The sequence below is a fragment of the bacterium genome (genome assembly GCA_030647005.1).
Classification (GTDB): domain Bacteria; phylum Patescibacteriota; class Patescibacteriia; order JACPHY01; family JACPHY01; genus JAUSKG01.
In genome coordinates this window covers 55810-113480 of the sequence record JAUSKG010000021.1, presented here as the reverse complement: position 1 = coordinate 113480, position 57671 = coordinate 55810, and the positions used below count along the sequence as shown (strand labels likewise).

Below are 57671 nucleotides of genomic sequence, written 5' to 3'. Positions count from 1 at the left end.
GAATATCTTCCGCAGCCCACTCTCCCACACTCTCGGCCATCTTCGTTGGCAAACCAACATAATGCTCTGCTGTTTCCTCTGCCACGACTGATGCGGGGGTTTTTGTCCACTCTGCAATCGTTTCCTGAGGCCCAAGATATCCGCTGTCCCGCGTCATCTTGTCGAACTCCTGCTTCGTCTTGCTCAGAGCACCGGTCAATGATGCCTGCATGTCGAGTCCCACCGCGAGGTCGCTCTGGCCGGGCTCAAACGATGCACCGATCCCGGAGAGCTGCTGCTGGATGTTCTGCTCACTCCCAACCCTCGTGAAGCCATCTTTAATCTGCTGCCAGGTGCAGCGTGGCGGCTTGGGGCGGAGACGATCGGCAAGTCCCAGCTTGAGCTGGAGCGCGATCTGCGGGTTTGGCGCGCAGAGAAACTGCTGAAATCCGTTGAAATCACTGATACCCAACCAATCACCGCCGTGGCCGCCGATAGCATCTGAAATGGGAATAGCAGGACTATCAAGTGCACTCAGGAACTCCAGTCCATTATTGAGCGCGAGATCGCCCCAGGACTCCAGTGCGGTCTTCCGATCGAAGAGCGGCATTTGACCCTCTCCTCCCGATGCAATCCATCCCGCCGTATCGGCGAGAATCTGCTGGAGGATGTTCTGCATGACCGTAAAACTTGCGGTCGTGAGCTGGAATCCAACATTCTCCGCGAGCTGTTTCTCGACAATGTCCTTTGCCTGAACGGCATCAATGACCGGCAGTGACGCGTTCGCCGGATACGCTACGCCCACACCCAACAGGACAAACCACACCGTGAAGATGCTCACGGTGATGCGGCGACGGAGCGGCGCATGGGGTGCTGTGTGCGTGCGCATGATGCGCGAGATGATGATGGGGTCTACCGCAAACGTGTCATTTCGATGGAGTCCGCGACTGAGAAATCTCACCCGCCCCAATCTATTGTACCGTGTGAGATTTCTCCACTCGCGGACTCGGTCGAAATGACGAAGGGGGAGGTGGACTCGGTCGAAATGACGGAGGGGGTGAGGACGTACTCGGGGGGGAGGGAGGGCTTAGGGAGGGAGGGGAGGAGCGATATTGCCCAGTCGCATACCGCCCCTCCCCCTCTCGCTCCCCCTCCCCATGAGTACATGGAGAGGGGGAGGATCAGCAGGAATGACGCGAGTGGTGAGAACGCATAAGAATGTTAATTCCTACTGCTGCTCGATGGTTTCCATCGCGCGCTCCCAGAGCTCGAGGATCTGTGTGTCGGTGAGCTGCTCCAGCTGTGCTGCGGGGATGCCGGCCTCCCGGAACGTCTGCCGGATGCTCGCAGGGTCTCGCGGGAGCTGATCCATGGCACGCCGGAGATCAAACGCATCTGCGGGTGTCGCATCCCCGACGGGAGCAGGCGGGGCTACCTCTTCCGCGACGAGCGGTGCGGCGGTGTCGTTCAGTGGTGCCACGCACGTCTTCCCGATCGGACAGTTGGGATTCTCGCCGGCATCAATCTCCTCCTTGTCCGTGCGTCCGTCCGAGTCGGAATCCGCGAGGTAGGGCGAGGTGATGGTGCGCTCAAGCTCGTCGAGGTCTGCGAGGCCGTCTCCATCGGTGTCTGCGGCGGCGAGCGCGGTGCGGCGGGCCGTCTCTTCATCGTCGGCTGCAGTCGCGGAAGGTGTCGTCGGCACATCGGCGACCGCTCGATTGATGGCGGTGCGGAGCTGCGTGACGCCGAGGATCACCGCGACAACGCCGAACAGCACGAGGCCGGCGAGTACGCGCGTTTGCGGTGGTCTTGATTCTCCAGCCATACCTGTGGAAAACTCCGCGCCATAGAAACGATGACGCTCCTCATCGCATGAGGATAGTATGAAACCGTAGAAAAATGGATAATTGATGTCATTGCGAGCCCGAGTCCTCGAGGGCGTGGCAATCCCGTCCACTTGGTTCTGCGAGATTGCAACGTCGCGGACTCCTCACAATGACAGCGCGTTGATATTTTTCTACGATCTCAGTATATCACGGAGCGGCAATCGCGTTGGCGAGTGCTATCCACTGGTGGAGCGTGAGCATAGCGGGCCTGCTCGACGGAGCGACACCGGCGCGTGTCCACACCGCATCACTGGTCCCGTGGAGCGTGTTTACGAGTTGCCTACGCGGGTGCGCAAACCCCTGCTTCATCACCGCGATGAGGTGCTCCCGACCGCTCTCGACGAGCGCGGCGATCTCCTCCGGCGACCGCCACGCGCTGAACACCGCCACCGCGCTCTGCACCTTGGGCGCGGGCCAGAAGTGCGTGCCCGGCACCCGCGCGACACGACGGATGCTCCCGCAGGCGAGCTCAGTGAGCATCGTGGGGAGCCCCCGCTGTCGTTCGGTCCTCCCGATGAGCCGCTCTACTACTTCGTACTGGAGGAGGAGCACGACGCGCTCGGGCGGCGAAAGCGTTCCATCCGCCACGCGATCAAACAAGACGCGGAGGAAGTCCGACGTGATGCTGTACGGGAGGTTCGCGACAATCTTCCGCGTGCCGATGTTGTGTTGGGATAGTAGAAAGCGCAACGTTGTGTGGGGCGTGTGAGATTTCTCGCTCGCGGCATCGCTCGAAATGACAGGAGGAGGGATGGCATCGCTCGAAATGACAACATGCGGGGGCGTGTGTGGACTCGAGAGGATATCAAGGATGTCCGCTTCCACGACGATGACGTTCGCGTACTGCGCGATGCGCTCGCGGAGCAGGGGGACGATGCGATGGTCACGCTCGACGGCGACAACGCGCCCCGCTGCCGGTGCGAGCGCCTCCGTGAGCACGCCGAAGCCCGCGCCGATCTCCAGGATGGTGTCCTCGGGCTGCGGGTGGACCGCGTCAACGATGCACTGGAGCGTCCCCGTGTTGATGAGAAAGTTCTGCCCTGCAGCGCGGTGCGGACGCATGCCCGCCTGCTCACAGAGTGCTTTGAGTGTTGGAACGTGGAGGAGAGACAGATGGCTAGATGTGAGGGGCTATTACGATGCTTCCCTGGCGGAGGATGCACGGGACGGGACTCGTAAGCGCGACGATGGTGGAAGGTGGACATGGCGGGAGATCACCAGCGGTGAGGACGAGCGGTGGTGACTTGAGGTGTCGAACAAAACGCTCGACCTCCGCCACGGTGAATGCCGGCGGCGCACCGGCGATGTTCGCCGACGTCGCAACAATCGGGCGACCGAGGCGACGGCAGAGCGCGCGGGCGACCGGGTGCGACGAGACGCGCAGGGCGATGGTGCGATCCTCTGCCACCACGCCGCGAGCGAGCCGTGCTCCGCTCGCATACGGGAGGACGAGCGTGAGGGGCCCGGGCCAGTGCACGCGAGCGAGCACCTCGGCCTGCGCATTCCATCGCGCGTAACGCTTCGCCATCGCGCGAGATGCCACGATGAGCGGCAGGGATTTCTCCGCGACGCGACCCTTCGCCGCGAACACGCGCGCGACGGCACGCGCGTTGGTCGCATCGCACCCGATTGCGTAGGAGGTCTCCGTGGGGTAAATGAGCACCCCGCCGCTCCGGAGGTGGGCAACCGCACGCTCATTCCTTTCATTGCGAGGAATTCCCATAGTCCTGAGTCCTGTCATTGCGAGGAGTCCGCGAGTGACGGGCAATCCCGGTCATCACCAAGCGGGTGCGCGTGCTGCGGGGTTGGATGGGCCTGTTCATGGCCGGGATTGCTTCGGTCGTGGACTTCCTCGCAATGACAGGGGGTTGGTGGGGGGGGTGGCGCTAGGACTCAGCCGCCACCTTCCGATCCGGCTTCCCCTCGGCCTTCCAGCGGAGGTACTCCTCGACGAAACGATCGAGTTTCCCGTTGAGCACGTCGTCGGGGTTGGATTCCTCGTAGCGCGAACGGAGGTCCTTCACCATCTTGTACGGGTGGAGGACGTACGACCGAATTTGGTTGCCCCACGCCGCCTCCTTGTACTCGCCGCGGAGCACCTGTTTTTCCTCGGCGAGCTTGGCCTCTTCGATGGCCTGGAGTCGCGCCTGGAGCACGCGCATCGCGGTCTGCCGATTCTGCTGCTGCGAGCGTTCGTTCTGGCACGACACGATGATGCCCGTGGGGAGATGGACGATGCGCACCGCCGAGTAGGTGGTCTGCACGCTCTGTCCGCCGTGTCCGGACGAAAGGAATGTATCAATGCGAATGTCCTTCGGATCAATGTTCACCTCCGTTGCTTCCCCGAGGTCCGGGAGGACTTCCACGAGGCAGAACGACGTGTGCCGCCGGTGGTCGGAATCGTAGGGAGAGAGCCGAACGAGCCGGTGGACTCCCACCTCGGATTGGAGGAGGCCATACGCGAAACGACCGCGCACGTCCACCACCGCGGACTTGATGCCCGCTTCTTCGCCACGGTGCTCGTCCACGACGCGCGCAGTCCACCCCTGCGCCTCCGCGTACCGGAGGAGCATGCGGAGGATCATCGCGGCCCAATCCTGCGCCTCAGTACCGCCTGCACCGGCGTGGATCGCGATGATCGCATCGTCCGCATCGTGCTTTCCGCTGAGGAGCGCGCGCACCTCGAGCATCTGGAGCTGGTGTTCGAGCACCAGCACCTGCGGCTCGAGCTCTTCACGGATGCTCTCGGACTGGTCATCGGCGTCGAGGCCCGCGAGCTCCAGGAGATCCGTGGCCTCGCGGTGGAGGTGCTCCCACGTATCCACATCGCTCCGGAGATCTGCCATCCGACGCGTCACCTCCGTCGCGCGATCCCGATCATCCCAGAACCCGGAACGCATCGTCTCCTCCTCGAGGTGTGCGATCTCCTTCTTGCGTCCGGCGAGGTCAAAGGAAGTCCCGCGCAGCGTTGAGGCGCTGCACGAGGGTGTCAAGCTGCCGGAGGAGTTCGGACATGGTCATAGGACAAGCTGCAAGCTGACGGCTGCAAGCGAGAGTCGTAAAACATTCTCTCCTATTTTTCCGGAAACTCACCGAGCGTGACCGGAATCGTGCGCTCGCTTCCATCACGTATGAAGGTAATCTGGACCGTCGCACCTGCACTCGCGCGCGCGATGTGCGAAACGAGCGGGTGCACCTCGTCCACGCGGCGGCCATCCACGGCAATGATGAGGTCGTTGACATGCAGACCGGCGCGATCTGCGGGACTTTCCGGCACGACGGCGACATCGGCGGGAGTCGGCCCACGGACGATGAGTGCGCCGTAGGCGACGGGCAATGATTCGTCCGTGGCGAGTGCCACATCCACCATGACGTAGCGCACACCGAGCCACGGCCGGACGATCCGCCCCTCGCGCACGACGCTCTCGACGGCCTGCGTGACGAGGTTCACGGGGATCGCGAAGCCCACGAGCTGCCCCTCCTGACTCACCGCAGTGTTCATGCCAATGACCTCACCACGGAGGTTGAGGAGCGGACCGCCGGAGTTTCCCGGATTAATCGCGGCATCGGTCTGAATCGCCTCGTGGATCTCCTCGCTGTCGCCGAGTCCATTGCCGGCGATGACGCGACGATTGACCCCGGAGATGACACCCTTCGTGACGGTATTGCGGTACTCCGAAAGCGCGTAGCCAATCGCGATGACGGTCTCGCCGATCTCAATCTCATCGGAGTTGCCGAGCGGAAGCACCGGCAGCGGCTCATCCGCGGAGACCTTGAGGATGGCGATGTCGTGGATGGGGTCCCGATCGAGCACGGTCGCCGTGAGCTCGCGATCGTCGGCGAGTACTACGGCGTACTCCGCGTCATCGTCGAGCACGACGTGCCGATTGGTGACAATGTACCCATCGGAGGTGACGACGAAACCGGAGCCACCGCCCACTTTTCGCAGTGAAGGCCCCGCATCCGCACCGTCGCGCGCAGGTGGCGTGAGAGGGATGCCGAGCTTGAAGAGGTCGCCGAAGTCAAAGAAGTTTCCACGCGGTGTCCGGGAGACATCCTTCCGGACGACAATCGAAACCACCGCCGGCGACGCGGCGCGGACGACGCTGATCGTGGAGGACTCTTCCGACAGACGTACCGCTGCGACGTCGCGGTCCCCGCGCTCCTCGGTGAAGGCGGAGGGGAAGTACGACGTGAGCGGTCCGAGCTTGCCGGTGGCAACGAGCATACCGCCGACAACACCAGAGAGACCACCAACGATGAGGCCGATGACCCCCGCAATGATGAGGAGGTGTTGATCACGTTGCGTATGCATAGCACTGGTACCAGTATAGCATGCGTCTCGCGTACCCGGCGTTCATTTCGTGCTGGTATGACCAGAACGCTTCGCAGTGGCAGAAGGAACACTGCGCGTGCGTCCTCGCTTCTTCTTGCGCGTGTTCGTGAGCGTCTCCAAGACCTTCCGGAAACTTGCGAGACCGTCGAACGATTCGTACACGGAGGCGAACCGCACGTAGGCAACCTCATCCACCTTTCGGAGATGCTTGAGGATCAAGTCACCGATGACCGTCGAGCGCACCTCCGCCTTCCGGAGCAACTGGAGATCGCGCTCGATTGCCGCGACGAGCTTGCGGAGCTCCTCTGCGGTGATCGGACGGCGCTCGAACGCCTTGCGCAGTCCGCCGAGGAGCTTCTCCCGACTGTACGACTCCCGACGACCGTCTCGCTTGAGGATCCCAAGGTCGAGGATAGCAATTTCCTCCAGCGTGGAGAATCGGAAGCTGCACGGCTTCCGAACACACTCACGCCGCCGACGAATCGCGACGCCATCGGGCGAAACGCGCGAATCGAGGACGCGAGTTTCTTTGCTGCGGCATTTTGGACAGTACATAGGAGAGGAAGCCGACAGCCGCAAATTACAAAAACGGGAGTAGGGTCGGAAGCGATTTCTCTAAAAATGTCATTGCGAGCCACGTCCGCGAGGCGTGGCAATCCCGGTCATCTAGAGTACCGTGCTCGCACCTTGTGCCGATATGGCCGGGATTGCCACGTCACTCGCGGACTCGTTTCTCGCAATGACAGGAATGCATGAAGTCCATGATCGAACCCCACCCCCCTCTTCGCATTGTACGCCAACGACAACGAGCCCGAAAGGGCTCGTTGTGTACTCGCTCGCTATCGCTCACCCGAGCTTCCGACGGATGAACGTGGGGATTGCTAATTCCTCGTCCTGATCGCTCACGCCACTGGCGTGGATGGGCTCCTTCTCCGCAGCGATCTCCGCTTCACGCACCTCGCGCTCGTGGATGCGCTTCCGGTCTGTGGACTCCGAGACCCTTCCAAAATACTTGGGCGGTCGGAACGCTGCGCGCTCTGCATTCGCACCCTCGCCCACCGCGCTCGCGGTTGGCTGGTAGGTGGTGTCAAACCCCGTCGCAACCACCGTCACACGCACGGCATCCTTCTTGAGCGTCTCATCAATGGAGACACCGAAAATGATCTTCGCGCTCGGGTCGGCAGACGCGGTGACCACCTCCGAAATCTGCTGGACCTCGTGCATCGTGAGCGATGGTCCACACGCAATCCCGTAGAGGATACCGCGCGCACCGTCAATGCTCGATTCGAGAAGCGGGCTGGAAACCGCCGCCTTCGCTGCGTCCACGGCGCGGTTCTCACCGCTCGCCTCGCCAATGCCCATGAGCGCGGAGCCGGACTGACGCATGACGGTCTTCACGTCCGCGAAATCCACATTGGGCTCTCCGGGAACCGTGATGAGCTCAGCGATGCCACGCACGCCCTTCTTGAGTACCTCGTCGCAAATCTCAAACGCCTCGAGGAGTGAGGTCTTCTTGTCAATAATAGAGAGGATGCGGTCGTTCGGAATCGTCACCAGCGCATCCACGTGCTCGCGCATCTGCTGGTACGCCGCCTCTGCGATCTGCGTGCGGTGGGCACCCTCCCAAGCGAACGGCTTGGTGACGACACCAATGGTGAGGCATCCGAGATCGCGCGCGATCTGCGCAATGAGCGGGCCGCCGCCTGATCCCGTCCCGCCACCGAGTCCGCACGTCACAAACACCATGTCCGATCCGGAGAGTACGTCACGGATTTCGTTCTGACTCTCCTCAGCTGCCTTGCGCCCAACCTCTGGGTCCATGCCTGCGCCGAGGCCGCGTGTGATACTCTTCCCCAGATGAATCTTCTTCTGTGCGAGGTTCTGGTGCAACGCCTGGAGGTCCGTGTTCGCTGCAACGAAGTTCACATCCTTGAGCTTCGAGCGAATGATGCGGTTCACCGCCGAACCGCCACCGCCACCAACACCGATGACCGTGATCTTCGCCGCGGCATCAATCTTTGGCTTCACTTCTCCCATAGATCAGTTTGTGAGGGACCACTGCAAGGCATCACGTTTGCGGCAGTGCCACGATGTTCGAGCGAAATGCGTTTCGCAGAATCGAGGGAGTAGCAGAGCTACTTTGAGATTCGAGAAACGCATTGCAGCCGAACAGCGTGGTGCTGACGCGAAATGGGATGTCTTGCAGGGGTCCCATCATGCAAAACGTCGTAGTACTTCCATACTACGACAAAAACCCGCAACCGGCAATGCGCAGCGTCAAGAGAAGATGCCGCGAACCGCGTGCTTCGTGCGATCAACTATTGTGTTCAGCGGACGGAACATTGCTTGAACCACCGAATTCTTCCGTCCACCACGATCGCCACCTGCTGCCCCCCAGATGACGAGTCCGGTCGCCGTGGCAAAGCCGGGATCGAACACGCGCTCGATCACGCTATCCACAGCACACGGTCTCCCCACCGCGACCGAGAGCCGAAGCTTTCGCCTGGCAACCTCCACGATTCCCGGGAGCTTCGCGCCGGCTCCCACGAGGATAATCCCCGCGGGGAGCGAACCACTGCATCCCGCTACCGTGAGCTCGCGATCAATCTTCTCGAACACTTCCTCCATGCGGGCCTCGATGATCTCCGCGACGTACCGCCGCGAAACACGCTCGGGCTCTCCTCCAGCGACCTCCTCCAGGTCAATCTCCTCCTGCTTCTTAATCCCGCTCGCCATGGCGGTGCCCACCGCGAGCTTCAGACGCTCGGCCTGATCCAGTGCGATCCGAAGTCCAATAGCGATATCGGATGTGACGTGCTCCGCACCAATGGGAATCGTCGCAATGTGGATGACATCACCCTCTTCCTCCACGACGACGGACGTGGTCGTGGCGCCAATGTTCGCCACTGCAACACCGAGATCGCGCTGGCGGGGTGTGGTGACGGCCTCTGCGGTGGCGAGCGAGCCGAGCACGAGGTCGTCAATCACGAGTCCGGCCTTAAAGATGGAGGTCGTGAGATTCCGAATGTGCGTCGAGACGGCCTGGATGATAGATGCCTCCACCTCCAATCGCGCTCCCGTCATGCCTATGGGGTCACGGATGCCCTCCTGGTGATCAAGCGCGTAGACGCGTGGGATGATGTGGAGTACCTCGAAGTTTGGCGGCGTGGCACCGGCCCGTGCCGCCTCGAGCGCGCGCTCGATATCGCCCTCCTGGACCTCCCCGTCCGTTCGTGCGACCGCGACGACACCGCGCGAGGAACGCACCGCGACGTACGGCCCGGACACGCCAACGAACACGCTACGGATCGGCGCGCCGCTCATCCGCTCAAGTTGTTCCGTGGCTGCGGCAATGCTCGCGATCGCGTCCTCCATGCTGGTGACGGTGCCCCGTCGGATGCCTGCGGAGGGTAGCTCCACCGCACCAATGAGACGCACACCGCGTCCGTCCTCCAGGGACTCCCCCGCAACCATGCGAATGGTGCGGGACCCAACGTCAATGCCGCAAATGAGATCGCGCATACCGTTGTTTCAGATTCAGGAGAGGTACGGGAGGAAGATAATACAACCGACGACCACCGCGACGAACGCTGCAAGAAATACCGCGCCGGCGAGAACATCCTTCACATCGCGCGCGTAGTCATGGAGACGGGGCTTCAGGAGATCGAGGAGGTACTCCACGGCACTGTTCACTAACTCTACCACGAGCACGAAACTGCTCACAAGGAGGATTGCTATCCACTCCCAGGGCTGGAGACGTACGAGGAAACCGAGGAAGAGTACCACGGTGAACGCGACGAGCTCGATGCGCACATGACGCTCATGGCGAACCGCCACCGCGATGCCGCGGAGTGCGTGACCGGAGCTCTGGAGAAAACGAGGAGGGAGTGACATGGAGAGGATGCGATCCTTCCGTCATTTCGACCGAGTCCGCGAGCGGAGAAATCTCGTCCTGGGTATCGTGGCCCGCTGTACTGTTGGACGAGATTTCTCCACTCCCTCGAGGACTCGGTCGGTCGAAATGACGGGGGGAGGTCTTGGACTCGGTCGGTCGAAATGACGGAGGGAGGTCTTGGACTCGGTCGGTCGAAATGACGGGGGGAGGTCTTGGACAACGAGGAGGGAGTGACATGGAGAGGATGCGGTCCTTCCGTCATTTCGACCGAGTCCGCGAGCGGAGAAATCTCGTCCTGGGTATCGTGGCCCGCTGTACTATTGGACGAGATTTCTCCACTCCCTCGAGGACTCGGTCGGTCGAAATGACGGGGAGCGTCTCAGGGAGCAACGCTGCGCACGAGCCGCTCTTGGAGCTGGAACATCCGTGCGGCATCGGTTGGCTCGGCGTGGTCGTAGCCGCAGAGGTGGAGCGTCCCGTGGACAAGGAGGCGGATGATCTCCCGTGGCCAGGGCTCCCCCGCGCGCTGCGCGCTGCGCTTGGCAATCTGCGGACAGATGACAAGCTCGCCGAGCGATACGGCATCACCTCCATCGGGGAATGCGAGAACATCGGTCGCGGTATCTTCCCCATGCGTGATGCGATTCGTTTTCCGCATCCGCTGCGTCCCGACGAATGAGACGTCCACGCTCCCCCGCCGACCGCCTGCGCGCTGCGCAGCACGCACCGCGCGAACAACCTGCGCATCGGAGAGTGGTGCGCGCGCGTAGCGGACGATATCCACATCAACGACGTGATGGCGCAGTCGCATGGGTGAATGATTGCAGCATCATCTCGAACGTGCCGGAAAACGGCAGGAGTACCTCGTCGGATTCGTATACAATCTCCAGAACACGAGAAGGTCCAAGGGGGAACCATACGCGCGTCTTCTCATCGGCGTAGCGGAGTCCGACGAGCCCACTCTTCACCGCGACGCGCTCGATGGGCGCGAGCGTCTTGCCGTCCGGACGCTGGCTGATGAAGGTGCCGAGCGCCATGCGCTCGTCATTCTCGTGCACCGTTGCAACGACGCGCTCCGTGGGGAGCTCAGTGGCAATCGTCACCGAACGCTGCGCGAGCTCGGCCGCAACGACGATCCACGGACGCGGGATGAAGATGGACCACCCCTCGTCCTCATGCGTGTAGCGGTAGACGAGCCCGGCATCGAGGAGCGCGGCCGGCGTACGCGCGGCGGGATTGTAGAGGTTGATGAGCTCGAGCGCGTCCACGTATCCGTCGCCATCGCTATCCTGCTCATCCGCACGGAGACCGAACAGTTCTTCTTCGATATCCGAGAGGTCATCGCCATCCGTATCCGGTGCGGTGATCGGTGCAGGAGGCGCAGGGATGACGGGCTCCTCGGGCTGCACGTCGTTCTGCGGAGCGGGTGGCGCAGGCGGCTCCGGGATTTCCGCTGTGGGTGGTGGTTCGACCGGCGCGAGTGGCGGTGGTTCGGTTGGTGGGAGTGACCGCACGACGAGCCACGCGGCGATACCACCACCGATGAGCACGATCGCGAACACGCCACCCCAGATGAACGCGAAACGCCGTCGCGCCGCATCGGGTGCCGGACGCTCTATGCGTGCGGAAGGGATGCGACTCGCCGGTGCCGGTTGCGCCTGCGGGACCTGCGGCGGTACGTAGGGCGCTGGCCGTGGCTGTTCGACCGTGACACCGTCCCGCGAACGCGTGAGTGCGAGGAACTGCTCGGGCATGACGATGTACCGAGGCGTTTGTTTTGACTCGTTCGGCGGGAGCGGCTCCTGTCCGTCACGTTGCGTGTCCATAGGATCTTTGGCGCTCACGCGCCAGCTTCGGAGGGAGGATGAGATACCTCCACCTACGGAGCTAGCGGCACCTCAAAGAGGAGGCCGGGGCCGTTCGGGTTGTACCCGTTGCGCAGCTCGTCGCCATCGCGGTAGGAATCGCCGTCGGTATCTGCGTTGAGGGGATCGGTGTCGTAGGTGACGACCTCATCGTAATCGCTCAACCCATCGGTATCGGAATCCGTACGCATGGGATCGGTGCCGGAGAGTTCCTCATCTGCGTCGGAGAGACCATCGCCATCGGTATCCACCGGCAGCGGAGGTGCCGGCGAAACGGGGGCGGGATCCTCCGGTGCCTCGGGTGCAGGGATCACCTCTACCGAATCGAGCACCGATTCCGGAGGTCCCTCACCACTCACCGCATGATAGAAGAACACGAGCCACACGACGACCGCGATGATGACGATGAGCACGACGCCGCCAATGATGAGGGCGATCCTCTTACCAAGACCGCCGCTCCCCGCGCGTGCGCCCATGGGCGGAATCGCTTGCGCCTGGGAGGATTCCATAGTCGGTGCCGTCACTGGCTCTGGCACATCCGAGAACATATCTTCCGTACCTGCGCCGCCGATCTGAGGTGCAAGCGGCGGCGCGGACGGTGGCGATACCGGAGGCGCTCCCGCGCTCGGGAGATTTGACGGAGGCATACCGGGGGTCTGTTGGGGATCGGGCATATGAATGAAGGATGATGAACGTGGATGCGTAGTAAGTGCTGTCTGTCATTGCGAGGAACGAGTCCTCGAGTGACGTGGCAATCCGGGTCATCCAGTGTACCAGGCCTTCACCCTATGCTTTGATGACCGGGATTGCTTCGCCCCAACCAAAGCGTCGGGGCTCGCAATGACAGAACTACGGGGACTCCTCGCAATGACGGGAGGATGGGAGGAAAAAAACCTTCGCACGCACAGACATTTGGAGTATAGCACATCACGGCACTACGGCGCGATGGTGCATGTACTTGTGCACGTCTGCGTGCCGGTGACACCTGCGCTGCCGTCGCACTGCTCCGGCCCGTTCACCACGCCATCGCCGCAGAATCCGCCCTGTTTCGTTGCCACGGTGCACTGCGTGGTGCAGTAGTTGCATCGGCCGTCGTAGCGGAGACACGCGGCACTCTGGAGCAACGCATCGGAGAAGTTCGCACCGCCTTCATCGCACGCTTCACTGCGACAGGTGCTGTCCGCCCCGCACTGGACGTTGGATGTGCAGGCCTGTCCGCTGCGCGCACCACCGACACAGACGGAACCGGTGAGGAGCGCACCGTCACCGCAGACGCTCAAGCGACACTGCGATGTACACGTGTCGAGATCGTAGCCGCACTTCGCGCTCAGGTCATCGGCGGGGCCGCAGTCCGCATCGGCAGCGCAGCTCTGCGACAGATCGTTCATGCAGCGCCCCGCGCCGCCGTCATCGCACTGCTCACCAACCGCATTATCCACGATGCCGTTTCCGCACAGCACCTGCGCTGTGCACGCAGTCGCGGTGTCAAAGAGACATGCATTGGATGTCCCGGGTGCACCGCAGGGGCGCGTGCGCATGGATTGAAGCTCGACGCGGTGGAGGGTAAAGTTGGAACTTTGCGGCTGCGTACAAGTTCCTGAAGCACTCGCTCCGCACTCTTCGAAATCGTTATTCCACACGAGAATGAGATACTCCGTATTCGCCGGCATATCCTCAAGGAGGATCTCCGTCCACTGCGGATTATTCGGAGCGGTCGCGTGCACCCAGAAGGGGCCGAAGAAATCGGTCGTGAGGGCTCCCATTGATGAGGTCGCAGAATTATAGTCAGGATCCGGTACATTCACAGCACCTCCTCCACCAGCGAGATAGAGGCGGTGGTATACGCCGATGCCACGGCTCCCATCGGGATTAAATTTCCCCGCATTGGGGTGTAGTCGCATCGAGACGGATGCGACGCTTGCGTCGTTATTCGATGTCTGGAGGACAACCCGAACGTCACTCTCAGCGCGCAGGTCCATTGGGATATACCACACTGTGTCCGACGTGGCGAATCGAGCGTTGGGATAGCCGTTGATCGTAGAGGGCGACCCGCCATCCCAACGAGTATCGTATGCATCCTGAACAATTTCGGTTACATGATGAAGCCCGTCTATCCCACTATCCGCCCCTCCCCCTGCATCGAACCTACTCCCGAGTATCGTGACCACGCCGGTCGCGTCGCTCCCGCCAACGATGCACGACTCCTGCGCGTTCTTCTCGCACTGCTCGCTGATAGCATTCGTCGAGGACTCCTGCACGGTACCATCGCCGCAGTACCCCTGGGCGAACTGGCAGGGCACCGTCTCGATGCATGACCGCTGCGCTGAGGGGAGTGCCGCGCAGTCGGTATCTGCGGTGCATACGATGCCATCGCCGCCGCAGCGTTTTTCGGTGGAGATAGAACTCGCGGGCACCGCCTGGACACATAACTGCTCTGGAGTGGGGGAGTTGCAGGTAGTACCTGCGGGACAGCAGCCGCTATTTATGGTACAGATGCTTCCATTACCGCCGCATTGCTCTACGATGGTTTTCGCCGTACACGCGTAGTGGCGGTTTGGCGATGACTGCTGTCTTGTTGTAGCGATGCCGACATCCCCATCGCAGTCCTCACTGAACCCGGCTTGCACCACGTCGTCGCCACAGTATCCGCCAGTCCATTTGCAGGCGTTCGCTCCGGCGTTTGCCGCGCCGCATGCGTATGCTGTGCCTGCGGTAATCCCCGGAATGGTACCCGCCGTCGCGGGCACGCGACCGCCGGCCGCGCCGACGTCACATTGCTCCGTAGTGCCAGTATCAACGACGCTGTTTCCGCATGCGGTTGTGCACGCCGTCACGTTCCAGGTGCAATCGGACTTGCAGGTGGAAGCGATATTTCCTGACGCGCCGGCGGCCGTCGTGCAGGCCTCCGATGTTGGTGGCGACGTGCTTGGTTCACAGGCCTCGCTACCCTGGATCACTCCATCGCCGCAGAGACCGGTTGCCCCGTAGGGCGTCGGGGAGAAAGCATTCTCCGCAATGGTCGCGTGGAGGTTCTCAATCGGACCCTCGGTTGGTGGAGTAGTAGTTGCGTCCGTCACACCCCACTTTACCCACCGTTTTGGGCTCACGACGAACTCGAACCATGCGCGGATGGTCGCGGAGAGTCCGGTGCCGCGCTGGTACTCGTAGAGGTACGATCCCTCGGGTCGCGTGTATTGGCTGCCGCGTTCGTTCCAGCAGGTGGCTTGCTCGTAGCGTTCATTCGTTGCATCGGTGACGCATGGCCCGCCAAACACATTGAGCGGGTCAATCGGAAGCACAGTCCCGAGTACGCGACCAAGCTCCTGCTGCCATGACGGCCACTTGCTTGTGGTAATTCCTGGAATGAATGTTCCGGTTGCGAGATCGGGCGTGCGGAGGGTGCCTGTCTCGTATGTCGCGAGATTCTTTGCGAACACCGTGAGGTCTTCCACGCGCTGCGTGTCGCGGCGGAGCTTGTCTTTGGGTGAGGCACAAATGCCGTCAAGCGTCCCAACGCGGCAGTCGAGATCGGACGAGCACGCGGTGACGGGCAATACTGGTGCGACAGGACAGTCCACGGACGCATCTATACACGCCCGCGTGCCGTCGTTCGAACACGTCCCTCGCCACAGGTAATCTTGATGACAAACGGTTGTTTCGCAATCATTAGCAGTTGCACAGATCTGGCCATGATCGATGCCGCCACGACAGTGACGGGTGGTGCCATTGAACGGATTTGGACTTTCGCATATCGTATGCGGGACACATATTCCAATATCCTCGTCATCCAAATCTGTATTGAAACGCAGGTGCTCGAGGAGCTGCCGTGCGATGGTGCGCGTTTCGTCCACCGCGCCCGCGTTCACGGAGAGGGTGGCGATGTTCGTGTAGAGATTATTGCTATTCGTGTTATCTATGTTCGCGATGTTGATGTAGGTGGTGTCCCCGCTCTGCACGCCGCGGTAGCCATCAATCGCCACCGGTGTTGTCACATCGGTGAAATCCTGATCAATGTACCACTGCCGCGCAGGGACATGATCGGAGTTGGCAAAGATGCGCAAGCCAATGGCATCGTCGCCCGTGCGGCAGAACTGACCGGTGGGGCAGTTGGCGTTGCTGTCGCAGCGCGCACCGGACTCCGAGCAGTACTGTGCTGATACGAGCGGTGTGGAAATAACCGTGCGCGGGAGGAAGAATCGCTCGAGGAGTGACCCCGTGCCTGATCCTGCGACTTCATCAAGCGCAGGGAGGTCATCGCGCAATGCCGGCAGACATTTTTCGTCTGTGTTGTCGCAATCATCGCGCGTGCATGATGCCGCGCTTGCGGATTCCGGTGCGCCGGGGACGCGACACACCGTGCGCGTGCCTGCGTCGCGACAGTAGGAGGTGGAGAAGTGATGATCGGTGATTGTCGCCGACGCATTTGTTGGCGGCCATGGCGCCCACGCGCCACCGGATACTGCCGGCCATAGCTGCTCGCAGAGGAATACTGTGACGGGCGTGCTCGCCTCGAGCGCGATGCCGGTTCCCGTGGCCTTGACGATCGCAAGCGTCTGTTCTTCTCGTGCGGCGGTCGGGATGCTCACGGTGGCGTTGGACTCCGGAGCTTGGCACTGCTTCGCGGTGTCATCATCTGTCAGATCGGGATCCACGCACGCGCGTGAGGAACACCGATCGTTGCCTGTTTCGGCGCCCGTGCACGCTGCGCCGGTCAATTTGCCAGCGACCGCAACCGTTGCGACGGTTGCATCCTTCGCACTCCACGCATACTCCCACGGGAGCGCGGTGGTGGAGGACACCTCGGTGTTCCGTACGTCGTATGCGCGCACGTTGAGCGACGCGGTGTCTCCCACCCTCTGGAGGAGGACGGACGCAGGCGTGATGGTGAGTGATGTTGGCGTACAGAACGTCCCGCCAACATGGAACCGTTGACGCTCGGACGCGCCGAAGCGAACGCCCGTAGCGGAGCGGAGCACACTCTCAACCGTCTCGTTGCCGAGAATGCGCACACGGTAGTAGGTGTTTGCCGCGAGGCCTTCCGGCATGATGAAGTCGAGCTCGGACACTTTCGCATTCTCGGGACACTCCTCTGCACCTTCGATACTGCATACGGTGGTGAACCGCGGAACGCCCACCGGCTTCCAGAGTGTGGTATCGGTACTCGACACATCGCACGCGCTATCTACCGTTACGCCTGCGCCGAGGGGGTCGGGGGGTATACACACCTCGAGCACCGCGCCAACCGGAACCGGCGGGTTTTCGCGATCGAGAATCAACCCCACGGAGCCCGGATCCATTTGCTGATTGAATGTCGCACCGATGTGCTGGTTGCGACAGAGATTTGTCGTTGTCGTCGGAATCCATGCGGTTCGCGTCGGACGCAATGCACAGCATCCGTTCTGCGCAACGCCAGAGCCGCTCAGGCATGAACTGTCCTCAAAGAAACCGCACTGGAGGCGCACGGTTGCGGTACCCGCAACTGTCGCGGTTGCGGTCACGATCGTTTCCTGGGTGCCTCCAGGACTCACCGTTTGCTCCCCCACGGCTCGAAGGAACTGGAGCGGATCAATCGTCATCGTGAGGCCTGACTCACAGGCCGCGGATTCACCTGTTCCCGTGATGCCATCGCCGCAGATGGAGGGCTGCGCGTAGCGCAACGACGCGCCTTCCAGGAGACAGACGGACGAACACCCATCGCCGGCGGTGATGTTCCCGTCATCGCACTGCTCACCGCCAAAGGGCGCGTGGTTTGTATCACAGGGTTTATCCGAGTCATTGCAATCGTAGGTGATGGTTGTGCCGTTCGTGCGCTTTCCATCTGCAATCGTGCCATCGCCGCAGGTATTTGCTTTCCCGAGTGCCACGCAGCGATTGTAGTCACAACCCGCACTCGCCCACGCCGCCGGCGCTGCAGTACCAAGGTCACAATCCTCGCCAGGACCAACCGTGCTATCGCCGCACCGCACCGGAACCGCCACGATGGTGGATGTCCCCTCGTTGAGGCAGCGCGCGGAGCAGCCATCGCCGCCGCGCGGCATGCAGGAGCTGCCATCACTGCACGCGGTGCCTGTGGTGGTGCACGCAGTCCCGTTGGTGCACATACCGCCGTTATCGCAATCCTCGCCCGGGTCTGGCGTGCCGCCGCCGTCGCCGCACTCGGGCGCGGTCGTGCCGAGGTTGAGGCACTGCGTCGCGTGGCACTTCTCAAACTGGCCGCTCGGATCAAGCTCCCCATCATCGTTCATGCGATCGCACTCCTCGCCTGTGTTGATCACGCCGTTCCCGCACTCATTCGCGCTCGCGCTCCCGAGCCACACGCAGCGGTTGTAGTCGCAACCCGCACTCGCCCATTCCGCCGCCGTTTCCGTGCCGCGGTCGCAGTCCTCGCCCGTTTCCACACTCCCGTTGCGGCACACCCCGTACACGCGGCGCGAGCCCATGGGGAGGCACTGGAGCGTACAGCGATTGTCTGGTGTTTGCGCGGTTGCGAGCGTTCCGGTAACCCCGGGTGACGTACTCCATCCATCTGCGGTAGGCGCGACGAATCCTGCGACCGCCGCACTATCAATCCCCCACCCCCAATCCTGCGCCGCACTGTTGATGGGCTGACCATCCGCGCCGCAGCTATCCGGACGGCTGTAGCCCTTCGCGCTGATCGTGCGGATCTCACCCACCGCGCGGAACACGAGCGGATCCGGCGCAACGGCCACGCGCGTGATCCCGCACGTCCCCTCGCCGGTCTGGAACGTCCAGGAGTACGCATCGGTAGTCGGGCTGTTGGGCGTGGTGTAGTTGAGGAGGGAGAGCGGACGACCGTAGACGTTGATCAGTGTATTGCGCAGGACGACGCGGTAGAACGAGCGCGGATCAAGCGGAACAGGCGGCGTGATGAGGATCTGCGGCTTGCCGCCAGGGATGCAGTTTGTGCACGTATCGTTGTACGCCTCTGCGGTGGTACCGACAACCGGCGTGAGTCCGCCGCTGAAGCACGCGGAGTTCGCGCATTTGAAGAGGCCGATGTCGTTGTCCCATGTCGCATCGGTCGCGGGGCTACTCATGTCCGCCGCGCCAATCATCGAGAGTGTCCCCGCGGTATCAAACTCCGCACTCATGACCGCGGCGAGCGTCGCGTTCGTGCACGCCTCCGCACACCCCGCTGCGGGGAAATGTTCCACAACACGGAACTCGTCGAAATTCACGGCGAGGTTCGCGGAACCGGTGATGGTCGCAACCGCGCTGGGCGGTGCGTTCGTGCGGATGGTGCAACGACGGGTACCATCGAGATCGACGACCTCCACATCTCCGGCATCGCATGTGAGCGTAGATGCCGCACACGCTCTCCACGCGCCTTGCCAAGTGCATGCGTTCGCGCTCGCGGGATCTTCACACGAACGCCGCTGCGATGCGGTGAACTGCACCGAGATGATGCGCAGGTTGAGGTCTGTGCCACCGGACGTTGTACCATCGTTGCTCCAGGTGTATCGAAACGTATCGAATGGTTGCGAGGTATCGAAAGATGTCGTATGTACGTCAACACGCGGATTGTTCTGATCATCTACAGTCACGAAAAAATCACCGAAGCTATTGCCGGATTCGATCTGTGTCTGATTGAGGATGGGTACTTCGCTCACAGCGAACATGTCGCTCGCCTGCCCCGACTCGATCGGCGGGTCATTCGCGTACGTAATGGACACGCGCGCCTGGCCACCGCCCCCCGGCCATGCGACCGGGTACTCCCACGATCCGTTCTGGTAGAGCACGAGCGAACCATCGCCCCGCAGCTCGGCCATGCCGTTTGCGAGAAGATCGCTCCCATCAGCACCACGCACGCCGTACGCGCTGTTGATCGCATTGCCGGCAAACGTGGAGACGCCCTGGTCGTTCGAGCCAACAACGCACGGACGAATGGCATCACCGTCGCACGCCTCGATACCGCTCACGGCACCGTCTCCACACCACGCCGTCGCGGGCCTCGTGGTCGTTGTCGTTGTGGTGGCGGAAATCACTACGGGATCACTCGGTGTCTCTACGAACGCGCGCGCGGTCGTGGTGTACGGGTCACCGGTGCAGCGGTTAGCCGCAAAACTATTTGGATCGCACTGATCGGCACTCGTTGCCCACCGACCGCCGGTGGCACTCGCTTGGGCGTATATCGCCTCATCATCCGGCTGTGTCACGCTCCACGCCCAAGTATTGCCGCGCGGGTCCAGCACCTGGCACGCACCATCGCGCGAGGTTGGGAACGCAGTGTAGTGCGTGAGGCCCGGGTGGTCAACGGTGAGCGGGGCGACCCCGAGATCCGCAGCACCTTTACCAACCGGCCACGGCTGCGTCGCGGTGTGCTCCTTGGGCTTGACGGCGACTCCGTCAATCACACATCCGCCGGCACCGGTGTGGAAACGGAAACGGTAGTCCTCGCCGCCCGTTCCATCCTCGTTCGCGCCGAGCGCGACAGGAACGGCATTATCGCTCTGTATTGGTGAGCAGCCACCCAAGCTCTCCGCGCCCGTATGCGTTGTTCCGCAGACGAGCACCTCGTATGTGGTGTTTTGGGTCCATGGAATGTTGGGATATCCGGTGATGACCTTCCGATCCGTATCAACGCGCCACTGCACAGTGTCCTCTGGGGTACACACATCATTATTGCAGCGCGAAAAGATGACATGGGTTCCAGCGGTCTCGTCCGTGATACTCATGCCCATATTGAACTGGATGTTCACGAGTGCGTTCGTGCACGCATCGCCGTCCGGATGCATGTCCCACGGCGATGGACTGTGCGCCTCGCACGACTCCACAACGCGCGGAACCACTGGTGGCGGAGGTGTGACACCGGTTTTGAATGTCCACTGGTACGCACCAACATTCGGCACGACTTCGCACTGTGATGGCGATGTGACGCACGTGCCGGTTGCGAGACAGCAGAACTGCGAACCGCACGCGGCATCGGGATCCGCTTCTGCGGCGCAGCTTCCGACCGTGAAGCCCACGGCGTTCGAACCGCGATTCTCGCGCGCCGGCGTCGCCGGGTCCTCCACGGCATCGGGATCATCCACGCTCGCCCACACGCGAACGGGACCGGACACCGCACCGGTCGGCACCGTCCCGCTGATCGTCGTATCGCTCCATGTCGTCACGGTTGCCTCGACGCTGCTGAAGAAGTGCATGATGCCCTCCGCAGCACCAAATCGCTCGCCGCGCAGCGTGACGATTGTTCCTACCGGACCGATGGTCGGAGCGATGCTGCAGATGCCCGGGAGCGGTGCCTCTGTCGTCACAGTGAACTGCTTATGCGGGGGCTGACTCGCTACGCCGCCATCAGGCACAACCTGCAGCGACCATGCGCGCGGGAACTGCGATGCGTTGAGGGCTGGCGCGCCATTCTCCGGCACCCAGTCGGCCGGGTTTTCGGGTATCCGAATCGTAATCTGCGTGTCGGTCCACATGTCGGACGCTGCGCACTGTTCTGGCGGCGGAGATCGCAGCGTGTAGGTACGCGTATTGGAACCAATCCTTGCGATCGCCCGCACGGATCCGGTCGCACCGAAGCGCGACCCCGTCATCGTCACGTACGATCCGAGCGGTCCGCTCGGCGGATCAACGTCGAGAACCGTCGCGCCGGTTGTGGGCGAGAGCACGTCGAACGGAACCACGTTCGAACGCTCACCGTCGCTCGTCACCGCGACGAGCGAGAGATCATCTTGTGGTGCGGCGAGCGAGAGTGGAACGAGCGGTCTGAGGGTTTTCCCTAATCCCGCAACCAAGATATCGGTTGATGGGAACGCCGCATCACCGAAGTGGAATACCAAGTTGGTGACGTCAATGAACTGCCCGGACTCATACCCCGTGAGCACGCTCGTTCGATCACCCGGAGCCGCCGGTGTCGCGGAACAGAGTGCCGGGCGCGCAACGGTGTTCACGATGAAATCCGGGATGGCCGGTCCGCGCGCGTCATCGGTGGCATCGCGCTTGCCACTATCCGCTTCCACGATGATCGGCCCCACCGCTGCAGACGTAAGCGTGTTCGGTACCGCCACGATAATCGCCGTATCCGTCCATGCGGCGGTAGCAACGCAGGCCGCGGGGAGTGCTGCTGTCTCACCGGCGATCGTCACCGTCCCGGGCGTTTCGCCAAATCCGTTTCCAAAAATCGTGATGAAGTTCCCGACCGCACCATTCGGCGTGCACGCGGTCTGGTCATCCGTCGGATCGCACGCATCCGCGGGCACCGCACCGCTCACGTCGCGATGCGCGGGGCTCACGGCAAGGATGGTGGGTTCTTCCTCCGCAACGACGCTCGTGCACGTGCAGGTATCGGCGCGACACTGGAATCCGGTCGCGCAATCCGTATCGTCCGCGGTGCAGATTCCTGCAGCAATCGTGCCGCAGGGCGCACCTTCGCCTCCACCGCAGCGCGAGGCCTCGTAGCACGCTTTCGCGATGCAGCAATTGGAAACGCCGCACTGTGCATCGGCCGTGCACGTCACACGGAACGGATAGGGGTTGGACGCGCTTGTGTCAACCGTCACATCCGCGTCGCCCACGAGCGCGCCGACGGGAACCGACGCGGTGATCTCGGTATCGCTCCACGCGGTCGTCTGCGCCGGCACGCGATCCGGGTCGCCGGTGAAGCGCACGATGCCGCAGTTGTTGCTCCCGTCTGGCTCGCACTGCACGGCTGGTGGCGTGCCGCCGTTCACGAGTACGGGAGTGGGATTCCTGAATCGCTTTCCCTCAATGCGCACCTCCTGCCCTTCCGGACCCTCGTTCGGGACCACGCAGGCGATCTGCGGCGCGGTGAGTGCGCCTGCCGTCACAGTGTAGCCGCTCGCGAGTCCGGCACCGCCGAACACCGTACTCGCGCCGTCCCCGCGCTCGAGTGTCACCGTGTAGGATGCGGGATCGAGCTCTGGCACCTCGACGACGACGAGCGTTTCGCTCCAGTTCGGCGCGCCTGCGCACGCGACGATCGCCGCCGGTGTGTCGTCAAAACGCACCATGGAAGTATCGGCATTGTACGCACCAAACCGATACCCCCGGAGCGTGACGTACGTCCCGCTCGGACCTTCCGTTGGTGCAATGCTACAGATGTGCGGATCCGTTCCTCCCGGATCTGCGCAGCCGGATGGTGGCGGGATGACCGCGCACCCCTCATCAATGAGACCATCCCCATCATCGTCAATGTCATTCCCGCATACTTCCGCAACCGATGTTGTCCCGCCACCACCCTCTCCCGTTGCCTCAACGAGTTTTGTGAGGACGAACTGCGCGATGGAGAACGATGTAAGCACGAGCACGAGACCGATGCCGCCGTTGATGAGTACCTGCTTTGCCTTGGTGATTTTTGTCTCGTCGCCGTTCGCGGTCATCCAGAGGACGCCGCCATACAGCACGATTCCCACGCCGAGCATGCCGAGGAGACCGAGGAACGTCCGGATGACGCGCGCGACGATGATGCGTGGGTCTGTTGCCGAGAGTCCGATGGTCTCGCCAACGACATCAAGGCCGGTATCCACCTGCGCCGCGAGTGCCGGCAGCGCGGTCGCCGCGAGCAGTGCTGCGGGCACCACGAACCACACGAACGCGCGTTTGAGCGTTCGTCGAGATCGGTGCGATGGTGCGGTGTACGGAAACATGGTGTGACGCTAGGGAATGACGTTGCAGGTCTCGATATTGCCGACCGTGAAGCACGCCTCTCCGCCTTTCGGGCCCTGTGGTCCCTTCTGCGGTGCACCGACATTGAAGAAGCAGTTCTGGTAGATGTCCTGCGCATCCGACCGCACGCGCACGAGGTACTCCGCCGGTGGTAGTTGTGGTAGTGGTGGTTCAACCTCCGGCACCTCGAGCAGTCGCGCGTGGTGGATGGTCACGCGACTCTGGATCGGGGCTCCCGCCGGAACGTGCTCGAGACGGCCATATTGCCAGAAACACCCGTCGCCGCTGCCTTCCGCATCGCACCCGGAGAGTGCTTCTTCCAAGAAGAATGCCGTCGTCGCATTGCTCCGCATGAGCTTGGAGAACTGGAAGGCGATGGGCGCGGTTGGCGAGACATTCTGAACATCCGCGAGCGTGTCGTTCGTCTCGTAGGTCAGTGCTGTGTCATCACGACTGGTGTGCTCAACGCTCACGATCGCCGGTGGCGTGAGATCAATAGCATTGTTCGTGAAGAACGTCCACTGCGCACTGTCGAATGCATTGGTATTGGTTGCGTCGGGATGGCGATCGAAGCGCGGTGTGCCCGGACCCTCTGCGACACCATCACCATCACCGGAGAGCGAATTCCCAGCCGCATCCATCACGCCGGAGAATGGCACGGCGGTAGGATCATCGGGGTTTTCAAGTACAGCGGCTTCCGCCCAAGCGGTCAACGCAGCGGAGGCCGGCAGGCAGTACACGGTCCCGCCGCACGAATTCACACCACAAGAAACAAACGTCGTAAACTCAGCGGTACGATACCCATTGCCGATGGTGAAGGTTCCGTCGAGTCGCACGGTGGTATTCTGCACGGTGACATACTCCACGCCGAGATGCGTAAAACGCTGCGTCGTTTCGCTCTGCCGATAGGTACCGCTCGTCACTGTGGGGTCCATGGCCTCGCTGAAGTTCACCTGCACGATGACGTTCCGTGCGACATCGGGACGATCCGTCACCTGCGCGCCATCCTGCGCGCTATCCGGAAACGGAACGACGCTCGTAATCGTTGGCGGCGTGAGATCGGCATCCGCCGAAACGGTGAAGGACCATGAGTACCCGTCTGCGAACGCACCGGTAAAGAGTTCTTTACCATCGCTCGATCGGAACGCGTTGGTGAGTCGCACGATGTAGGCCTGCGGGTTGCGCGCGTCGCCCTGGAGCCACTGCCGCACCGCATTGCCAGATGCGGTCGCGCGCACCGTCCCGTTGTCATTGAGCTCCACCGGTGTGAGAATGAACGTGCGGAGATCCTCGGTGATCGTCACGCCAACGGATGTCGAGGTATCTGTTCCGACGCGGGTGACGGTGATCGCCTCCGCGAGCGCGAGGTCGAGCGATCGGTCACCATCGGCTGCGAACGTGCCGTTCCCGTTCGTATCCGCAACGAAGGACGTCACCTCGAGCGTGTCGCGGAATGTCACAAAGATGCGCACGTTCGGGGGGATGCCCGTCGCATCGCGCGAAGGATAGTGATCCGCAACCGGACCGGAGCCGAGCGCGCCGGTGAGCGAGACATCTTCAAGCGGCGACGGTCCAACGATGCCGGACCCACCACCGGAATCGCCGACGGCCGCAACGAGCCGCGAGAGCACGAACTGCGCGATCGCGAACGCGGAGAGGATAATGACGAGACCGATTGCACCGTTGATGAGGATGCGCTTCGCCTGCGTGATCTTCGTTTCATCTCCCTGCGAGGTCATCCACATGAACCCGCCGAAGAGGATCGTGCCCACCGCGACGATACCGAGCAACCCGATGAACCCGCGGATGATGCGCGCGACGATGATGCGGATGTCCTCCCCGCCGAGCACCGTCTCCTGCCCGAACGCATCGAGTCCGGTCTCCACTGCGTGCACCGGTGCGATTGCCACCCACACGCCGACAACAACGACGAGGGCGATGCTCACCATCGTCCAACGACTCCATCGCGCTTGTGGCTTGGAACGGTCCGCGTGCAGATGCACCATGTGGATAGCGTTTTATTCATTGTACCACTCACAACAAAAAACGCCTCGATTGCGTGAGGCGACAGCCATACGACACTATCCTGTCATTGCGAGCCCCGACGCTTTGGTTGGGGCGAAGCAATCCCGGTCATGCAGTGCACCAGGCCTTCACCTCGTGCAGGTATGGCCGGGATTGCCGCGTCGCGGACTCCTCGCAATGACAGAAAGAGTGAAAAGATGCGAAAATCCCAAAACAAAAAAACGCCCCGCTTGCGGGACGCACACCACGACCGACGCGCGCGCTACGACGCGAGCACCTCGGAAACAATCCTGCGAACGGTTCCGCCGTCGGCCTTCCCCTTGAGCTCGGCCATCACCACACTCATGAGCGGCCCGAGATCCGTCTCGCCCATCTCCGTGCGCTTGGCCATCACCACTGCACGGATCGCATCCTCTGCCATCTGTACAGGGAGGTACTGCCCGATGATCGCAATCTCCGCGACCGCCGTATCGGCGAGATCATCGCGCCCGCCAGCGCGGAACTCCGCCATGGCATCGCGGAGCCGCTTCGCTTCCGTCTGCATGCGCGCGACCGCCGCATCGTCCGAGAACTCCTTGCCCGCGGTCATCGCCTCGCGTGCAGCGTCATCGAGCGCGGCCTTGAGCATGCGGAGCACGGAGACGCGCTGCGCCTCCTTCGCCTTCATCGCACGCACGAGATCGCCCTGAATCCGCTCGAGCATTGCCATAGGCCTCTTACCGCCTCCGCCCACGACGACGACCACGCATCTTCTCAATCTCCTCATCGAGCTTACCAATCTTCTCGAGGTACGCGAAGTACCCCTTCTTCTGCTCCCGACGCAATGCCACCACGCGCTTTGCGCCCTTGGATGGCGGCGACTCGTAGAACCGAATCTTGCGGGCCTGAATGAGGCGCCCGCTCATCTGCACTTTCCGACTGAACCGACGCAGGAACGCATCGAACGATTCCCCGCGCCGACGATGGGCATCAACTGCCATAGGTATCGAGAGAATGAAGAACGATCGGCCCTGCCGACCGCGGTCCCCTATCGCTCTCACCGTACCGTAGCCATTTTTTCCTGTCAAACCGATGGCAGCGGACGGCGTACAAACGATAGGACACCCGCCTCCGAGGAGGCGGGTGTCATGACAGGCGACCGTCAGAAGACGTGATTCCCTCCGTCATGGATGGGGTCTTCCGGAATCGCAGGAGGTGCTTTGGACGCGACGCGCCTCTCGATCTGCTCCGACGCCGCTTGAGGCCAAAGACCTGCTTCCTCCAGGCGGTCCATGGACCGATGGATGTTTTCCATGCCTCTCATGAACGCCAACATTTCACGCTCCGAGATATCCTTCATTACTATCCTCCTTTGCAACGACTGTGCATGAGAAAAACCGATAGTCACAAGATACCACAACGCGGCACTCGTGTCAAGTGCCACGTCACGCCATCGCACCGAGCTTCTTGCCGCCGATGAGGTGGAGGTGGAGGTGCTCCACCTCCTGACCGCCATCACTGCCATTGTTCACGACAAGTCGGTACCCGGTCTCCGCAATATCTGCGGAGATGGCGATGCGGCGCGCTGCAATGAACAACGCTCCGGCAATCGCACCATCATCGAAGTCCTGCACGCGTGCCAGGTGACGCCTCGGAACAATGAGCACGTGCGTGGGCGCTTTCGGGTGGATATCATCAAACGCGACGACGTCGTCATCCTCGTAGCGGATCGTTGCAGGAATCTCCTTCGCGGCGATCTTGCAGAAGAGACACGCCATAGTGATGCGCGCGAGCTACGACGAGAATCCCTCACCGCCTGCTCCTGGTTCCTCCTCGTCTTCTGCTGTTTCCTCTTTTGGCTCCGGTGTGCGCACGCGTGCGCGCTCCTCCTCTTCCGTCAGCGATCGTTCCTCCGCCACCTTGAGGGTCTCATCAACGGTCTCATGAACCTCATCGTGCTCGAGGCGCTTCTTCACCTCCTCCGCGATGCGGCTGAACGGCACGATCTCCTGGATACCGGAGCTCATCTCACGGATGATGATCGTCTCGTCAATGACCTCCTTCTGGCCGAGGATGAGCGTGAGCTTCGCCTGGAGGCGGTTCGCGTGCTCGAGCTGCGCCTTGAGCGCATCCTTCGAGAAGTGTGCAGCAACGGTGAACTCCTCTTTCCGAAGCACATCGAAGAGGCGCATGGCCTTACGCTTGGCCTGGTCGCCGAGCTGTGCGAGGTACACATCGGGCGTGCGCGGCGCGGGTGGCGCTGCGGTGCCTGCGGCGATGGCCTCCTTGTACTTCGCCACGATGCGCTCGAGCCCGAACGCGATGCCCGTCGCCGGAGTCGCACGGCCACCAAGCCGCTCCACGAGCGTATCGTACCGACCACCCGCGGCGAGCGCGTTCTGCATCGGGAGGGGGCTACCTTCCGTGAAGGCCTCCGCGGGCAGAAGCTCAAAAATCGTCCGCGTGTACGAGTCCACGCCGCGCACCAGGAACGGCGCGAGCGCGTATGACACATCGTACTCATCGAGGTACTCGAGGACACGGATAAAATGCTGCTTGCACGGCTCACAGAGCCAGTCCACCATCTGGGGAGCCGATTCAATGACCTCGCGGTCCTCGGCAGCGCGACTCTCGAGGACGGTGAACGGCGACTGCCCGATGATGGCGCGTGCGGCTTCTGAGAGCTGCGTGCGGTGCACCTTGAGGTAGTTCGTGAGCTCCTCGAGATATTTTTCACGACACTGACTACACCCGATGGAGTTCACCTGCGCGACGATGGCGATCCCGAGGTCGCGGAAGAAGCTCGCGGCAATCGCGATGAGCTCTGCATCCGCTGCGGGGTGGAGCTCGCCGAGTGCTTCGAGGCCAAACTGGTGGAACTGCCGCAGCCGTCCCGCCTGTGGGCGATCCGATCGAAACATCGGCCCGAGGTACCAGAGCTTCACCGGCTGTGGATGATTGACCATGCCGTGCTCGATGTACGCACGCACGACACCCGTCCGACCTTCTGGCCGGAGCGTCACCTGCTCACCACCGTACTCCGTGAACGAAAAGAAGGGCTGCTCGTCTCCCGCGGCACTCGTGGATGCCGCACGCGTGAAGAGCGCCGTCTCCTCGAGGATCGGCGTATCCATGCGTTCGTAGCCGTACGATGTCGCCAACGCATCCGCGAGTGCGCGGACGCGATCCCAGTACGGCTGATCGGTCGGGAAGATGTCCTTGAAGCCACGAAGGAGGTGGAGCTTACTCTCCGGCACCGCCACGACTTCTTTCTCGTGCTCCTTCTTCTCCGGCTTCTTGTTGGTCTCTCGGGTTGCCACAGTGCGAAACTATTTTATACCTCGCGTGATTCCTCGCTTCAGGGCGTAACGTACACTGGCTGCTCGAACGTGCCGAGCTTCGTCACCGGCCAGCCACGGAGCCAGGCGCGACCGATGATCGCATGGCGCTTGATGGGACCGAAGTCCTTCGAGTCGAAGCTCTGCGTTCGATTATCGCCGAGGACGAAGTACTCGTCCACGCCGAGCACAACGATGCGCTGTCCGGGTGTCTGGCGATCCGACGGGAGGTAGGACTCCACAAGTTGGAACCCGTTCGGGTGCTCGGTATTCGCAATGCGCACCGACCCCCCACCGATTTCCACGCGCTCACCGGGAAGCCCGATCACTCGCTTGATGAAGAACTGCCCGGGGTCAAATGGGTAACGGAAGACAATGATATCGCCCCGGACGGGCTCGCGGAAGCGGTAGCTCAACTCGTCAATGACGAGGTACTCATCATCCTCGAAGTTTGGCTCCATGGATGCTCCCTTCACGTAGAAGGGCTGCACGAGGAAGTACCGAATCGGGATGATGATCGCGAGTGCGATGACCACCACGCGGATCACCTCGAGGAGGTACGCACCGAACGACCGGAGCCGATGACGCATCGCCGGCTCATCGTGATCGAAACTGCCACGATACTCGTCAAATCCCATACGCGAGAACTCCAGAACACCAAAAACCCTATGGTATAAAGAAGCATCGGCCACCGCCGATGACCACCTCTAAGATACCACAGCTGCACTGAAGATACCATCGTGCTACAGTAGTGTCAAGCGTTCACCTATGCAGACGGCCGCGTCCCCCAACTTCCTCGACGAGGCGATTCCACCACACCGCCAGCCCCCCGGCGGTGTGCGACGTCGGCTGCGCCGGACCTTCCGCGCGGTTGCTATTACGCTCATCGTGGGCTTCCTCGTCCTTTCCTGGACCACCCGCTCGTCCGATCCTAATCCGTACGTCGCACTGCGCGACTCGGCGACCGTGCGGACGCTCCGCTCGCTCATCACGAATCCCACGCAGGCACTCGCGGGTGCTGGCGACGATCGCATCAACGTGCTCCTCATCGGCATGGGCGGCGTTGGCCATGAGGGCCCGCTCCTCGCGGACACCATCCTCATTGCGAGCGTCGAGCGCGACGGCTCGCACCCCGTCCTCATCTCGGTCCCGCGCGATCTCCTCCTCCCGCTCCCTGATGGAACGTTCGAGAAAGCGAACGCGGTGCACGCGTATGCGGAAGACCGCGATCGGCGTGGCGCCGAAGCACTCCGCGATGCGCTGCACGTCGCGCTCGGCATTGACGTGCCGCACTTCATTCGCGTGGACTTCCGCGGGTTCGTCGGGCTCGTGGATGAGCTCGGCGGCGTGGACGTTGATGTCCTCCACACGCTCGATGATCCCTCGTACCCCATCGCGGGGAACGAGGACGCGCCGTGGGAGGAACGCTACGAGCACCTCGTCATCCCCGCCGGCCTCCAGCACCTCGACGGCGCACTCGCGCTCAAGTACGTGCGGTCGCGGAGCGCGCGCGGGAGCGAGGGATCGGACTTCGCGCGCGGGCGACGACAGCAGCAACTCCTCCGCGCGGTGCGCGCGGCCGCGCAGGACGACAGCATCCTCGCGCGTGCACGCACCGTGAAGGCGCTCCTCAACACGTGGAAGTACCACCTCGCCACGAACCTCGACCCGCCGGAACTCGTCCGGATGGCGGAGCTCCTCGACGCAATCCCGCTCGAAACGATCACGCAGATCGTTTTCACCGACGATCCCGCGAGCGGTGAGCTCCTCGCGAGTCGCTGGAACGGTGCGTACGTCCTCCGTCCGCGTGGCGGATCGTACGACATCCTCCGCGAGACCGTCGCGCACGCGCTCGATGCCTCCGCTCCCGCACCTGCAACGCGATTGCGCGTCGTGATCCTCAACGGGACGAGCGTCGCCGGACTCGCACTCGAGACCGCGAAACTCCTCGATGAGCGACAGTTCGCGATCGTCCACATCGGCAACGCCCCGCGTCTCACGATTGACGAGACCATCATCTACTACCGGAACGAGAGCGACGATGCCCTGCGCGCAACCGCCATCGCCGAACTCGTGAAGCAGTTCCACGCCGTCACCTCTCCCACGTTCCCCCTGCTCGACGCGCTCTCCATTGATTCGGACATCCTCATCGTCCTCGGCGGCACGTCTGTCCGCGCGGCGAACGGCCCGGAAGGTACGCCAGCATCGTAATAATGGACGAAATATGATTTGCGATGTACGATATGCAAATCAAAAATCGTAAATCGTAAATTATGTTCACCGTCGCAATCATCGGCCGCACGAACGTGGGAAAGTCCACGCTCTTCAACCGCATCCTCGGCGAGGGGAAGGCCATCGCCTCTCCCCTGCCGCACACGACGCGCGATCGCAACATCGGCGAATCTGGCTGGCGTGGCGTGTCGTTCCGCCTCATTGATACCGGCGGCGTCGAGACGCTCACCGGTCATGTGCATGGCGAAGATGTCATCGAGGGAGAGATTCGCAAGCAAGCCGAGCGATCGGTACGCGAAGCAGACCTCCTCCTCTTCGTCGTGGATGTCCGCGACGGCATCCTCCCGGGTGAACGCGCGATTGCGCAGCACCTCCGCGCACTCGGGACGCCGGTCCTCATCGTGTGCAACAAAGCGGAGACCGCGCAGCACCGCGCCGCGTGCCATGAGTTCCTCACGCTCGGCTTTGGCGATCCGATCCCCGTCTCTGCGAAGAGCGGCGCGGGCGTCGGCGACCTCCTCGATGTCGTCGTGCACGATGTGCCGAGCGGCGAGGTGCTCCTGCTCCCGCCCGACGATGCTCCTGCGGCGATACGCATCGCCATTGTCGGCGAACCGAACGTCGGGAAGTCGTCGCTCATGAACGCGATCCTCGGCCGCGACGAGGCCGTCGTCTCACCGGAACCGTACACGACGCGCGACGTGCACGACGTGACGTTCGTGTACACACCGCGACGGCAACGCGCGGCACGCACGCGACGCATCGTCCTCCTGGATACCGCAGGCATCCGACGCGCTGCGACGCGCACGAAGAAGGTCGTCCAGAAACGCATTGACCGCATCGAGCGAGAATCCGTGGGAAAGAGCATGGCCGCGGTGCGGCGGGCGGACGTCGCGGTGCTCGTTCTCGATGCGACACGGAGCGCATCGCGCCATGTTCGACAACTCGCGCAGACCATCGTGGAGACCCGCCGCGCCTGCATCATCGTCGTGAACAAGATGGACCTCCTCGAGGGCGAGGAGCACCCCGACCTCACGGATGCGATTCACGCACTCTTCCCGCACCTCACCTTTGCACCCGTCCTCATGACCTCGGTCACCGCGGGGTCTTCGGTGGCCCGCATCATGCCGGCCGCGCTCCACGCGCTTGAGAACTGGCGCCGGACGCTCACGGACCAGGAGCTGCGTGCGGTCTACGCTGCGGCGCGAAGCCGCATCCCGGCACCGCGCGATCGCGAGGGGCAGCGACAGATCCGCATGATAGACCTCGATCAGGTTGGCATCGCGCCACCGCAATTCCTCCTCCGCACACGACGCCACGTCAAGCTCCCCCGCGCGATCCCCAACATCATCGAGCGCGCGCTCCGCGAGCACGCGGACTTCACCGGAACCCCGCTCATCGTCACCGTGAAAGCCGTGAAGGCCTAAAGAGAACAATGGTGTAGCGGAGGCCTTCAGGCCTCCATCCCTCTGAAGCTGGCGCGGGAGCGCCGAAGATTATGCGTATCCTCTACGGAGTTGCCGGTCAGGGGAGCGGCCACGCGACGCGGTCGCGTGCAGTGCTCGAACACCTCCGTGCCGTGGGCCACGATGTGCACGTCGTGGCCCATGATGCGTCGTTCGCGCACCTCCACGACGACTTCCCGACGACGCGGATTACCGGCCTCGAGATCGCGTACGCAGAAAACCGCGTGCAGATCATCCGCACGGCGTTCGCGAACGCGCTCCGCGCACCGGGGAACACGCGGAGCATTGACCGCGTTCGCAGGGTTATTGATACGTTTGACCCGCAGGTCGTCTGCTCGGACTACGAACCGATCGTCGGCATGATCGCGCGCCTCAAGCACCGCCCACTCCTCTCCATTGACAACATCCACGCGCTCACGCGCACCGACATCGCGGTGCCCCCGCGACACACCCTCGCCGCGCGCACCGCGCGCACCGTCACGGAGCTCGTGAACGCCGGTAGCGATGCGTACGTCGTCACAGCGTTCGCCCCGCTCATGCCAACGCGGCCAAACACGCACGTCGTCCCCCCGCTCCTCCGCGATGCCGTCCTCCGACAGCACCCGCGACGCGGGCGATCGGTACTCGTGTACAGCACGTCTGCGGATCGCGAGCTCCTCGATGTCCTCCAACGCGTGCGCGCGCACTTCATCGTGTACGGCATCCCGCGTGGCCGCCGTGCGGCGAACATCACCTCCAAGCGACCGAACCCCACCACCTTCCTCCGCGACCTCGCGACGTGCCGCGCCGTTATCGCAACCGCCGGCTTCACACTCATGACCGAGGCGCTCCACTTTGGGAAACCCCTCCTCGCCCACCCGATCGCTGGCCAGTTCGAGCAAATCGCAAACGGGCTCCTCCTCGAGGAGCTCGGATATGGGAAGATGTGGGAAACACTCGACCGCGAACGCGTCGAGGCATTCCTGTACAATGGGGATGGGTACGCAGACGCCCTCGCGCGGTACCCCCGTCACGACAACACCAAAGCGTTCACCGTCATCGACCGCCTCATCGAGCGTCTCGCGCGCCGCCCGTAACTGCGCCACCACGCTATGATCCTCATCGTTGGCCTCGGCAATCCGGGAACGGAGTACGAACACACCCGACACAACGTCGGGTGGGAAGTGCTCGATGCGATAGCGGCGCGATGGGGATCGGGAGCGACGTGGCGCACGAAGCGGCTCCTCCACGCGCGCATCCTCGAGTGCGAGGTGAACGGGCAGCGCGTCGTCCTCGCACAACCGACAACGTACATGAACGAGAGTGGTCGGGCCGTCTCCGCGCTCGTCCGACACCTGCGCCTCGAAGTGAGCAGCGCGCACCTCATCGTAGTCCACGACGACCTCGACCTCCCGGTTGGCGACATCCGCGTCGGAGTCGGCAGCAGGAGCGGTGGACAGAAGGGCGTCCAGTCCACCATTAACCACCTCGGGACCAAGGACTTCACCCGCGTGCGCATCGGCATCGGACCGAACACCACGAGCGACGGACATCGAATTCCCGCGGAACGATTCGTCTTGCAAAAAATCGCACGCAGTGAACGGCCGGCGATTGACGAGGCCATCGCCGCTGCAGTGACCGCGATTGCAGCTCATGCGCAATGAGAACCCCCGCCACGTTTTCGCGTGGCAGGGGTCGGCGCGGCTTCCCTCTGGAGGCGCGAACCTCAGAGGGAGGTGCACGAAGAGGAGGCCTCGCACACCATAAGGCAAATATTACCGAAAGGAGACCTGCGCGTCAAGGGCTTTCCGTTCGCCCGTCATCCACGCCCGCATCGGACTGCCCGCGCGCATCGTCTATACCCTCGATCTCATCGAGGGATGTGGACCAGTCGGATGTGTCCCGTTTGGCGGCTGTGTCACGCGCTTCCGCTTGCGCGCGCTCGAACGTATCCACGAGTGGTGCGGTGCCGGGAACCGACGAGCGCCCCTGTCCCTCGAGCAGCCCGCGAATCTCACGGATTTGCGCGAGGATCGCCGCACGACTCACGCCCCGCTCGACCATGCGCCGAGCAACCTCGCGTGGCGACTCCGGTGGAGGGACATCCTCGTCCTCCAGTGGCGCATCGGCATCCGTGTGCAGCGGCGGTTGTTCCGCAGCGTCCTCGCCCTGTCCCATAAACGGGAACTCATGTTGACGTTTCATACCTCGCTATCTTACCACGCCCCTCGCACGCTGCACACCCTATGGACGCGACGCTCACTTCCTGGATCGGCCTCGCCGCGCTCACCGACATCATCGGGAGCGTCCGCCTCTGGCGACTCGTCGAGCGCTGCGGCTCACCCACCGCAGCGTGGGGAGCGCGCCGCGCAGACCTTGAAGCGGTCGGCATGATGCCGCAAACCGTTGCGAACGTCCTCGGTGCACGCCCGACGATCGATGTCCCCGCACTCGCCGCAACGATGCTCGCAGGCGGCATCGTGCTCATCCCGCGCACGGACGCGCGCTACCCCGCGCTCCTCAAGACCATCCCCGATCCCCCGCTCGTCCTCTTCGTCCGCGGCGCAGCCGACGCGCTCGTCACGCAGCAGATCGCATTCGTCGGAACGCGGCGCGCGACGGACTACGGCCTCGCGGCAACCCGTCTCCTCGTTGGACCGCTCGCGCGATCTGGCCTCACGATCACGTCGGGCCTCGCGCTCGGGATTGATGGCGCTGCGCACCGCGCGGCGCTCGAGGTTGGTGGCCGCACGCTCGCGGTGCTCGGTACCGGCATTGATGACGCCGCGATCTACCCGCGCCACCACCGGGGGCTCGCGCGGGACATCCTCGACGCCGGTGGAGTGCTCGTCTCCGAGTACGTCCCGGGCACCGCGGGCCTCAAGATGCACTTCCCCGCGCGCAACCGCATCGTCGCCGGCCTCTCGATGGGGACGGTCGTCGTCGAGTGTCCGCGTGATTCCGGCGCGCTCATCACCGCGCGATTCGCGCTCGATTTTGGCCGCGAGGTCTTCGCGGTCCCCGGCCCGATCACCGCGGAGGAGTCACGGGGCCCGCTCGCCATGCTCAAGTCCGGTGCCACGCCCATCACGCGCGCGGAGGACATCGTGGAAGCCCTCCACCTCGACCAACTCTTCCACCCCGCAGCGAGACCCGCGCCACACCTCACCGGCCTCTCGGCCCGCATCGTAGACGCGCTCTCGCACGAGCCCATCCACGTGGATGACCTCCACGCAGTGGTCAACGCCCCCGCGCACGAACTCGCGAGTTGCTTGACAACCCTGGAGCTCGATGGTGTGGTGAGGGATGTAGGCGGCTCCCGCTACGTTCGATCATGAGCGGTATCCGCACATCTCTTCATCCGCGATCACACCCCATGGCAAAAACCCTCGTCATCGTCGAGTCCCCCACGAAGGCGCGCACGATCAAGAAATTCCTCGGCAGTGACTTCACCGTGGAGTCATCGTTCGGGCACATCCGCGATCTCCCGAAGAGCAAGATGGGCGTGGACGTCGCGCACGATTTCGCACCAGCGTACGAAGTCCCACCGGACTCCAAGCAGCACGTCGCCACGCTCAAGAAGGCGGCAAAAGCAGCCGATGAGGTCATCCTCGCGTCCGACGAAGACCGCGAGGGAGAGGCCATCGCGTGGCACGTCGCCGAGGCGCTCGGACTCCCGCCGGAGCGCACGAAGCGCATCGTGTTCCACGAGATCACGAAGTCGGCCATCGAGCGTGCGCTCGCGCACCCCCGCTCGATTGACATGAAGCTCGTGTCCGCCCAGCAGGCGCGGCGCATCCTCGACCGGCTCGTCGGCTACACACTCTCCCCGCTCCTCTGGCGCAAGGTGGGCCCCGGACTCTCCGCTGGCCGCGTCCAATCCGTCGCGGTGAAGATCATCGTGGACCGCGAGCGCGAGATCAAGGCGTTCACGCCGGAGGAATACTGGAGCGTGGACGCGATGCTCCACGCGAGCGCGCAGCAATCGTTCTCCGCATCGCTCAAGCAGCGCGACGACGAAAAGTTCGTGCCGAAGGACGCGGCGGAGGCGGACGCAGTCGTGCGCGCGTGTCGCGATGCGACGTGGACGGTCGCGAACGTCGAGGAGAAGGAGGCATCACGGAAACCGGCCGCACCGTTCACGACCTCGACGCTCCAGCAGGAGGCGTCACGAAAACTCGGCTTCGGCGTGCGCCAGACCATGATACTCGCGCAGAAGCTCTACGAGACCGGTCACATCACCTACATGCGAACGGACTCGGTCAACATCGCTGCAGAAGCCATCACGACCATCACAAAGCAGGTTGGCGAACAGTTCGGACCCGCGTATGTCCTCCCCGCGCCGCGGACGTTCACGACGAAAGCGAAGGGCGCGCAGGAGGCGCACGAGGCCATCCGACCCACCGACGCCACGCACACGCCATCGTCGCTCACGGTTGCCGATGACAAGCAGCGCGCGCTCTACGAACTCATCTGGATGCGCACGATGGCCTGCCAGATGCCCGATGCCAAACTCAAGCGCGTGGGCGTCAACATCGAGGCGAAATCGGCAATCATGTACACATTCCGCGCCACCGGACAGACCATCATCTTCGATGGGTTCCTCCGCGCGTACCAGGAGGGACGCGATGAAGACGAGCCCGCACGCGAGCAGGACGACGTCGAGGGTGAGAAGTTCCTGCCACCGCTCCGCGAGGGAGAGCAGTGCGAGCTTGACGGACTCACCCCGGAACAGCACTTCACGAAACCGCCACCGCGCTACACCGAGGCATCGCTCGTGAAGAAGCTCGAGGAGGAGGGTATCGGTCGCCCGTCCACGTACGCGCCCACGATCTCCACGATCCAGGCGCGCGGGTACATCGAACGCGACGGCAAGCAGCTCATCCCGGGGGATGTCGCGTTCATGGTGAACGACCTCCTCGCCGAGCACTTCGGGAACATCGTTGACCTCCAATTCACCGCGAAGATGGAGGAGGACTTGGACGATATCGCCGAAGGAAAAACGGAAGAGGTCGCGTTCCTCAAGGGCTTCTGGGAGCCATTCGCGCGAGAAGTCCAAGAGAAGCAGGAAGCACTCACGAAAGCCGATGTCTCGCAGGAGCGCGTACTCGGCGAAGATGGAGAAACCGGTCTCCCCATCCTCGTGCGCCTCGGTCGCTTCGGGCCGTACGTGCAGCTCGGCCGCCTCGAGGACATGCCGATGATCCCGCCGAAGCCGCTGAAGTCCGGCAAGCCGTCCAAGGCCAAGCCGAAGCGACAGAAGCCGAAGTCGTCATCGCTCCTCAAGGGACAGGATCGCGACACACTCACGCTCGACCAGGCGCTCGCACTCCTCAACTTCCCGCGCGACCTCGGCGAGCACGACGGCGAACGTGTGACCGCGAACCTCGGACGCTTTGGCCCGTACGTCTCCTGCGGCACACGCAACGCGACTATTCCCGAAGGCGAGGACCCCACGACGATCGCGCTCGAGCGCGCTATCACGCTCTGCGCAGAGGCCACGGAGCGCAAGCGCAAAGCAGCAGAACCCTTGCGCACCCTCGGCGAGGACCCCGCCACGAATACTCCAATCCAGGTGAAGGACGGCCGCTTTGGCCCGTACGTGACGGACGGCACCACGCACGCGAGCATCCCCAAGAAGTCCTCCGTCGAGGACATCACACTCGAAGCGGCGATGGAGCTCCTCACGAAAAAACGCGCACGCGGGCCCGGGAGGAAGTGGGGAGGGAAGCGAAAAAAGTGAGTGGACCTCTCCTCCTCCGTCATTTCGACCGAGTCCGCGAGCGGAGAAATCTTGTCGCGCTACGCGAAATGCGCCCCGAACTGTGCTGACGAGATCTCTCCACGCGCTCGAGGACTCGCTTGGTCGAGATGACGAGGAATGAAACACAAAGCAATCCCACTCTCGTCATCTCGAGCGATCCCTTCCTGCCCCCCCGTCATCTCGAGCGGAGCGGAGCGAAGTCGAGAGATCTCACGCTATGGACGAGCGCCACTACTACGTCTACATTCTCACGAACGTCAAACGCACCGTCCTCTACATCGGTATCACCAACAACCTCATCCGCCGCGTTTGGGAGCATCAGGAAAAATTTGTCAGAGGGTTTACCGAGCGATACCACTGCACTGTCCTCATCTACTACGAGCAGTACGCGACCGCCATGGATGCTATCGAGCGCGAGAAGCAGCTCAAACGCTGGAGCAGGATTAAGAAGCTGGAACTCATCAGAGCCACGAACCCCGCATTGCGCGACTTGTACCCCGAACTGTGCTGACGAGATCTCTCCACGCGCTCGAGGACTCGCTTGGTCGAGATGACGGTAAATGAGGTGGAACAAACTTCCTTCGTCATTTCGAGCGGGTTCCACCTTCCTTCGTCATTTCGAGCGAGTCCTATCCTCCCTCGTCATTTCGAGCGAGTCCGCGAGTCGAGAAATCTCATCCCCCTCAACACCCCCCCTCAAAAGGAAGAACCTCGGTCCGAAGACCGAGGTTCTTTCGTGCGTTACGCGTCGCCTTTGCCAACAAGAACGATCGCGATGACCGCGAGCGCGTAGCCGGCGAGCTGGTAGCCGTTCGGCAGCTCATGCGTCCACGCGAACTTCGCGATGGATGCGAACACCGGCAACAGGATCGCGATGACCGTGATGGACATGAGCGATCCGCCTGCGGCGTAGGCCCATGGAGCAGTAGTCCGCGAGGAACAACACGACACCCATCCCAAGCGCGAGCGCGAGGAGCGTGCCAGTTGGCAACGTTGCGGCACCGGCAACACCCCTGAGATGCCAGAAGCGCAGGAGCGCGAGCGGCAGCATCACCGCGTAGCAGATGACGAGCAGCACTACCACCGGCACCCGCACGAACTTCTGCTCGATGACCACGTTCTGCACCGCGTAGAGCAGCATCGCCGCCGAGACGAGGAGGGCTGATTGCATGGCAATTCACCTCACCACGAGCAGCAGGTGGGAAGGGACCGCCTCGCAGGGAACGGTCGCGAGAGACCACTCTCTGAAGACGTGGGCGAAGCACAAACCGGTACGCGCGTCCTGTATATAGTGCATGTTGGCCACCACCAAGTTCCCTTGCTCCTTCTCCCACTCACGAAGCCTATCTTTCTGCGAACGCGTGTCACATCCGACAGCGAAGAGCGCAAGCATCACCACATACAACACCACAAACATCCGCTTCATGGACTTCTCCCTTGCTTTTGGTTTTGGAAATGTGCGACCGAAAACCGCGTCAATGCTGCACGGGCACAATGTAGCACACGCGAGGTGCAATGTCCAGTGGGGTTGACGTTCGCTGCTCCGCGAGCGATACTTGCCATAGACCACAGCCCTTTGTGGCGAGGAGGAAACTTGCACGGAACGAGTACGAGACCTGGCAGTGTGACGCTGGAGAACGCGGAACGCGTTGCGCAAGTGGTGAAGGCGGGAATCGCGCGTGGCCGCACGATCGCTGCGCACGCAGCCGAACATGGCGGGCTCAACGTTGCGTCTCTGTTCGAGTTCACCCCGGACATCGAGGCCCACTGCCTCGATGCGATGCACGGGCAGCTCGTCGCCTGCGGACAACATTTCACGATCACGGAGCGTGCGCGCGCATCATTGCTCCGCAACCTCGATGAGCCCCTGCGCACCTACGCGCAGACACTCCGCACGCTGCTTGTGCCGAACGAATCCACCGATGTGCCGAACTGTATTGAGCGCATCGCACAACGCGCCCCGAACGATCGTGCACTCGCGCACATACTCAACGCCGCACTGCTGGACATCGTGCAGTGCATCGTCGCAATGCGCATCCGCGCCGGGACGTTCGGCCTGCTCTGCATGGTACGCACGCTCGAACACGCGACCTGCGACGGAGTGCTCGCACGCAGCCCCTCCGATGCCCGCGCGCTCACGCGCCCGACATAAACCACACAACGCGTACATCCCCGATCCACGGATCGGGGATGACTTTGATTGACATTGCATACCAGGACTTGTACCCGACCATCACCCACCTCGCCACCCTCTCCTTCGCCCTGCTCCCTCCTCCGCGTCGTCCTGAGGCGAAGCCGAAGGACCTCACCCATAGCAACGCAGACCGCAGGAAAGAAAACACCTCGGCCCATATGAACCGAGGTGCTTCTCTGTACCACACCATCACATACTGCTCACTCGCCAAATTCGAGATCAACGAGTGTCATGAGGTGTATCAAATCAACCATGGACGAGGCCGCCGGTCGATGTGAGAGATCTTCTCGAGCCCGCTCCCACGCCGCACGCGAAGGATGAGGTCGCTCGTGCCCCTCCGGTGCAATCTGCTGGAGCAATGCCATCTGCCATATTCCCTCAGGAGCATGGCTCTGATATATGCGCTGCGCATTGTTCATCCACTCGCCCCAACGAGCGCGAATGGTCTCCTCGTGTGGTGCGAGCACCTCCGGCCCAAAGATGCGCTTCGCCGTAGCGAGACAGGAAAGGATGTATGAGGGACGCTCATTTGCAAGCACTGCACCGATCGCATCACGCGCGTCATCAAACTCTTTGCCATCGGCGTTGACCTCTCGCATAAACCGATCGGAATCGAGCTGCCATAGCCGTTGGAGCGTCGCGATCCGCACTCCGGGCGACATACCCACACGATCATCGAGGTCATGCCGAGCCGCGTCCCACAATCGCTCGCGATCATTCGGAGACACTTCGCGATCAAATCGTTCCGGATCAATGGTACGCAACGCTGCAGCAGCAATATCGTCGAGCGGGCCGTAAAAACCCTGCTGGAAATGCGATGCGTAATACTGCCAATCCTCGTCACCCACGAGTGCGCGAATATCCTCGCGTACGGTGCGCGTCTCCGCGGGCTCAACACCCTGCTCCGGAATGGTCCCCGACTCCTCTGCGTGCATCATCGGCACGCGCTCCGCGAGGATCGCCGCAGTATCCGCAATGTATCGGTAATCCGGCTCATCATGAGCAATCTCGGAAGCAATCGCTTCCTTACCCTCCTTGCGCACGCGCTCGGATCGTGCCCACTCAAAGAGCGGCAACCCCGCGGTCTGCGTGCGCTTCGCCTCGCTATCCAGATGCTGCGGTAAGAATCGTTCTCCCATAGATCCCTCCATGTTGATGAATACGCCCCATGACACTTCCACAGTACCCCCCCGATACTGCGTCAAGCAACAACGTGAAAACCACTCCCGTTCCCATAAAAAGTTTCGTGTAGCCGCTAGGACGCTTGCGCGAGGTGGTGCGCGCCTCGACGAACGGATAATGGGGGTTAAGTCCCACGGGGTCAGACCCCTTCCATGCAGGGGGGGGTCTTGACCCCGTCAAGCACTCTTGCATATCCCTGAGCATTCACACGGTTATTTCAGGCGATTACCTCCCCACTATGGAGCGATACGACAGGAGTCACGACATTTTTTGCGCATACTTGACAGGCGTCTGGATTGAGCTATACTTCAAACAAACAAATGACGTAAGTCATCCCACTGGAGGGAGAACGTGCGGAAGAAAAACATGGTGCGCACCGTACCTTCACAACCCGACCAACGAACAGGGCAAAGGATCCGCGCACACTCATCGACACGAAGGAACGTGCCACGATCGAGAGGAGAAAACGATGACACAACAGGGTTCGAGTCCGCGGGATGCGGCCGGGCCACTGGACGTGGCATCGGAGCACCCGCTCGAGCACGCAGCGATCACGCCGCACCGCATACCACCCGCGAGAATGGGAACGATCGGCGTGGTCGCGCAGGAAATGTGTGCACCGCGCAACGATCAGCTTCACACAACGCCGCAGGTCTTCCAGCGACTCCTCGGCATCCCAATGGGACTGCCGGAGACCATCGCTGACCAAGCGCTGAAGGAAGCACACACGGAGATCATGCAGGTCTGCGCGGACTACCTCCCGCGCGAACTTCAGCGGCAACTCATACCACGAGGACTCGCCGAAATGCCAACGCAAATTGGGAGCTTCATCCCGTGGATCCTCGAGCGCGCAAGCCGCGCGCGTGATGTCGCCTTCGCGAGACAGGTGTTCTCCCTCGCGCAGATCATCCAGGGACTCAACGAACTTGGGTGGTCGTATGAGGAGCGCGAGTTCATACGCATCGCGGCACTCAAAGCACTACACCCGTGCTTCGAGACCGATGAGCAACACCTACCACTGCACTACGCACGCAACCGAAACGGGCACGAACGGTGCATCGCCGCGGGATTCGATCCCGCCATCGTCGCAGCGCACCCGCACGCAATCAGCGAGTCGTTCCCGGATGTGCCGATGCGGGCGGTGCAGCTCGCGGACCGCGTGGTGCCCGTCGGTGTCTTCATCCGCGTGAAGCGACCATTCTCGATCTACCTCCGTATGCTCCGCGAGCGGACGCTCAACGCCATGCGGATTCCTGATCCCTTCGGATTCCGCTTCGTGTGCTGCTCGTCGCATGACCGGCGCGCGTTCGAGCAGCATCTCTACGACCGACTTCCGGTCATCGAACGCACGCGCACGCAGTACCTCGATCGCTACGGTCACACGAACGAGCGACGACCGAACCAGTACTCGGCGCGAAACTTTCGTGTGACCATGTGGTGCGCGGACATCGCCGGCGCACGGTGGGAGTTCCAACTCATGGACGCGCCGGACTTCGTAAACCTCTGGTGCTCGAAGGGCTCGGAGAACTGGTACCTCTATCGCCTCCGCCAGCTCATCGCGCTCTTCTTCCGCCACTGCTTCCCAAAGGAGCATACCGGCGTGGACTGGAAACACGCCGCACGACTCTGTCAACAGCACCTCCTCAAGGTACGCCGCGGACACATCAATGGGTGAGATGCACGCAACGCGGGACGATACTCCTATCGTCCCGCGTTTTCATGCACGCGCGACACTTTGACAGGTCGCACGTCGAGCGGTATCCTTGCGGTACATGGTTGATTCCAACGTGCCGACACCCACGCCTGCACGCCCGGTCGAGCGCGGCGACCTCGCGAAGCTCCGCGCGACCGTCGCCGCGTACTGCACGCCGGAAGCTACCGCGCTCATCGAGCGCGCGTACGCCTTTGCCGCAGCGGCACACGCGGGGAAGCAACGCTGCTCTGGCGATCCCTACATCATCCATCCGATCGGTGCTGCCCAGCAACTTGCGGAAATGCGACTCGACGCGACGATCATCGCTGCCGGCCTCCTCCACGATGTCGTAGAGGACGCGGGCATACCGATCGCGCGCGTACGCGAACGATTTGGAGAAGACATCGCCTTCCTCGTGGACGGTGTCACGAAAATCGGCACGGTGCGTCTCCATGGCGAGCAGCGCTACATCGAGAACCTCCGGAAGATGTTCGTCGCAATGGCGCAGGACATCCGCGTCATCATCATTAAGTTCTGCGACCGCATCCACAACCTCGAAACTCTCACATACGTCCCCGAGCACAAACGGCTCCGCATTGCGCAGGAGAGCTTGGAGATTCATGCGCCGATTGCGAACCGGCTCGGCATGATGGAAATCAAGACACAGCTCGAGGACCTCGCGTTTCCGTTCATCGCACCAGACGATGCCGCGTGGGTCAACACGCTCATCGCAGAAACATACGATGAGCGACGCGCGCAGTGCACCGCGCTCCGCACGACGCTCACCGAGCTCCTCACGCAGGGCGGCATTCGCATCATTGGGACCTCCGCACGCATGAAAGGGAAGTATAGCTTATACAAAAAACTCCAACTCCACGAGCGAGACATCACGCGTATCTATGACATAGTCGCACTCCGCGTGATCATTGAGGATATCACGACATGCTACGCCGTCCTCAGCGCGATTCACCAGCATTGGAAGCCGGTGAGGGGGCGCATAAAGGACTACATCGCGAACCCAAAAATGAACGGCTACCACTCCATCCACACGACGGTCGTCACCGATGACGGCGCGTATGTCGAGTTCCAAATCCGAACGCCGCAGATGCACGAGGAGGCGGAGTGGGGCGCGGCGGCGGCCTGGAGGTACCACGAGCGCGGCACGTACCACGCGCCGAACAAGCAGGTCGCGTGGGTGGACTCCCTCATCCACTGGCAGCGATCCGTGGACGATCCCCACGACTTCCTCGCCGGTCTCAAGACAGAGGTCTTCCGCGATCGCATCCTCCTCTTCACACCCCGCGGCGATGTCATTGACCTCCCCGAGGGAGCGACGCCACTCGACTTCGCGTACCAAATCCATACCGACGTCGGCAACCGCACAATCGGCGCGCGCGTCAACGGACACGCCGCGCTCCACCCCCTCGACCGACCACTCAACAGCGGCGACATCGTCGAGATCATCACCGACCCCAAGCGCAAGGGGCCGAGCCAGGACTGGCTCCACATCGTGCGCACGACGCACGCGCGCTCGAAGATCAAAGAGGCACTCCGCGTGCAACTCCGCCACCACGCCGCGCGGTGAGATGCCACTCCACCGCAGTACTGACATGCGAATACGTCGCGCCGTTCGGCGCGACGTATTCGCTGCGTGCTCATGCGGTGATGGTCTGGACGATACCGTCGAGCTCCTCACGGTCGGTGTACGTGATGGCAATCGTCCCGCCGCCGCTCGCGTTCGCCTCGATGCGCACCTTCGCGCCAAGGCGTTGCTGGAGCGCGAGCGCTTTCGCGCGGAGGTTGGGATCGGATGCCGTACCGGTCGCCGCGCGAGGAGATCGCGGGGCTAGCCGCTTGCGCGGCGTCTCCCGTGCCGCCTGTGCAACCGAGAGTCCACCCTCGAGGATGCGGAGGAACCACGCGCGCTGCTCCGCGGGGTCCGCGATGCCGAGGAGCACCTTCGCGTGCCCCTCGGAGACCCGCCCGTCGCGCACCGCCTGCCGCATATCTTCGGGGAGCGCGAGGAGCCGGAGGACGTGCGTGATGCTCGGACGTGCAACGCCGACGCGCTCGGCGATCTGCTCGTGCGTGAGCCCGAACTCCTCCGCGAGCTGCTCGTACGCGAGCGCGCGATCAATCGCGTTGAGGTGCTCGCGCTGGACGTTCTCCACAATGGCGAGCTCGAGCTTCGTCCGGTCATCTACGACACCGTCACGGATAACGATGGGGACGGTGACGAGTCCCGCGCGCCGCGATGCGCGCAAGCGACGTTCCCCCGCGATGAGCTCATACCGGCCATCGGTGCGTCGAGAGACCACGAGCGGCTGGAGGATGCCGTGCGCGCGGATGGACGCTGCGAGTGCGTCAAGCTCCGCGGGTGGGAAATCCCGCCGCGGCTGCATGGGGTTGGGGAGGATCTGCTCCGGCGGCACCACGAGCATGCCCGAGGTGCTGCGCTGCTGCGGTTCTAAGGCCGCTGGCGGAACGCTGGGGATGAGCGCAGAGAGTCCTCTGCCGAGCCCACGTTGACGGATGGTCATACCTCGTACAACAGGCGAGCGACGCTCGCAATCTCAATTCTCAAGTGCTATCATCAGCGCATCATCTATGCGATCTGCGCAGCGATCTCCTCACAGGCACTGCAACAGTTCCTCCGTCAGCTTCTCGTACGCCCGCGCCCCGCGCGAACGAGGATCGTACCGCGTGATCGGCAGCCCGTGGGACGGTGCCTCGGCGAGGCGGACGTTCCGCGGGATGACCGACCGGAAGACGCGGTTCGGGAAGTGTCGGTAGAGCTCCTCGAGGACGTCGTTCGAGAGGCGGAGGCGTCCCTCGTACATCGTAATGACGGCACCGAGCACGCGGAGTTCCGGCCGGAGCTGCTTGCGCACAAGCTCGATCGTCTCCATGAGTTGCCCCAACCCCTCGAGCGCGTAGTACTCGGCCTGCACCGGAATGAGAACTTGATCTGCCGCGCAGAGGGCGTTGAGCGTGAGGAGGCCAAGCGACGGCGGGCAGTCAATGAGGATGATGTCGTAGCTATTGCGGAGCTCCACGAGCGCGTCGGCGAGCTGAAACTCGCGCCGCTCGACGGAGACGAGCTCGATGTTCGCCCCCGCGAGCGCGGGCGATGACGGCATGCAGTGGAGCCCCTCCTGCGCTGTCACAACAACGGCCTCCCGCGGCCGACAGTCCCCCGAGAGGACTTCGTAGACGCCGCGCGACACGCTCCGGTAGTCAATGCCCAAGCCCGAGGCGGCATTGGCCTGCGGGTCCATATCAATGAGGAGAACGAACTTCCCGTGCTCCGCGAGGAAGCTCGCGAGGGAGAGCGCGGTTGTCGTCTTCCCCACCCCACCCTTCTGATTGACGATCGCGACGACCTGTGCCATAGTGAGCTGCAAGCGTATGCGAGATATCCATCGTACCATGGATCGTGGCACTCTGGTACAATAACGCTACGCCGCGGTGGCGGAACCGGCAGACGCGCAGGACTCAAACTCCTGTGGCCGCAAGGTCATGAGGGTTCGATCCCCTCCCGCGGCATGCAAAACACTCCCGCTGATGGGAGTGTTTTGCGTTACCGAAAATACCCACGCTACGACGATGGCCAGTACTTCCAGATGAGGACGAGGAGCACCACTTGGAATGCGATGCCCACCTTGAGTGGCATGCCGTTGAAATGCTTGATGAGCTGATCGTGGACGTAGACGTGGAACTTGTAGAACCAGTGGAGGCGCACGCGGTACTCCTTCTTCACGTAGAGCGCGTACTCAGGGATGGCCACGATGAGGTCGGGGAGGAGCCCCGCGAGCATGCCGATGTACGCGTAGAGCGGGTGCTCAAACTTCCCCAGCGCGAACGCAGGGAAGAAGATGGCGATGCTCGCGCCGATGTCCACCGCGAGGAGGAGGTAGAATCGTCGCGCTTTCCCCGTTGCCTTCGTCGCATGCGCAATCCCACGATCGCCATGCGGGAACATGTCCAGGAGGAAGTGCGACAGGAATCCAAGCGCGAACGCAGTGAGCGCATTGGGGGAGAGTTCACCGGCGAGCGCACCAGTTGCCGCGTGCATGGTGAGGAGCATAGAAAAATCGGGGACCTCTGCGGATTTTTTTGCTGTCATTGCGAGGAGTCCTCGACGTGGCAATCCCGCAGAACCAAGTGGCCGGGATTGCCGCGCCTCGAGGACTCGGCTCGCAATGACACACTTTTATAGAGGCACCATCGATATAACCTGTCGGATGCTACAAACTAGCGGGGGCGGGGGTTGAACCCGCGACCAACGGCTTATGAGTCCGCTGCTCTACCACTGAGCTACCCCGCCGTAGTCATTTACGATGCCATAGGATACATGGTGCGTCAACAACGAAAAACACCCCACGCGAAGTGGGGCACTTTTCATGGCGGGGGTCGGATTTGAACCGACGACCTCCAGGTTATGGGCCTGGCGAGCTGCCAAACTGCTCCACCCCGCTCTACAGCGATCCTCCATGCTTGTAGTGTGGATGATTGCACCAATCTTGTCAACTATCGCACCACTGGAGAAGGGAATGGGAGGGCGCGTTGCGCCCTCCCTGCTGGGAACGTCACTCCTGGCCGATGATCTGCGTCACGCGCAGATAGGTCTCATCGTTCACCTCGATGAGCTCACCCCAGGCGACGGTCTTCCCGCCACTCGTGATACGAATCGCCGTGGGGGCTGCGAGGATGTCTCCGGGATCGAGCGCACGAATGCCCTCCTCACCAAGACCGAAGTCATCAAAGAGATCGAACTCCTTCCGATTCCAATCAAATGCCATGCCGTCCTCCTCCGTTGTTCGCATGCACGCAGCACGCCCGTAGAGCGTACCACCACTGTCTCCCATCGTCAAGCCCGTCGCCGCATACGCGCGCGAATGGCACGGAGACCCGCCGCCGCCTTCGCGCGCTCGGCGGGATCACGGAGGAGGTGCCACGCAGCGGGTGCAATGGACGCGAGGACGATCGCGATGACGATGGGGGCGAGATAGTGATCAATGTTGGGAATACGCTGCCCGAGGGCGTATCCGGCAAACGGCACACCGGTCGCCCAGATGATGCCACCGATGACATTGTAGAGGAGGAACGTCGGGTAGCGCATGCGACCCACACCAGCGAGCATCGGCGTGAACGTGCGTACGACGGGCATGAAGCGCGCGAGGACGATGGCCTTCGACCCGTGCTTCTCAAAGAAACGCTTGGAACGCTCGATGTGTTCCGGGTGAAAAAAAATTGAGTGCCGACGCGTGAAGAGTCGCGCGCCAACGTGGCGGCCGAACGCGTACCCTACGCTGTCACCGACGATCGCCGCGACCGTCGCGAGCGCGAGCAACCACCATATGCTGAACACGCCGGTTGATGCCAGGACGCCCGCGGTGAACAGGAGCGAGTCCCCCGGGAAGAAGAACCCAATGAGGAGTCCGGACTCCGCGAAGATCACGAGGGTAATGCCGATGAGGCCGGCACCGGTGATGAGGTTAAGGATGTCCATACGCTCGCGCTACCCGGGCTGTGCTTCCGACCAGTCGAAATGTTGAAAAATCCAGTCCGCGAGCACGCCGACGTCGCGAAACCGATCGAGGTGCGTCGCGGCACCGAGCACCGCGACGACGATCGTCGCGCCATCGCGCTCCACCTCGATGACAAAATTGTACCCCGCCTCGTCGAGGTAGCCGGTCTTTCCGCCGATGAGCGTATAGGAGTGCTCGCGGCCGTCCGTGAGGAGCGCGTTCGTCGTGACGATTGGCAACGCGCGACGACCATCGCGATGCGCGTCAACGGTGGTCCGTGCGGTCGCGAGCAGCGATCGGAGGGGGTCCTCCGCGAGCGCAGCAGCGAGTAGGCGCGCGGCATCCACTGCGGTACCGCGGTTGTCGGAGCGAAGGCCTGCGGGATCGGTGACGCGCACCGACCGGAGGCCAAGCCGTCGCGCGGTGCGTTCCTGCGCATCGCCGGACACCAACGCGCCGTCGCTCCGCGCGAGCGCACGCGCCGCGCCGTTGTCGGAACGGATGAGCATCGCAGCCAGGAGGTCGTGCACCGCAAAGATGTCGTCCGACTCCACGATGGTGTTCCCTTCCTCTGGAATGTCGTCAGCGACGATCTGTACCTGCGACACGCCGTCGCGATCGTCGCGTACCTCGACGTACGCGATCGCCGTGAGGAGCTTCGTGATACTCGCGAGCGGGCGCACCGCGTACGGCTGCTTGCCCCAGAGGAGCACGCCGGAGTCCGCATCGAGCACCGCCGCACTCTGCGCGGTGAGCACCGGGCCCAGTTCCTCCGGCTCGCCGTTCGCCGCCGCGATCCGCGTCGGGATGCGTGGGCTCGTCGCAACGATCGCAGGAGCAGGTCCTACGGACAGGGGCTCTGCGAGCGCCGGATGCGCACTCCAGGAGCTGAATGCGACAAAGAGAATGGCGAAGAAGAGACCCATAGGTGAGCATCACGAGCATCGTTTACGCGTTCCTATTTTATCGTCCACTATATTTCGTCATCTCGACCCCGTTCGACTCGCGGACTCGCTCAGGGCAGGCTCCGCAACAGAGAGCGGAGAGATCTCCATATGAGATTTCTCGACTTCGTTCGCCCGTGCGCTCACTTCGCTCGAAATGACGAGAGGGAGATGGAGCTCAGACCGGCGGTGCCGCGACCACTTCACCGCCCTCCTCGCCGTGCGCCATGGCGAGGTACTCGCGGATGATCGCGTCGTTGTGGAGCCGCTCGTAGTCCGTGAGCTCGCGGAGATCCGCGATGCCGAGGTGACGGAGGAAATCCATCGACACCGTGAAGATATCCTCGCCACGTGCGCGATCGCGCGCGCTCACGATGAGTCCGCGCATGAGGAGGTTTCGGATGATGAGTCCGCAGTGGACACCGCGGATGTGCTCGAGCTCCGCCTTCGTGATCGGGCCGCGGTACGCGACGACCGTGAGCGCTTCGAGCTGCGGACGGGTGAGCTCACCGCGCACCTCGTCGCTCGCTATCGTCTCCGCGATGGCCTGGCAATCCGGGTGGGAGACGAGCTGCACTTGCTCCTCCGTCGCCGCGACCATCGTTCCACCGCCGCGCGCATTCCATGTCGTCTGGAACGCAGCGACGGCATCCCGTGCGGTCTGGAGATCGCTCCCGAGGAGCACCGCGATCTTCTTCATCGTGAGCGGCTTGCCGGACAGGAAGAGGATGGTCTCGAGCGCGCGGTGGAGGTCAATGGTGGGTGCGGTATCTTTCGACATAGCTATGGCCATGTTCAACGCGAGCGTCCATCCGAGGAACGCTCGATGGCAATCGGGGAGAACTGCGAGGACTGGATTGCGACAACCTCCTGCTGCCGGACGAGCTCAAGAACCGCGAGGAACGAGACGATCTGTTCCCGACGTCCCGTTCGCCCGCGGAGCACGTCGTGGAGTGTCACGCGGGAACGCGCCGCGACGAGCGCCCGCAACTCTGCAATGCGATCCTCAATGGAGATGGTGCGACCGATCGTCGCCTTCGGGATCCGCACGATGGGCTCGAGCTCCGCGATGAGGTGCACCATGACCTGCCCGAGCATTGCGAGGTCAACGCGCTTCGGCGGGAGAAATGATGGTACGATCACCGGCACCCGCGCGCTCGGGTGCATCCGTGGAGACACGCTGAACTGCTCGGCGATACCCGTTGCCGCCTCCGCGAACGCGCGGTAGATGCGGAGCTGCGCCGCGAGTCCCGTCTCGTCCTCCTCCGCGTCGCCCTCCGCCTCGGGCAGGAGGACGAGCGACTTGAGGTAGAGGAGCTTCGCCGCAATGACGAGGAAATCCGCCACGGCTTCCGGCGTCCGTTGCTCCACCTGCTTGAGGTGCGCGAGGTACGACTCGCACACCCCAGCGAGCGCCACGGTGGTGATGTCGAGCTCCTCCTGCTCAATGAGGCGCAGGAGGAGGTCGAGCGGCCCGTCGAATGGCTGGAGCGCGGGGCGCATGCGTCCCGCGTACTACGACCGCTTCCGCGCTGCGGGCTTCCTGCGGACCGCCTTCCGCTTCGTGGGACGCTTCGCGGTCGTCCGCTTCGCTTTCGCCGGTGCACGCTTCGCTTTTACAGGCGCACGCCGCTTCGCCGGTGCTCGCTTCGCGCGCTCGCTCACTTTCGCAATCGTCGGTTCCTCGCTCGCAATGTAGTTCGCAACGGAGCAGTCGAGCGATTCCGTGTGACTGCCAGATCGGCAGAGCATCGTCTTGCACTTCGCCAATCCGCTGTCGAGCACGCAGGCGATCTTGAAGAACGATGCGAACGGTGGTGTCGTCCCCTCCTTGATCTTCAGCTGCTCCATCGCCCGCTCCGACGCGAGCGTCACCTGCTTCGCGCCGAGCACCTTCTTCATCCGCGCGAAGTCCAACCGACTGTGTGCCGGAACACTCACGAGCACGAGGTCACGATCCGCGCGGACGAGGACGGTCTTCGCGACGTGCTTGGGATCCGCATCCAAGGTCTGCGCCAGATCAAACGCGGTGAAGACCTTCCGGTGCGGCACAACCGCATAGGCGATACCCCGCTTATCGAGGTGATTGAGAAGACGTTTGGAGATCATAGATGGTGGGAGAAGAACTGGACTCTATTGTACCGCGCCAGGCACCTGTTTGGCGAATGGAGTGACGGTGGGCTGTTCAATGGCGAGGTAATCCACAAAACGCATGACGATGGAGTGCGTCCGGAGGCCGGCGTTGAAGGAGATATGCTCGTGCGCGCGGAGTGAGGGGTCACAGTACGTCATGAGACCGATACACGAACCGAACGGTGGCACGCCACCCACCTCGCACCCCGTCTCCCGCAGCACCTCCTCTGGCGACGCGAGTGCGAGCTTCTTCGCCCCGAGCTTCCGCCGGAGGGCGGGGAGGTCCGCCTGGAACGCGGCGGAGAGCACCGCGAGCACGTAGCGTGACTTATCCACATGACACACGAGTGCCTTCGCACCTTCTTCAATGCTCGTACCACGGATCGTTGCGGCCTCCTGCGAGGTGCGCACCGGCGCGTGCTCGTGCTGCTTGAACGTCACACCTGCACGTTCGAGCTTGGCCACAATGCACGCGTAGGGATTGGGGTGATTCATACGGGAGAGCGACGCATACGGAATACTGCTTTCACTGCCTCCACGGCAACGAGGTTTACGACGCTGAGGCCGATGATGATACCCCACCCCCAAAGGGGAATATGCACCGTACGCAAGAGCGGCCGAACCGCAGGCGCGAGGAGCCCAAAGAGAAGGAGTGCAATCGCAATGGCAATCGCGATGAGGAGCGCGGGGTTCTCCCAGGGACGCGTGCGCCAGATCGGGCGACGACGCGACCGAACCGCGAAGATGACGAAGAGGGAATTCGCGGCGAGTGCACCAAAGACAATCGTGCGCGTGAGATCGAGGTCACCGGTGATGTGGTAGAGCGCGAACCCTGCGCCGATGAGGAAGATGTCGGTCACCAGGCCCACGCCGAACACGAACGCGCGCATCTCGGGATCAAAGAGCGACGCGGATCGCTTGCGCGGCGGCTCGTCCATGATGCCGGACTCGGGTGGCTCAAACGCGAGCGCCGCCGCCGGCAGGGTGTCCTCCAGGAGATTCACCCAGAGGATCTGCGCGGGGAGTATGAGGAGCGGCAAACCGGTGAAGACGGACACGCCCACGAGGAGGAGCTCGGTGAAGCCGGAGATGAGGAGGTAGTTCGCCGTCTTCCGGATATTGTCCCACATCGCGCGCCCGCCACGGATACCCTCGACGATGGTCTCGTACTTGTTGTCGAGGAGGACGAGGTCCGCCGCTTCGCGGGAGACATCCGTGCCCGACCCCATCGCGATGCCGATGTCCGCCGCCGCGAGTGCTGGAGCATCGTTCACACCGTCGCCGGTCACCGCGACCGCCTCGCCACGCGCACGCCAGGCGGCAACGAGCCGCGCCTTCTGCGCGTGCGACGTCCGCGCGAAGATATCCACCGATGCGATGCGCTCGTGGAGTGCCGTATCGGAGAGCCCCTCGAGCTCTGTGCCGGTCATGACGACCGGCTCACCGGCCGCAAGGCCTGCGTCCTCGGCAATACGCTTCGCGGTGGCGGGGTGATCTCCAGTCACCATGATCGTCCGCACGCCCGCTTGCTGCGCCGCGGCAATCGCACGGGCAGCATCTTGCCGAAGCGGATCGCGGATGAAGAAGAGGCCGAGGAGCACTGCGCCGTCCACGAGATCGTCACCGAGGTCCGCGATGCGCGTCATTTTTTTGGACACCGGCGTGCCCGCAGCCGCGACGATGCGGAAGCCCTCGCGCGCACGCACGTCGAGCTCCTCGAGGATGCGCTGCGGGAGCGGTGCGTGGGTGACGTACTCTGGCGCGCCCAATATGATGAGCTCCGTGCTCGCGCGCTGGATCAATGTTGCCGAGTACTTCCGCTCGACGGAGAACGGGAGGCGATCGAGGATGGTCGTCGCCGCGCGCGTGCGCAACACATCAACCCCCGCCGTACCTGCGGCACTGACGAGTGCGGCCTCGGTGGAAGACCCCAAATACTCCCAGTCCGATGGCGCGGCCTCAGGGTTTGCGATGGACACCTCGGTGCCGATCGCCGCAGCGACCATCATGCGCTCGCACGCCTCGACGCACGCCATGCCGGGTTCTACGCGCACCTCGCCCACGCCGCCGTCCACGAGGTGAACCGCCACGGTGCGCATGCGACCCTCGGTGAGCGTCCCTGTCTTATCCGTGAGGATGATGGTGACCGACCCCAGCGTCTCAGCCGCGATGATGCGTCGCACGAGGCACTGCTTGCGCGCGAGGCGGACGGTCCCCACCGCGAGAATGGCGGTGATGGCAACCGCGAGGCCCTCGGGCACCGCGGCAACTGCGACCGCGATCGCCGTCGCGAGCATCTCACCTGCATCGAGCCCCCGCGCGATGCCGATGGCGGAGAGCGTCACCGCCGCGACCGTCACGACGATGGCGACGACGCGGGCGAACTGTGCAAGCTGCTCCTGGAGCGGCGTGCGCTCGCGCTCCTCGGTGAGCGATGCGGCAATACTCGCGAATGTCGTCTCCGCCCCGATCGCCGTCACCACCGCAACGCCCTGCCCCTCAACCACGAGGGTGCCCTGGGAGAGTGTCTCGTGCTCCCCTGTTCCGCCGAGTGTCGTCTTCTGTACCGGCACACTCTCTCCCGTGAGCATGGATTCATCCACCTCGAGCGATCGCGCCTCGATGGTGCGCGCGTCCGCGGGAATGCGCATCCCGCGCCGCAGGAGGAGAAGGTCGCCCGGCACGAGCTCCTCCGTGTCCACCGCGACCTCGTGACCACCCCGCACCACGATCGCCTTCGGGTGGAGGAATCCCCGGAGTGCATCGAGCGCGCGCTCCGCACGGAGTGCCATGACCATACCAAACCCCGCGGTGATCACGAGTGTGGCGAGGATGAAGAGACCATCCACCCGCTCGCCGAACGCGATCGCGGCAATCGCCGCTACCGCGAGCACGATGAGAATGGGGTTCTTGAGCTCATGAACCGCGTGCGCGAGCGCACCCGGCCGCGCGCGCTCCGACAGCACGTTGCACCCAAATCGCTGCCGACGACGAATGACCTCGCCCTCGGTGAGGCCGCTCCCATCCGTACCGAGTGCCGCGAGGACATCGTTCAGGGTTTGTTGTTTTGCCTCCATAGTCCTCTATCGTACCAAACCCACAACGAAAAACCCCACTCCGATGAGGAGCGGGGTGCTGCGCGATGTTGCTCACGCCTGGCGATGGCCTGCGCGACTGCGACCCGCCCACCAGTACGAGAGACGTTCGCAAACGTACTCGACGAACGCGACGAAGGCCAGCACTGCGACGAGGAGGGCGAAGAACATCCACTGGCTCGCCGGACTGACCCTCATATGGGGATCCGCAGCCACGAGTCCGGGATCAGCATGCGCGAGCGAAAGCATCGCGCCCGAGATACCAAGCACCCTGTACATCATTCTTCCCACGAGCTCCTCCTTGTCTAAAGACCTCCATGCAGTATGGCACACGAGCAGCACCGCGTCCAGATGCTGTCGGAAAGAAAGGGGTCAATGTCGGAAAGAAAGGAGAAAGGGGTCAAGTCCATTTTTCACTGGATCACCTCGTGCTCCCTATAGCCGCCATCGTCAAAGAAATGGACTTGACCCCTTTATCCACCTTCGATTTTCGTGCTATACTGAACGGGATAAGAAACTAAACTCAAGCATCGGCCCTCACCAGCTCGTATGTCGCGTCGCAACCAAACTATCGCACTCCTCGCCATTGCTGCGCTTGTTGTCGCGATCGTTGTCATGGCAGTTGCGCGGCGTGCAGCGGATGATCAACGTCGAGCGGCATATGATGCCGCATGGCCAGATGATCCTGCCCAGGCAGCGCGACAGTACGAGGTCACCGGCCGCACCGAGGAGTGGTGTCGAAAACTCAACGGCTCCTACAGCGCTGTGGAACACCAACTTGTCTGCGTCAACGCACCATGTCCAGCGGATATCGAGGAACGCTGCGACCTCAATGACGCTGCCAACGCCGTGCAAACGTGTGCACAGCAACAAAACGACGGCGAGCGCGGGAGCTGCTCCTTCTACCTCGCACGCTTCACGAGGGACAAGCGTCATTGCGCTGCCATTACGACATCGCCAATCCCGGAGCTCTCGGTCTCGGATTTCTCAACCCTCTGCTCGATGCAATGAGACGGCACGCCGCGTTCGATCAACCCTTCTCTACCCCCCCCCAAGCAGTGCTCTGGATCACTTCGTATTCCCTCTATGAAAGGGAAATGGGCCAAACTCGATCACCTCGTGCTCCCTATAGCCGTCATCGTCAAATAAATGGACTTGACCCCTTTATCTGTGCACTCGATCACCTCGTGCTCCCTATAGCCGTCATCATCGAAGAAATGGACTTGACCCCTTTATTAACAGAGCAGACCTGACACGATTTGGCACACGGTTTTTCGCACGATTTCTGCATTGACACGATTTCTGCAAATTATTTGTAAAGATCCATTAGCTGTTCATTTAATATTTTTTTACATACTTTATTTTTTTGGTCCTTCTTGCATTCCTTGAATTGTAACCAAAGCATTGGTTCACCAAAATGCTCCTTACAAAAATAGCGCTCCTGACCATTCTTTGCACCCTCCATACAGTCACTGAATTGCTCACGGTAGTCAGCTACATGAGGAGCATCTCTCACGCCCCGAATAAAATATGTCAAGAAAAGCAAGCCGACCAAAATAGCCAGTCCCAAATTCACGACTTCCCCTTTTTCTTTTTTGTCGAGATCCTCCCACATATGGAAATCGTGTCGGAAATCGTGTCATGTCCACGGAAATCGTGTCAAGTCCGATTTTATAGTGTCAAGAAAGCAGCAAATGCAAGAAAGACAAGAAAGGGGTCAAGTCCATTTTTTCACTTTATCTCTCTTTATCTCCCCTTTCCTTTTTCCCTTTTTCTACCTTGCTCTCTTTACTAGACACAAATCTTTACAAAATTTACTATACTATTTTTATAATTTTCTTCTGAAATTTGTAGTAATTTTTCACTTGACATATTTTCAATATTAACTTGATTTTCTTTTAACATACTAAAAATTACATAAGTTCTTCCAACAACAAATTCATTGTAATTACCCGATTCCTTATCAGAAGATTCTATGTGATTAAACGTTTTATCCACAACACTACCCATATCTTTACCACCTAATATTTTCTTAAGATGATTTATCAAATCTTGTTTATTAACATCCAGTGTATTTTTTATATGAGCATCGTCTGTTTTCTCTACCCGATCTAGTATGTCATGAAGTTCTTGAACACAAACAAAAACATAAAGTAGCATCATCCAGTCAAAATCTTTTTCCTCTATTGACTTACTTGCTTTTATTTCTTTGATAAACGAAGCAATTAAATTTGCAGAATTTTCAAAAATAGTTCTAAAAATTAGTTTTTCCTTGTTTGAAATAGTGTGGTTAAGATTTAACTTGATTATTTCATCAAATGAACTATTTCTAAAACCAATAAAAATATTTTCTAGTTTATCCATATTTTTAGTGGAGGATAATGGTGTCAAGCGGAAGAAAGCAAGGATGATGATGTCAGGTCTGATTCTTTTTCCCATCGCTCGCACCTTCCGTTCCGTTCGCGCCGTCGAGGTGAGCGATGTTGCTCTGTGCCGGTTTCAT

At 62.1% G+C, this 57671-nt stretch carries 48 protein-coding genes, 3 tRNA genes and 1 pseudogene (1 of these 52 running past the window's edge); 12 read left to right on the top strand and 40 right to left on the bottom strand.

Features of this window, described 5'->3' with window-relative positions:
* From Q7S96_02795 to lepB, 20 genes and pseudogenes are all read right to left on the bottom strand, one after another.
* A protein-coding gene (locus tag Q7S96_02795) for a hypothetical protein (protein ID MDO8463173.1) crosses the window boundary here: on the bottom strand, positions 1-940 show its 5' end (the start). 7409 nt of this gene lie to the left of the window's left edge; 940 of the gene's 8349 nt are visible here — the first part of the coding sequence; the start codon lies at positions 938-940; the stop codon falls past the left edge of the window.
* Positions 941-1207: 267 nt separating this feature from the next.
* On the bottom strand, positions 1208-1804 hold the full coding sequence (locus Q7S96_02790) for a hypothetical protein (protein MDO8463172.1): 597 nt from the start codon (positions 1802-1804) through the stop codon (positions 1208-1210).
* A 208-nt stretch (positions 1805-2012) separates the two neighbouring features.
* Entirely contained in the window at positions 2013-2927 is a 915-nt protein-coding gene (locus tag Q7S96_02785; protein MDO8463171.1) for an rRNA adenine dimethyltransferase family protein, read from the bottom strand.
* Positions 2928-2982: 55 nt separating this feature from the next.
* Positions 2983-3588, bottom strand: a complete 606-nt coding sequence (locus tag Q7S96_02780; GenBank protein ID MDO8463170.1) for an L-threonylcarbamoyladenylate synthase — start codon at positions 3586-3588, stop codon at positions 2983-2985.
* A 163-nt stretch (positions 3589-3751) separates the two neighbouring features.
* Positions 3752-4880 (bottom strand): peptide chain release factor 2 gene (gene prfB, locus Q7S96_02775; GenBank protein ID MDO8463169.1). Its coding sequence is split into 2 segments (ribosomal slippage): positions 3752-4813 and positions 4815-4880, totalling 1128 coding nucleotides; the frame shifts between segments, so codons are not numbered across the junction.
* Positions 4881-4938: 58 nt separating this feature from the next.
* Positions 4939-6180 carry a trypsin-like peptidase domain-containing protein gene (locus Q7S96_02770; protein MDO8463168.1) on the bottom strand — a complete coding sequence of 414 codons (1242 nt, stop codon included), beginning with the start codon at positions 6178-6180 and terminating at the stop codon, positions 4939-4941.
* Positions 6181-6222: 42 nt separating this feature from the next.
* Complete coding sequence (gene nrdR / locus Q7S96_02765) at positions 6223-6756, bottom strand: transcriptional regulator NrdR (GenBank protein ID MDO8463167.1); 534 nt, start codon at positions 6754-6756, stop codon at positions 6223-6225.
* A 291-nt stretch (positions 6757-7047) separates the two neighbouring features.
* The gene (gene ftsZ / locus Q7S96_02760) at positions 7048-8238 is read right to left on the bottom strand and encodes a cell division protein FtsZ (GenBank protein ID MDO8463166.1); all 1191 of its coding nucleotides are present in this window, start codon (positions 8236-8238) and stop codon (positions 7048-7050) included.
* Positions 8239-8478: 240 nt separating this feature from the next.
* On the bottom strand, positions 8479-9723 hold the full coding sequence (gene ftsA / locus Q7S96_02755; protein ID MDO8463165.1) for a cell division protein FtsA: 1245 nt from the start codon (positions 9721-9723) through the stop codon (positions 8479-8481).
* Positions 9724-9738: 15 nt separating this feature from the next.
* Positions 9739-10095, bottom strand: coding sequence for a diacylglycerol kinase family protein (locus tag Q7S96_02750; GenBank protein ID MDO8463164.1), 357 nt, complete (start codon positions 10093-10095; stop codon positions 9739-9741).
* Positions 10096-10475: 380 nt separating this feature from the next.
* A complete protein-coding gene (ybeY, locus tag Q7S96_02745; protein MDO8463163.1) occupies positions 10476-10907 on the bottom strand; it encodes an rRNA maturation RNase YbeY in 432 nt (143 codons plus the stop codon).
* On the bottom strand, positions 10882-11922 hold the full coding sequence (locus Q7S96_02740) for a hypothetical protein (GenBank protein MDO8463162.1): 1041 nt from the start codon (positions 11920-11922) through the stop codon (positions 10882-10884). The genes ybeY and Q7S96_02740 overlap by 26 nt, the downstream gene beginning before the upstream one ends.
* A gap of 53 nt (positions 11923-11975) precedes the next feature.
* On the bottom strand, positions 11976-12608 hold the full coding sequence (locus Q7S96_02735) for a hypothetical protein (protein ID MDO8463161.1): 633 nt from the start codon (positions 12606-12608) through the stop codon (positions 11976-11978).
* A 288-nt stretch (positions 12609-12896) separates the two neighbouring features.
* A complete protein-coding gene (locus Q7S96_02730) occupies positions 12897-23594 on the bottom strand; it encodes an IPT/TIG domain-containing protein (GenBank protein ID MDO8463160.1) in 10698 nt (3565 codons plus the stop codon).
* A 9-nt stretch (positions 23595-23603) separates the two neighbouring features.
* Entirely contained in the window at positions 23604-25619 is a 2016-nt protein-coding gene (locus tag Q7S96_02725) for a pilin (GenBank protein ID MDO8463159.1), read from the bottom strand.
* A gap of 281 nt (positions 25620-25900) precedes the next feature.
* Positions 25901-26347 carry a GatB/YqeY domain-containing protein gene (locus Q7S96_02720; protein ID MDO8463158.1) on the bottom strand — a complete coding sequence of 149 codons (447 nt, stop codon included), beginning with the start codon at positions 26345-26347 and terminating at the stop codon, positions 25901-25903.
* A gap of 145 nt (positions 26348-26492) precedes the next feature.
* Positions 26493-26618: pseudogene (rpsU, locus tag Q7S96_02715) on the bottom strand (30S ribosomal protein S21).
* Positions 26619-27062: 444 nt separating this feature from the next.
* Positions 27063-27395, bottom strand: a complete 333-nt coding sequence (locus tag Q7S96_02710; GenBank protein MDO8463157.1) for a histidine triad nucleotide-binding protein — start codon at positions 27393-27395, stop codon at positions 27063-27065.
* Between the two features lie 15 nt (positions 27396-27410).
* Positions 27411-28937, bottom strand: a complete 1527-nt coding sequence (gene hisS / locus Q7S96_02705) for a histidine--tRNA ligase (protein MDO8463156.1) — start codon at positions 28935-28937, stop codon at positions 27411-27413.
* A gap of 38 nt (positions 28938-28975) precedes the next feature.
* Entirely contained in the window at positions 28976-29593 is a 618-nt protein-coding gene (gene lepB / locus Q7S96_02700) for a signal peptidase I (protein ID MDO8463155.1), read from the bottom strand.
* A gap of 130 nt (positions 29594-29723) precedes the next feature.
* On the opposite strand from lepB, the gene Q7S96_02695 reads away from it, so the two are divergent.
* The 4 genes from Q7S96_02695 (at position 29724) to pth (ending at position 34296) form a co-directional block, all read left to right on the top strand.
* Entirely contained in the window at positions 29724-31166 is a 1443-nt protein-coding gene (locus Q7S96_02695) for an LCP family protein (GenBank protein ID MDO8463154.1), read from the top strand.
* 62 nt (positions 31167-31228) lie between these two features.
* Positions 31229-32614: a ribosome biogenesis GTPase Der gene (gene der / locus Q7S96_02690; GenBank protein ID MDO8463153.1), complete on the top strand. Its 1386-nt coding sequence runs from the start codon at positions 31229-31231 to the stop codon at positions 32612-32614.
* Positions 32615-32685: 71 nt separating this feature from the next.
* Entirely contained in the window at positions 32686-33729 is a 1044-nt protein-coding gene (locus Q7S96_02685; GenBank protein MDO8463152.1) for a glycosyltransferase family protein, read from the top strand.
* 15 nt (positions 33730-33744) lie between these two features.
* Positions 33745-34296: an aminoacyl-tRNA hydrolase gene (gene pth / locus Q7S96_02680; GenBank protein MDO8463151.1), complete on the top strand. Its 552-nt coding sequence runs from the start codon at positions 33745-33747 to the stop codon at positions 34294-34296.
* Positions 34297-34429: 133 nt separating this feature from the next.
* Here pth and Q7S96_02675 read toward each other — a convergent pair whose 3' ends face one another.
* Positions 34430-34837 carry a hypothetical protein gene (locus tag Q7S96_02675; GenBank protein ID MDO8463150.1) on the bottom strand — a complete coding sequence of 136 codons (408 nt, stop codon included), beginning with the start codon at positions 34835-34837 and terminating at the stop codon, positions 34430-34432.
* Between the two features lie 41 nt (positions 34838-34878).
* Between Q7S96_02675 and dprA the strand changes: the two genes are divergently transcribed.
* The 3 genes from dprA (at position 34879) to Q7S96_02660 (ending at position 38907) form a co-directional block, all read left to right on the top strand.
* Complete coding sequence (gene dprA, locus Q7S96_02670) at positions 34879-35970, top strand: DNA-processing protein DprA (GenBank protein MDO8463149.1); 1092 nt, start codon at positions 34879-34881, stop codon at positions 35968-35970.
* Positions 35971-36008: 38 nt separating this feature from the next.
* On the top strand, positions 36009-38375 hold the full coding sequence (gene topA, locus Q7S96_02665; protein ID MDO8463148.1) for a type I DNA topoisomerase: 2367 nt from the start codon (positions 36009-36011) through the stop codon (positions 38373-38375).
* A gap of 238 nt (positions 38376-38613) precedes the next feature.
* A complete protein-coding gene (locus Q7S96_02660; GenBank protein ID MDO8463147.1) occupies positions 38614-38907 on the top strand; it encodes a GIY-YIG nuclease family protein in 294 nt (97 codons plus the stop codon).
* A 309-nt stretch (positions 38908-39216) separates the two neighbouring features.
* Here Q7S96_02660 and Q7S96_02655 read toward each other — a convergent pair whose 3' ends face one another.
* On the bottom strand, positions 39217-39567 hold the full coding sequence (locus tag Q7S96_02655) for a hypothetical protein (protein MDO8463146.1): 351 nt from the start codon (positions 39565-39567) through the stop codon (positions 39217-39219).
* Positions 39568-39573: 6 nt separating this feature from the next.
* Positions 39574-39822 (bottom strand): hypothetical protein, encoded by a 249-nt coding sequence (locus Q7S96_02650; GenBank protein ID MDO8463145.1) that lies wholly within the window; start codon positions 39820-39822, stop codon positions 39574-39576.
* A gap of 198 nt (positions 39823-40020) precedes the next feature.
* On the opposite strand from Q7S96_02650, the gene Q7S96_02645 reads away from it, so the two are divergent.
* Entirely contained in the window at positions 40021-40548 is a 528-nt protein-coding gene (locus Q7S96_02645) for a hypothetical protein (protein MDO8463144.1), read from the top strand.
* Positions 40549-40790: 242 nt separating this feature from the next.
* On the opposite strand, the gene Q7S96_02640 is transcribed toward Q7S96_02645, so the two are convergent.
* A complete protein-coding gene (locus Q7S96_02640) occupies positions 40791-41729 on the bottom strand; it encodes a hypothetical protein (protein ID MDO8463143.1) in 939 nt (312 codons plus the stop codon).
* Positions 41730-42241: 512 nt separating this feature from the next.
* Between Q7S96_02640 and Q7S96_02635 the strand changes: the two genes are divergently transcribed.
* Positions 42242-43447: a hypothetical protein gene (locus tag Q7S96_02635; protein MDO8463142.1), complete on the top strand. Its 1206-nt coding sequence runs from the start codon at positions 42242-42244 to the stop codon at positions 43445-43447.
* 97 nt (positions 43448-43544) lie between these two features.
* On the top strand, positions 43545-45050 hold the full coding sequence (locus Q7S96_02630; GenBank protein ID MDO8463141.1) for a RelA/SpoT family protein: 1506 nt from the start codon (positions 43545-43547) through the stop codon (positions 45048-45050).
* A gap of 70 nt (positions 45051-45120) precedes the next feature.
* Here the strand turns inward: Q7S96_02630 and Q7S96_02625 are convergent, their stop codons facing one another.
* Positions 45121-46005, bottom strand: a complete 885-nt coding sequence (locus tag Q7S96_02625; protein MDO8463140.1) for a ParB/RepB/Spo0J family partition protein — start codon at positions 46003-46005, stop codon at positions 45121-45123.
* A gap of 90 nt (positions 46006-46095) precedes the next feature.
* Positions 46096-46857: an AAA family ATPase gene (locus Q7S96_02620; protein ID MDO8463139.1), complete on the bottom strand. Its 762-nt coding sequence runs from the start codon at positions 46855-46857 to the stop codon at positions 46096-46098.
* 70 nt (positions 46858-46927) lie between these two features.
* On the opposite strand from Q7S96_02620, the gene Q7S96_02615 reads away from it, so the two are divergent.
* A tRNA-Leu gene (locus tag Q7S96_02615) sits at positions 46928-47011 on the top strand.
* Between the two features lie 52 nt (positions 47012-47063).
* Here the strand turns inward: Q7S96_02615 and Q7S96_02610 are convergent.
* From Q7S96_02610 to Q7S96_02555, 12 genes are all read right to left on the bottom strand, one after another.
* Positions 47064-47552 carry a hypothetical protein gene (locus tag Q7S96_02610; protein ID MDO8463138.1) on the bottom strand — a complete coding sequence of 163 codons (489 nt, stop codon included), beginning with the start codon at positions 47550-47552 and terminating at the stop codon, positions 47064-47066.
* Between the two features lie 168 nt (positions 47553-47720).
* Positions 47721-47792: transfer RNA gene (locus tag Q7S96_02605), tRNA-Met, on the bottom strand.
* A gap of 77 nt (positions 47793-47869) precedes the next feature.
* Positions 47870-47943, bottom strand: a tRNA-Met gene (locus Q7S96_02600).
* A gap of 111 nt (positions 47944-48054) precedes the next feature.
* Positions 48055-48267 carry a FliM/FliN family flagellar motor switch protein gene (locus tag Q7S96_02595; GenBank protein MDO8463137.1) on the bottom strand — a complete coding sequence of 71 codons (213 nt, stop codon included), beginning with the start codon at positions 48265-48267 and terminating at the stop codon, positions 48055-48057.
* A gap of 68 nt (positions 48268-48335) precedes the next feature.
* Entirely contained in the window at positions 48336-48977 is a 642-nt protein-coding gene (locus tag Q7S96_02590; protein MDO8463136.1) for a VTT domain-containing protein, read from the bottom strand.
* Between the two features lie 9 nt (positions 48978-48986).
* Positions 48987-49922, bottom strand: coding sequence for a serine hydrolase (locus Q7S96_02585; GenBank protein MDO8463135.1), 936 nt, complete (start codon positions 49920-49922; stop codon positions 48987-48989).
* A 196-nt stretch (positions 49923-50118) separates the two neighbouring features.
* Entirely contained in the window at positions 50119-50721 is a 603-nt protein-coding gene (locus Q7S96_02580) for an SMC-Scp complex subunit ScpB (GenBank protein ID MDO8463134.1), read from the bottom strand.
* A gap of 14 nt (positions 50722-50735) precedes the next feature.
* Positions 50736-51443 carry a segregation/condensation protein A gene (locus Q7S96_02575; protein MDO8463133.1) on the bottom strand — a complete coding sequence of 236 codons (708 nt, stop codon included), beginning with the start codon at positions 51441-51443 and terminating at the stop codon, positions 50736-50738.
* 12 nt (positions 51444-51455) lie between these two features.
* Complete coding sequence (locus Q7S96_02570) at positions 51456-52049, bottom strand: YbaK/EbsC family protein (GenBank protein ID MDO8463132.1); 594 nt, start codon at positions 52047-52049, stop codon at positions 51456-51458.
* Positions 52050-52073: 24 nt separating this feature from the next.
* Entirely contained in the window at positions 52074-52568 is a 495-nt protein-coding gene (locus Q7S96_02565; protein MDO8463131.1) for a YbaK/EbsC family protein, read from the bottom strand.
* A complete protein-coding gene (locus Q7S96_02560) occupies positions 52565-55150 on the bottom strand; it encodes a cation-transporting P-type ATPase (protein MDO8463130.1) in 2586 nt (861 codons plus the stop codon). The genes Q7S96_02565 and Q7S96_02560 overlap by 4 nt, the downstream gene beginning before the upstream one ends.
* 72 nt (positions 55151-55222) lie before the next feature.
* Positions 55223-55366 carry a hypothetical protein gene (locus Q7S96_02555; protein ID MDO8463129.1) on the bottom strand — a complete coding sequence of 48 codons (144 nt, stop codon included), beginning with the start codon at positions 55364-55366 and terminating at the stop codon, positions 55223-55225.
* A gap of 351 nt (positions 55367-55717) precedes the next feature.
* Here Q7S96_02555 and Q7S96_02550 point away from each other — a divergent pair, with 351 nt between their 5' ends.
* A complete protein-coding gene (locus tag Q7S96_02550) occupies positions 55718-56179 on the top strand; it encodes a hypothetical protein (GenBank protein ID MDO8463128.1) in 462 nt (153 codons plus the stop codon).
* 298 nt (positions 56180-56477) lie between these two features.
* Here Q7S96_02550 and Q7S96_02545 read toward each other — a convergent pair whose 3' ends face one another.
* Both Q7S96_02545 and Q7S96_02540 read right to left on the bottom strand, forming a co-directional pair.
* Positions 56478-56783 (bottom strand): hypothetical protein, encoded by a 306-nt coding sequence (locus Q7S96_02545; protein ID MDO8463127.1) that lies wholly within the window; start codon positions 56781-56783, stop codon positions 56478-56480.
* A 176-nt stretch (positions 56784-56959) separates the two neighbouring features.
* Entirely contained in the window at positions 56960-57532 is a 573-nt protein-coding gene (locus Q7S96_02540) for a hypothetical protein (GenBank protein MDO8463126.1), read from the bottom strand.
* Positions 57533-57671: the final 139 nt, after the last annotated feature.

What these genes read in the sequence shown, in the direction of transcription:
- ybeY (MDO8463163.1), bottom strand. Translation starts at nt 10,907, where the DNA reads ATGCGACTGCGCCATCACGTCGTTGATGTGGATATCGTCCGCTACGCG.
- Q7S96_02570 (MDO8463132.1), bottom strand. Translation starts at nt 52,049, where the DNA reads ATGATCTCCAAACGTCTTCTCAATCACCTCGATAAGCGGGGTATCGCC.
- Q7S96_02550 (MDO8463128.1), top strand. Translation starts at nt 55,718, where the DNA reads ATGTCGCGTCGCAACCAAACTATCGCACTCCTCGCCATTGCTGCGCTT.
- Q7S96_02780 (MDO8463170.1), bottom strand. Translation starts at nt 3,588, where the DNA reads ATGGGAATTCCTCGCAATGAAAGGAATGAGCGTGCGGTTGCCCACCTC.
- ftsZ (MDO8463166.1), bottom strand. Translation starts at nt 8,238, where the DNA reads ATGGGAGAAGTGAAGCCAAAGATTGATGCCGCGGCGAAGATCACGGTC.
- Q7S96_02590 (MDO8463136.1), bottom strand. Translation starts at nt 48,977, where the DNA reads ATGGACATCCTTAACCTCATCACCGGTGCCGGCCTCATCGGCATTACC.
- Q7S96_02710 (MDO8463157.1), bottom strand. Translation starts at nt 27,395, where the DNA reads ATGGCGTGTCTCTTCTGCAAGATCGCCGCGAAGGAGATTCCTGCAACG.
- Q7S96_02610 (MDO8463138.1), bottom strand. Translation starts at nt 47,552, where the DNA reads ATGCTCCTCACCATGCACGCGGCAACTGGTGCGCTCGCCGGTGAACTC.
- pth (MDO8463151.1), top strand. Translation starts at nt 33,745, where the DNA reads ATGATCCTCATCGTTGGCCTCGGCAATCCGGGAACGGAGTACGAACAC.
- topA (MDO8463148.1), top strand. Translation starts at nt 36,009, where the DNA reads ATGGCAAAAACCCTCGTCATCGTCGAGTCCCCCACGAAGGCGCGCACG.
- Q7S96_02625 (MDO8463140.1), bottom strand. Translation starts at nt 46,005, where the DNA reads ATGACCATCCGTCAACGTGGGCTCGGCAGAGGACTCTCTGCGCTCATC.
- Q7S96_02720 (MDO8463158.1), bottom strand. Translation starts at nt 26,347, where the DNA reads ATGGCAATGCTCGAGCGGATTCAGGGCGATCTCGTGCGTGCGATGAAG.
- Q7S96_02650 (MDO8463145.1), bottom strand. Translation starts at nt 39,822, where the DNA reads ATGAAGCGGATGTTTGTGGTGTTGTATGTGGTGATGCTTGCGCTCTTC.
- Q7S96_02785 (MDO8463171.1), bottom strand. Translation starts at nt 2,927, where the DNA reads ATGCGTCCGCACCGCGCTGCAGGGCAGAACTTTCTCATCAACACGGGG.
- Q7S96_02580 (MDO8463134.1), bottom strand. Translation starts at nt 50,721, where the DNA reads ATGTCGAAAGATACCGCACCCACCATTGACCTCCACCGCGCGCTCGAG.
- Q7S96_02545 (MDO8463127.1), bottom strand. Translation starts at nt 56,783, where the DNA reads ATGTGGGAGGATCTCGACAAAAAAGAAAAAGGGGAAGTCGTGAATTTG.
- Q7S96_02540 (MDO8463126.1), bottom strand. Translation starts at nt 57,532, where the DNA reads ATGGATAAACTAGAAAATATTTTTATTGGTTTTAGAAATAGTTCATTT.
- ftsA (MDO8463165.1), bottom strand. Translation starts at nt 9,723, where the DNA reads ATGCGCGATCTCATTTGCGGCATTGACGTTGGGTCCCGCACCATTCGC.
- Q7S96_02595 (MDO8463137.1), bottom strand. Translation starts at nt 48,267, where the DNA reads ATGGCATTTGATTGGAATCGGAAGGAGTTCGATCTCTTTGATGACTTC.
- Q7S96_02655 (MDO8463146.1), bottom strand. Translation starts at nt 39,567, where the DNA reads ATGCAATCAGCCCTCCTCGTCTCGGCGGCGATGCTGCTCTACGCGGTG.
- Q7S96_02560 (MDO8463130.1), bottom strand. Translation starts at nt 55,150, where the DNA reads ATGGAGGCAAAACAACAAACCCTGAACGATGTCCTCGCGGCACTCGGT.
- Q7S96_02695 (MDO8463154.1), top strand. Translation starts at nt 29,724, where the DNA reads ATGCAGACGGCCGCGTCCCCCAACTTCCTCGACGAGGCGATTCCACCA.
- Q7S96_02740 (MDO8463162.1), bottom strand. Translation starts at nt 11,922, where the DNA reads ATGGACACGCAACGTGACGGACAGGAGCCGCTCCCGCCGAACGAGTCA.
- Q7S96_02750 (MDO8463164.1), bottom strand. Translation starts at nt 10,095, where the DNA reads ATGTCACTCCCTCCTCGTTTTCTCCAGAGCTCCGGTCACGCACTCCGC.
- Q7S96_02730 (MDO8463160.1), bottom strand. Translation starts at nt 23,594, where the DNA reads ATGTTTCCGTACACCGCACCATCGCACCGATCTCGACGAACGCTCAAA.
- Q7S96_02555 (MDO8463129.1), bottom strand. Translation starts at nt 55,366, where the DNA reads ATGAGGGTCAGTCCGGCGAGCCAGTGGATGTTCTTCGCCCTCCTCGTC.
- Q7S96_02675 (MDO8463150.1), bottom strand. Translation starts at nt 34,837, where the DNA reads ATGAAACGTCAACATGAGTTCCCGTTTATGGGACAGGGCGAGGACGCT.
- Q7S96_02565 (MDO8463131.1), bottom strand. Translation starts at nt 52,568, where the DNA reads ATGAATCACCCCAATCCCTACGCGTGCATTGTGGCCAAGCTCGAACGT.
- Q7S96_02725 (MDO8463159.1), bottom strand. Translation starts at nt 25,619, where the DNA reads ATGGTGCATCTGCACGCGGACCGTTCCAAGCCACAAGCGCGATGGAGT.
- Q7S96_02575 (MDO8463133.1), bottom strand. Translation starts at nt 51,443, where the DNA reads ATGCGCCCCGCGCTCCAGCCATTCGACGGGCCGCTCGACCTCCTCCTG.
- Q7S96_02735 (MDO8463161.1), bottom strand. Translation starts at nt 12,608, where the DNA reads ATGCCTCCGTCAAATCTCCCGAGCGCGGGAGCGCCTCCGGTATCGCCA.
- nrdR (MDO8463167.1), bottom strand. Translation starts at nt 6,756, where the DNA reads ATGTACTGTCCAAAATGCCGCAGCAAAGAAACTCGCGTCCTCGATTCG.
- der (MDO8463153.1), top strand. Translation starts at nt 31,229, where the DNA reads ATGTTCACCGTCGCAATCATCGGCCGCACGAACGTGGGAAAGTCCACG.
- Q7S96_02585 (MDO8463135.1), bottom strand. Translation starts at nt 49,922, where the DNA reads ATGGGTCTCTTCTTCGCCATTCTCTTTGTCGCATTCAGCTCCTGGAGT.
- dprA (MDO8463149.1), top strand. Translation starts at nt 34,879, where the DNA reads ATGGACGCGACGCTCACTTCCTGGATCGGCCTCGCCGCGCTCACCGAC.
- Q7S96_02635 (MDO8463142.1), top strand. Translation starts at nt 42,242, where the DNA reads ATGACACAACAGGGTTCGAGTCCGCGGGATGCGGCCGGGCCACTGGAC.
- Q7S96_02770 (MDO8463168.1), bottom strand. Translation starts at nt 6,180, where the DNA reads ATGCATACGCAACGTGATCAACACCTCCTCATCATTGCGGGGGTCATC.
- Q7S96_02685 (MDO8463152.1), top strand. Translation starts at nt 32,686, where the DNA reads ATGCGTATCCTCTACGGAGTTGCCGGTCAGGGGAGCGGCCACGCGACG.
- Q7S96_02620 (MDO8463139.1), bottom strand. Translation starts at nt 46,857, where the DNA reads ATGGCACAGGTCGTCGCGATCGTCAATCAGAAGGGTGGGGTGGGGAAG.
- Q7S96_02630 (MDO8463141.1), top strand. Translation starts at nt 43,545, where the DNA reads ATGGTTGATTCCAACGTGCCGACACCCACGCCTGCACGCCCGGTCGAG.
- lepB (MDO8463155.1), bottom strand. Translation starts at nt 29,593, where the DNA reads ATGGGATTTGACGAGTATCGTGGCAGTTTCGATCACGATGAGCCGGCG.
- Q7S96_02640 (MDO8463143.1), bottom strand. Translation starts at nt 41,729, where the DNA reads ATGGGAGAACGATTCTTACCGCAGCATCTGGATAGCGAGGCGAAGCGC.
- Q7S96_02660 (MDO8463147.1), top strand. Translation starts at nt 38,614, where the DNA reads ATGGACGAGCGCCACTACTACGTCTACATTCTCACGAACGTCAAACGC.
- Q7S96_02790 (MDO8463172.1), bottom strand. Translation starts at nt 1,804, where the DNA reads ATGGCTGGAGAATCAAGACCACCGCAAACGCGCGTACTCGCCGGCCTC.